49 protein-coding genes are annotated in these 52,825 nt (G+C 73.3%); 29 read left to right on the forward strand and 20 right to left on the reverse strand.

Going from position 1 to position 52,825, the window contains the following annotated elements:
• Positions 1-352: 352 nt before the first annotated feature.
• Positions 353-961 carry an N-acetylmuramoyl-L-alanine amidase gene (locus tag ACJ6WD_RS37035; protein ID WP_376441925.1) on the forward strand — a complete coding sequence of 203 codons (609 nt, stop codon included), beginning with the start codon at positions 353-355 and terminating at the stop codon, positions 959-961.
• A gap of 55 nt (positions 962-1,016) precedes the next feature.
• On the opposite strand, the gene ACJ6WD_RS37040 is transcribed toward ACJ6WD_RS37035, so the two are convergent.
• On the reverse strand, positions 1,017-1,646 hold the full coding sequence (locus ACJ6WD_RS37040; RefSeq protein ID WP_407617435.1) for a PadR family transcriptional regulator: 630 nt from the start codon (positions 1,644-1,646) through the stop codon (positions 1,017-1,019).
• A 67-nt stretch (positions 1,647-1,713) separates the two neighbouring features.
• Between ACJ6WD_RS37040 and ACJ6WD_RS37045 the strand changes: the two genes are divergently transcribed.
• Entirely contained in the window at positions 1,714-2,961 is a 1,248-nt protein-coding gene (locus ACJ6WD_RS37045) for an FAD-dependent monooxygenase (protein ID WP_407617436.1), read from the forward strand.
• A 21-nt stretch (positions 2,962-2,982) separates the two neighbouring features.
• On the opposite strand, the gene ACJ6WD_RS37050 is transcribed toward ACJ6WD_RS37045, so the two are convergent.
• Positions 2,983-3,918 carry a LysR family transcriptional regulator gene (locus ACJ6WD_RS37050; RefSeq protein ID WP_233661235.1) on the reverse strand — a complete coding sequence of 312 codons (936 nt, stop codon included), beginning with the start codon at positions 3,916-3,918 and terminating at the stop codon, positions 2,983-2,985.
• Positions 3,919-3,992: 74 nt separating this feature from the next.
• On the opposite strand from ACJ6WD_RS37050, the gene ACJ6WD_RS37055 reads away from it, so the two are divergent.
• The 6 genes from ACJ6WD_RS37055 (at position 3,993) to ACJ6WD_RS37080 (ending at position 9,811) form a co-directional block, all read left to right on the forward strand.
• Positions 3,993-5,036, forward strand: coding sequence for a DMT family transporter (locus tag ACJ6WD_RS37055; protein WP_407617437.1), 1,044 nt, complete (start codon positions 3,993-3,995; stop codon positions 5,034-5,036).
• Positions 5,037-5,077: 41 nt separating this feature from the next.
• Positions 5,078-5,701, forward strand: coding sequence for a PadR family transcriptional regulator (locus ACJ6WD_RS37060; RefSeq protein ID WP_407617438.1), 624 nt, complete (start codon positions 5,078-5,080; stop codon positions 5,699-5,701).
• Positions 5,702-5,920: 219 nt separating this feature from the next.
• Positions 5,921-7,099 carry a DUF2306 domain-containing protein gene (locus ACJ6WD_RS37065; RefSeq protein ID WP_407617439.1) on the forward strand — a complete coding sequence of 393 codons (1,179 nt, stop codon included), beginning with the start codon at positions 5,921-5,923 and terminating at the stop codon, positions 7,097-7,099.
• Positions 7,100-7,246: 147 nt separating this feature from the next.
• The gene (locus ACJ6WD_RS37070; protein ID WP_376441859.1) at positions 7,247-8,215 is read left to right on the forward strand and encodes a hypothetical protein; all 969 of its coding nucleotides are present in this window, start codon (positions 7,247-7,249) and stop codon (positions 8,213-8,215) included.
• A gap of 113 nt (positions 8,216-8,328) precedes the next feature.
• Positions 8,329-9,075: a phosphotransferase family protein gene (locus ACJ6WD_RS37075; protein WP_407617440.1), complete on the forward strand. Its 747-nt coding sequence runs from the start codon at positions 8,329-8,331 to the stop codon at positions 9,073-9,075.
• Between the two features lie 304 nt (positions 9,076-9,379).
• Positions 9,380-9,811, forward strand: a complete 432-nt coding sequence (locus tag ACJ6WD_RS37080) for a hypothetical protein (RefSeq protein ID WP_376441862.1) — start codon at positions 9,380-9,382, stop codon at positions 9,809-9,811.
• Positions 9,812-9,893: 82 nt separating this feature from the next.
• On the opposite strand, the gene ACJ6WD_RS37085 is transcribed toward ACJ6WD_RS37080, so the two are convergent.
• Both ACJ6WD_RS37085 and ACJ6WD_RS37090 read right to left on the reverse strand, forming a co-directional pair.
• Complete coding sequence (locus ACJ6WD_RS37085) at positions 9,894-10,598, reverse strand: hypothetical protein (RefSeq protein ID WP_407617441.1); 705 nt, start codon at positions 10,596-10,598, stop codon at positions 9,894-9,896.
• 29 nt (positions 10,599-10,627) lie between these two features.
• Positions 10,628-11,680, reverse strand: coding sequence for an AI-2E family transporter (locus ACJ6WD_RS37090; protein ID WP_407617442.1), 1,053 nt, complete (start codon positions 11,678-11,680; stop codon positions 10,628-10,630).
• A 508-nt stretch (positions 11,681-12,188) separates the two neighbouring features.
• On the opposite strand from ACJ6WD_RS37090, the gene ACJ6WD_RS37095 reads away from it, so the two are divergent.
• Both ACJ6WD_RS37095 and ACJ6WD_RS37100 read left to right on the forward strand, forming a co-directional pair.
• The gene (locus ACJ6WD_RS37095) at positions 12,189-12,344 is read left to right on the forward strand and encodes a DUF6131 family protein (protein WP_016573617.1); all 156 of its coding nucleotides are present in this window, start codon (positions 12,189-12,191) and stop codon (positions 12,342-12,344) included.
• Positions 12,345-12,482: 138 nt separating this feature from the next.
• Positions 12,483-12,830: an Ig domain-containing protein gene (locus ACJ6WD_RS37100; protein ID WP_233661226.1), complete on the forward strand. Its 348-nt coding sequence runs from the start codon at positions 12,483-12,485 to the stop codon at positions 12,828-12,830.
• Between the two features lie 31 nt (positions 12,831-12,861).
• On the opposite strand, the gene ACJ6WD_RS37105 is transcribed toward ACJ6WD_RS37100, so the two are convergent.
• Complete coding sequence (locus ACJ6WD_RS37105) at positions 12,862-13,830, reverse strand: serine/threonine dehydratase (protein ID WP_407617443.1); 969 nt, start codon at positions 13,828-13,830, stop codon at positions 12,862-12,864.
• Between the two features lie 110 nt (positions 13,831-13,940).
• Between ACJ6WD_RS37105 and ACJ6WD_RS37110 the strand changes: the two genes are divergently transcribed.
• Together ACJ6WD_RS37110 and ACJ6WD_RS37115 are read left to right on the forward strand one after the other, a co-directional pair.
• Entirely contained in the window at positions 13,941-14,678 is a 738-nt protein-coding gene (locus tag ACJ6WD_RS37110) for an HAD family hydrolase (RefSeq protein WP_407617444.1), read from the forward strand.
• Positions 14,679-14,705: 27 nt separating this feature from the next.
• Entirely contained in the window at positions 14,706-15,419 is a 714-nt protein-coding gene (locus ACJ6WD_RS37115) for a hypothetical protein (RefSeq protein ID WP_407617445.1), read from the forward strand.
• A gap of 1 nt (position 15,420) precedes the next feature.
• Here the strand turns inward: ACJ6WD_RS37115 and ACJ6WD_RS37120 are convergent, their stop codons facing one another.
• The 5 genes from ACJ6WD_RS37120 to ACJ6WD_RS37140 form a co-directional block, all read right to left on the reverse strand.
• Positions 15,421-15,978 (reverse strand): cysteine hydrolase family protein, encoded by a 558-nt coding sequence (locus tag ACJ6WD_RS37120; RefSeq protein ID WP_233661225.1) that lies wholly within the window; start codon positions 15,976-15,978, stop codon positions 15,421-15,423.
• A gap of 119 nt (positions 15,979-16,097) precedes the next feature.
• Positions 16,098-17,507, reverse strand: a complete 1,410-nt coding sequence (locus ACJ6WD_RS37125; protein ID WP_407617446.1) for an MFS transporter — start codon at positions 17,505-17,507, stop codon at positions 16,098-16,100.
• Complete coding sequence (locus tag ACJ6WD_RS37130; protein WP_331247562.1) at positions 17,500-17,946, reverse strand: MarR family transcriptional regulator; 447 nt, start codon at positions 17,944-17,946, stop codon at positions 17,500-17,502. The genes ACJ6WD_RS37125 and ACJ6WD_RS37130 overlap by 8 nt, the downstream gene beginning before the upstream one ends.
• Before the next feature lie 161 nt (positions 17,947-18,107).
• Entirely contained in the window at positions 18,108-18,797 is a 690-nt protein-coding gene (locus ACJ6WD_RS37135; RefSeq protein ID WP_331247561.1) for an SDR family NAD(P)-dependent oxidoreductase, read from the reverse strand.
• A complete protein-coding gene (locus tag ACJ6WD_RS37140; protein WP_407617447.1) occupies positions 18,794-19,690 on the reverse strand; it encodes an NAD(P)H-binding protein in 897 nt (298 codons plus the stop codon). The genes ACJ6WD_RS37135 and ACJ6WD_RS37140 overlap by 4 nt, the downstream gene beginning before the upstream one ends.
• Before the next feature lie 67 nt (positions 19,691-19,757).
• Between ACJ6WD_RS37140 and ACJ6WD_RS37145 the strand changes: the two genes are divergently transcribed.
• The 4 genes from ACJ6WD_RS37145 (at position 19,758) to ACJ6WD_RS37160 (ending at position 23,241) form a co-directional block, all read left to right on the forward strand.
• A complete protein-coding gene (locus ACJ6WD_RS37145) occupies positions 19,758-20,567 on the forward strand; it encodes a LysR family transcriptional regulator (protein WP_407617448.1) in 810 nt (269 codons plus the stop codon).
• Positions 20,568-20,681: 114 nt separating this feature from the next.
• Entirely contained in the window at positions 20,682-21,203 is a 522-nt protein-coding gene (locus ACJ6WD_RS37150; RefSeq protein WP_407617449.1) for a MarR family winged helix-turn-helix transcriptional regulator, read from the forward strand.
• On the forward strand, positions 21,200-22,564 hold the full coding sequence (locus ACJ6WD_RS37155; protein WP_407617467.1) for an MFS transporter: 1,365 nt from the start codon (positions 21,200-21,202) through the stop codon (positions 22,562-22,564). Before ACJ6WD_RS37150 ends, ACJ6WD_RS37155 begins: the two co-directional genes overlap by 4 nt.
• 80 nt (positions 22,565-22,644) lie before the next feature.
• Positions 22,645-23,241: a Type-2Aa cytolytic delta-endotoxin gene (locus tag ACJ6WD_RS37160; protein WP_407617450.1), complete on the forward strand. Its 597-nt coding sequence runs from the start codon at positions 22,645-22,647 to the stop codon at positions 23,239-23,241.
• A 138-nt stretch (positions 23,242-23,379) separates the two neighbouring features.
• Here ACJ6WD_RS37160 and ACJ6WD_RS37165 read toward each other — a convergent pair whose 3' ends face one another.
• Positions 23,380-25,335: a hypothetical protein gene (locus ACJ6WD_RS37165; protein WP_407617451.1), complete on the reverse strand. Its 1,956-nt coding sequence runs from the start codon at positions 25,333-25,335 to the stop codon at positions 23,380-23,382.
• Between the two features lie 243 nt (positions 25,336-25,578).
• On the opposite strand from ACJ6WD_RS37165, the gene ACJ6WD_RS37170 reads away from it, so the two are divergent.
• Genes ACJ6WD_RS37170 through ACJ6WD_RS37180 form a run of 3 tightly spaced genes read left to right on the forward strand, consistent with a single transcriptional unit; the run spans position 25,579 to position 28,339 of the window.
• Positions 25,579-26,718: an NAD(P)-dependent oxidoreductase gene (locus tag ACJ6WD_RS37170; RefSeq protein ID WP_267953424.1), complete on the forward strand. Its 1,140-nt coding sequence runs from the start codon at positions 25,579-25,581 to the stop codon at positions 26,716-26,718.
• A 32-nt stretch (positions 26,719-26,750) separates the two neighbouring features.
• Positions 26,751-27,263, forward strand: coding sequence for an NUDIX domain-containing protein (locus tag ACJ6WD_RS37175; RefSeq protein ID WP_233661215.1), 513 nt, complete (start codon positions 26,751-26,753; stop codon positions 27,261-27,263).
• Positions 27,260-28,339 (forward strand): mevalonate kinase, encoded by a 1,080-nt coding sequence (locus tag ACJ6WD_RS37180; protein WP_233661214.1) that lies wholly within the window; start codon positions 27,260-27,262, stop codon positions 28,337-28,339. Before ACJ6WD_RS37175 ends, ACJ6WD_RS37180 begins: the two co-directional genes overlap by 4 nt.
• Here ACJ6WD_RS37180 and ACJ6WD_RS37185 read toward each other — a convergent pair.
• From ACJ6WD_RS37185 to ACJ6WD_RS37200, 4 genes are all read right to left on the reverse strand, one after another.
• Positions 28,332-29,444 carry a radical SAM protein gene (locus tag ACJ6WD_RS37185; protein ID WP_233661213.1) on the reverse strand — a complete coding sequence of 371 codons (1,113 nt, stop codon included), beginning with the start codon at positions 29,442-29,444 and terminating at the stop codon, positions 28,332-28,334. The genes ACJ6WD_RS37180 and ACJ6WD_RS37185 overlap by 8 nt on opposite strands.
• 182 nt (positions 29,445-29,626) lie before the next feature.
• Positions 29,627-30,487, reverse strand: coding sequence for a carbohydrate ABC transporter permease (locus tag ACJ6WD_RS37190; RefSeq protein WP_407617452.1), 861 nt, complete (start codon positions 30,485-30,487; stop codon positions 29,627-29,629).
• Complete coding sequence (locus ACJ6WD_RS37195) at positions 30,484-31,464, reverse strand: carbohydrate ABC transporter permease (RefSeq protein WP_407617453.1); 981 nt, start codon at positions 31,462-31,464, stop codon at positions 30,484-30,486. The genes ACJ6WD_RS37190 and ACJ6WD_RS37195 overlap by 4 nt, the downstream gene beginning before the upstream one ends.
• Before the next feature lie 5 nt (positions 31,465-31,469).
• The gene (locus tag ACJ6WD_RS37200; protein WP_407617454.1) at positions 31,470-32,762 is read right to left on the reverse strand and encodes an extracellular solute-binding protein; all 1,293 of its coding nucleotides are present in this window, start codon (positions 32,760-32,762) and stop codon (positions 31,470-31,472) included.
• 295 nt (positions 32,763-33,057) lie between these two features.
• Between ACJ6WD_RS37200 and ACJ6WD_RS37205 the strand changes: the two genes are divergently transcribed.
• Together ACJ6WD_RS37205 and ACJ6WD_RS37210 are read left to right on the forward strand one after the other, a co-directional pair.
• A complete protein-coding gene (locus ACJ6WD_RS37205) occupies positions 33,058-34,221 on the forward strand; it encodes a serine/threonine protein kinase (RefSeq protein WP_407617455.1) in 1,164 nt (387 codons plus the stop codon).
• A gap of 5 nt (positions 34,222-34,226) precedes the next feature.
• On the forward strand, positions 34,227-34,958 hold the full coding sequence (locus tag ACJ6WD_RS37210; RefSeq protein ID WP_407617456.1) for an HAD family hydrolase: 732 nt from the start codon (positions 34,227-34,229) through the stop codon (positions 34,956-34,958).
• Here ACJ6WD_RS37210 and ACJ6WD_RS37215 read toward each other — a convergent pair.
• Positions 34,942-36,417, reverse strand: a complete 1,476-nt coding sequence (locus ACJ6WD_RS37215) for a N,N-dimethylformamidase beta subunit family domain-containing protein (protein ID WP_407617457.1) — start codon at positions 36,415-36,417, stop codon at positions 34,942-34,944. The two genes, ACJ6WD_RS37210 and ACJ6WD_RS37215, sit on opposite strands and share 17 nt — an antisense overlap.
• A gap of 68 nt (positions 36,418-36,485) precedes the next feature.
• On the opposite strand from ACJ6WD_RS37215, the gene ACJ6WD_RS37220 reads away from it, so the two are divergent.
• Together ACJ6WD_RS37220 and ACJ6WD_RS37225 are read left to right on the forward strand one after the other, a co-directional pair.
• Positions 36,486-37,355: a class I SAM-dependent methyltransferase gene (locus ACJ6WD_RS37220; RefSeq protein WP_407617458.1), complete on the forward strand. Its 870-nt coding sequence runs from the start codon at positions 36,486-36,488 to the stop codon at positions 37,353-37,355.
• Entirely contained in the window at positions 37,352-38,143 is a 792-nt protein-coding gene (locus ACJ6WD_RS37225) for a GNAT family N-acetyltransferase (protein ID WP_407617459.1), read from the forward strand. Before ACJ6WD_RS37220 ends, ACJ6WD_RS37225 begins: the two co-directional genes overlap by 4 nt.
• 151 nt (positions 38,144-38,294) lie before the next feature.
• Here the strand turns inward: ACJ6WD_RS37225 and ACJ6WD_RS37230 are convergent, their stop codons facing one another.
• A complete protein-coding gene (locus ACJ6WD_RS37230; RefSeq protein WP_407617460.1) occupies positions 38,295-39,428 on the reverse strand; it encodes a hypothetical protein in 1,134 nt (377 codons plus the stop codon).
• Between the two features lie 300 nt (positions 39,429-39,728).
• On the opposite strand from ACJ6WD_RS37230, the gene ACJ6WD_RS37235 reads away from it, so the two are divergent.
• The 4 genes from ACJ6WD_RS37235 (at position 39,729) to ACJ6WD_RS37250 (ending at position 44,103) form a co-directional block, all read left to right on the forward strand.
• Complete coding sequence (locus tag ACJ6WD_RS37235) at positions 39,729-40,178, forward strand: hypothetical protein (RefSeq protein WP_331247552.1); 450 nt, start codon at positions 39,729-39,731, stop codon at positions 40,176-40,178.
• 105 nt (positions 40,179-40,283) lie between these two features.
• Positions 40,284-41,936: a multicopper oxidase family protein gene (locus ACJ6WD_RS37240; protein WP_407617461.1), complete on the forward strand. Its 1,653-nt coding sequence runs from the start codon at positions 40,284-40,286 to the stop codon at positions 41,934-41,936.
• Between the two features lie 112 nt (positions 41,937-42,048).
• Positions 42,049-42,714: an RraA family protein gene (locus ACJ6WD_RS37245; protein WP_407617462.1), complete on the forward strand. Its 666-nt coding sequence runs from the start codon at positions 42,049-42,051 to the stop codon at positions 42,712-42,714.
• A 342-nt stretch (positions 42,715-43,056) separates the two neighbouring features.
• A complete protein-coding gene (locus tag ACJ6WD_RS37250; protein WP_407617463.1) occupies positions 43,057-44,103 on the forward strand; it encodes a methyltransferase in 1,047 nt (348 codons plus the stop codon).
• Positions 44,104-44,143: 40 nt separating this feature from the next.
• On the opposite strand, the gene ACJ6WD_RS37255 is transcribed toward ACJ6WD_RS37250, so the two are convergent.
• The 3 genes from ACJ6WD_RS37255 to ACJ6WD_RS37265 form a co-directional block, all read right to left on the reverse strand.
• The gene (locus ACJ6WD_RS37255) at positions 44,144-45,088 is read right to left on the reverse strand and encodes an NAD-dependent epimerase/dehydratase family protein (RefSeq protein ID WP_331247549.1); all 945 of its coding nucleotides are present in this window, start codon (positions 45,086-45,088) and stop codon (positions 44,144-44,146) included.
• 232 nt (positions 45,089-45,320) lie between these two features.
• On the reverse strand, positions 45,321-48,092 hold the full coding sequence (locus ACJ6WD_RS37260; RefSeq protein WP_407617464.1) for an ATP-binding protein: 2,772 nt from the start codon (positions 48,090-48,092) through the stop codon (positions 45,321-45,323).
• Between the two features lie 211 nt (positions 48,093-48,303).
• Positions 48,304-50,436, reverse strand: a complete 2,133-nt coding sequence (locus ACJ6WD_RS37265; RefSeq protein ID WP_407617465.1) for a glycosyltransferase family 39 protein — start codon at positions 50,434-50,436, stop codon at positions 48,304-48,306.
• A gap of 418 nt (positions 50,437-50,854) precedes the next feature.
• Here ACJ6WD_RS37265 and ACJ6WD_RS37270 point away from each other — a divergent pair, with 418 nt between their 5' ends.
• Both ACJ6WD_RS37270 and ACJ6WD_RS37275 read left to right on the forward strand, forming a co-directional pair.
• Positions 50,855-51,235, forward strand: coding sequence for a hypothetical protein (locus ACJ6WD_RS37270; protein WP_233661196.1), 381 nt, complete (start codon positions 50,855-50,857; stop codon positions 51,233-51,235).
• 196 nt (positions 51,236-51,431) lie between these two features.
• On the forward strand, positions 51,432-52,825 hold a 1,394-nt coding region (locus ACJ6WD_RS37275), incomplete at its 3' end, for a hypothetical protein (RefSeq protein ID WP_407617466.1).

Raw genomic sequence — 52,825 nt, forward strand, 5'->3', positions numbered from 1 at the left:
GTCCGCTCCGTGGTCCGCGCCCACGACGGCACCATCACCGCCGAACCCCGCGAGGGCGGCGGCCTGGACATGCGCGTGGTGCTCCCCCTCTGACACCCCCGTCGCGGACCGCGGAGTCAGGCCCGGCGGTCGGCGGGCCACCGCCCCCGGGCGCCGCGGTCCCCGGCCGACGGTGAGCCGTGTCGAAGTCGGGACGCAGCGCAGGTCGCGGGTAATTTGCCGGTGGGCGCTCCGGCGTTCCGCGTGCGTCGCAGGTGTGCGGATGCGTCGGACCGCCCGTCAGACGTCGAGGTCCGAGGGAGCTTCCCACGATGCGTCCGTGCCGCTCCGTTGCCCGTGGGTCCGGTCCGCGATGACCGGCGACGAGCGGGCGTTCACCCGTCGGCGCCTCGTGGCCGGGGTGGCGGCGCTGGCGGCGACCACGGCCTGTGCCGACTCCGGCGCCCCGAACCCGGACACCGGCAGCGAGCCGCCCGGCTATCCCGGAGCGCAGTGGGTCCCCGCCGACATCACCAACTACACGCCCGCCAACCGGCCGAGCAGTCACCCGGTGCAGTTGGTGATCGTGCACGTCACGCAGGAGACCTTCCCGGACACCCTGATGCTCTTCGGCCGGCCCGGTTACCGTGCCTCCGCGCACTACACGGTGCGTTCCCAGGACGGCCACGTCGCCCAGTGCGTGCGCGAGCACGACGTGGCCTGGCACGCCGGGAACGCCCGGTACAACTGGCGCAGCATCGGCGTGGAGCACGAGGGGAGGGTCGACGAGCCCCGTTGGTTCACCGATGCGCTCTACACCCGGTCCGCGGCCCTGACCGCCGCGATCTGCCACCGCTACGGCATCCCCGTCGACCGCCGGCACATCATCGGCCACCACGAGGTGCCCGGCGCCGACCACACCGATCCCGGGCCGCTGTGGGACTGGTCGCGCTACATGCGCCTGGTGGCCGCCGCCTTCTGAGGACCGCCGGCCCAGGACGCCGGCGTTCCGCTCGGCCAGTGCGCCGGGTCGGGGCTCAGCTCCGTTCGGCGGTGTCCGCGCCCGGTCCCGAGGTCTCGTCGAACGCCGCGAGGAGTTCGCGGGACCAGGTCAGGCTGCCGTCGCGCAGGTCGTCGACCACCCCGCGCAGCCAGCGTTCCTCGGCGCCGAGGACGGCGAGCAGGTACTCGTTCTCGATCAGCGTGATGCGCGGGAGGCCGGCCGGGACGTCGGCGGTCTGGCGCTCCAGGGCGGTGCGCTGGGCGGTGATCCGGGTCAGCCGCCGTTCCAGGATCGGCGCCACCTCGTCGGGAGCGAGCAGCAGCGCGCTGGACAGCGCCGCCGGGAACACCGGGAACTCCGCCTTGGGCACCGCCAGCATCTGCTCCAGCCACTCGCGGGTGGTCGCCCGGCCCACGTCGGTGACCTCGTAGACGGTCCGCTCGGGGTACTGCTGGTCCCGCTCGGTGTGCCGGACGGCGATCAGTCCCCCGCCCTGCAGCCGCTCGATGGTGCGGTACAGGCCGGCCCGCTGTCCGACGTTGACCACCTGTTCCTTGCCCCACTGCTTGAGCAGTTGCTGGATGCCGTACGGGTGCAGCGGGCGGTGGTGCAGCAGCACCAGCACGGTCAGGCCGAGCGGGGAGCTCTTCACGGGGGCGGTCATGCAGGTCATCGTAGTCATCACGCGAACTAGTTGCACTGACACTAGTTGTTTTGCAACTATGTGGTCCATGAGTCAGATCCAGGCACATCCTGTGGGAGGGGTTTTGCGCGACAACGGCGACCGCGTCGGTCACGGCGGGGGCATCCGGACGGCACTCGTCATCGGGGGCGGGGTGGCGGGCCCGGTCGTGGCCCTCGCACTGCGCAAGGCGGGCATCACGGCGACGGTCCACGAGGCGTACCCGACCGCCGCCGACGGCATCGGGGCCTGGCTGGGCCTGGCGCCCAACGGGCTGGCGGCGCTGGCGGCGGTGGGCGCCGACGCGGCGGTGCGGGCGGCGGGGCAGCCGGTGCCCGGGGTGGTGATGGCGGACGGCGCCGGCCGTCAGCTCACCCGCTTCGACGGCTTCCCCGAACTGCCCGCCACGATGACCATGCCGCGCGACCGGCTGTTCCGGGCGCTGACCGACCACGCGGTCGCCGAGGGCGTCCGGTTCGCGTACGGCAAGCGGCTGGTCGGCGCGGAGGAGACGGCCGACGGCATCACCGCCCGCTTCGCCGACGGGACCACCGCGACCGCCGACCTGCTGATCGGCGCCGACGGCATCCGCTCCACCGTCCGTACGCTGATCGACCCCGCGGCGCCCGCACCGGAGTACGGCGGGCTACTGAGCTTCGGCGGCTTCGCGGCGGCGGACAGCGGCATCGAGGCCGACGTCGAGGTCGCCCCGGGCACCATGTACTTCGCGTTCGGCCGGGCCTTCATGGGGTACTGGCGGGGCCCGGACGGGCGGCTGATCTGGTTCGCGGGGCTGCCCACGGACAACCCGCCGAGCCAGGAGGAGTTGGCGCGGGTGCCCGCCGCCGAATGGTTGGACCGGCTCCGCGCCCTGTACGCCGGCCACGTCCCGGGCGAACGGCTCCTGCGGCACACCGCCCCCGAAGCGCTGATGGTGGTCGGCCGGATGGAGCGCATGCCGTCCGTGCCGCACTGGCACCGCGGGCGGATGGTGCTGGTGGGCGATGCGGTGCACGCGCCGTCCTCCAGCTCCGGACAGGGCGCCTCGCTCGCCATCGAAAGCGCCGTCGAACTGGCCCGTTGCCTGCGCGACCGGCCCACGTACGGCGAGGCGTTCGCCGCCTACGAGGCGCTGCGGCGTCCGAGGGCGGAGGCGATCGGGCAGAGCGCCGCGGCCGTCAACGAGGTCAAGGCGGGCAAGAGCGCGGCGCCCGTGCCGGCGTTCCCGGCGCCCGAGGAGATGTTCCGGGCGCTGCACTTCCACCGGATCGACTGGGCGGCGACGGTCCCGGCGTGACCCGGCCGGCCCTGCGGCCGGCTACTCCGTGCCGCCCTCGCCGTGCGTCGTCCCCGGCACGGCGGCGAGGGCGGCCAGGCAGGCGCGGACCGGCGGGCTCTCCGCACGGGTGGGCCAGGCAACGCGGACGTCGCGGCGGAGGGCCGGCCGCACGGGGAGGAACCGGACGCCGGGCGGGGCCGGTCGGCGGGACGTCGCAGGCACAAGACAGGCCGTCAGATTGCCTGCCACCAGGGTGAGTTGTGTGAGGTGATCGGCGAGGACGTAGCGGACGTCGGGTTCGATGCCGCGGGTGCGGAGCGCCTGGACGAGAGCCTCGTACGCTTCGGTGCCTGGCGGGCAGCACGCCCAGGCGGTCGCGGCGAGCCCGTCGAGGTCGGCCCGGGCGGTGAGGTCGAGCACGGCGCGGTCGGCGAGCGGATGGCGCACGGACAGGGCGACGTAGACCTCCTCGGTGACGAGGGTGCGCAGCGCGACGCCTTCGGGGACGGCGAGCGGGCGGGGCGCCCAGCTCTCGACCAGGAGCAGGTCGAGGCCGCCGTCGACCAGGCGGGGCAGGAGTTCGACGGCCTCGCCGTCGACGACCGTGGGGACGAGGCGGGGGTGCGCGGCCGCCAGGGCGGCGAGCGCGTCGGGCAACAGGGCGCGCACCGCGCTGCCCACCCCGCCGATCCGCAGGGGCCCCAGCACCTCGTCGTCGAGGTCTGCCAAGTCTGCTTGCGCGGCGGCGAGTTGGGCGATCAGGCGGTCGGCGTGGGCGGCCAGGACACGGCCGGCGTGGGTCAGCCGGACGCTGCGGCCGTGCGGCTGGAGGAGCGGGTGGCCTGCCTCGCGTTCGAGTTTGGCCAGCTGCTGGGAGACGCCGGAGGGCGTCAGATGCAGGGTGCGAGCGGCCTGGGCGATCGATCCGTGCGCGGCGACGGCGGCGAGCGCCCGGAGCCGGTCAATGCTGAACACGGTACGGATGCTACCGATTATTGGGCTTGAATCATTGCTTTTTGTTTATGGTTCGGGACGGCACAGTGGATGTCATGACGAGTGGAGACGAGGTGTCCGCGGCGACGTCGGTGTCGGTTCCGGGAGGGGTGTCGGCGCGCGTCGGGGGCGACGATCAGGTGGGCGCGGGCGGTGCGGCCGTCGGGGGCGGCCGGGGCGGGAGTCCCGTGGCGCTCGTCGTCGCGGGGTCGGCGTGCATCTCCGCGTCGGCCGTGTTCATGAAGCTCTCCGGGACCAACGCCGGTACGGGGGCCTTCCTGCGCTGCGCACTGGCGCTGTTCGTCCTGGTTCCGCTCGCCTGGCGGGAGGTGCGGCGGATCGGTCCGCGGTCGCTGCGCCACCAGTTGATGGACCTCGGCGCCGGGGTACTGCTCGGCGTGGACATGGTGTTCTGGGCGGCCAGCGTGCTCACCGTCGGCGCCTCGGTCGCCACCGTGCTGCTCAACGTCCAGGTGGTGGTCTTCCCCCTGCTGGCCCGACTGGTGTCGGGGACCAGGCTGTCGGGGCGGTTCGTGCTGATGGCCCCGCTGATGCTGGCCGGGGTGGCGCTGGCGAGCGGGGCGATCGGACACCCGCAGGCCGGCAGCGACCCGGTCGCCGGAGTGGCGTTCGGAACGGCGGCGGGGGTGGCGTACGCGGGCTACCTCTTCCTGATGCGCCTGGGCGGTGGGCGGGAACACACCCTCCTGCCCGTGTGCGTCTCGACCGCGGCGGCCGCCGGGACGGCGGCGCTGATGGGCGGACTGTGGACGGGGATCACCCTCAACCCCGGTTGGCCGGCATGGGGTTGGCTGGTCACCCTGGCCCTCGTCGGGCAGGTCCTGGCCTGGCTGTTGATCACCTCCGCGCTGCCCGGACTGGCGCCGAACGTCGGTGCCGCGCTGCTGCTGCTCCAACCGGTGATGGCCTTCGGCCTCGGCATGGCGATCGGGGAACGCCCGACCCTGACCCAGGCCGCCGGCTGCGCCCTGGTGGTCGCGGCGGTCTGGCACAACAGCCGACCGCGGCGGGCGCCGCACCCGGCAACCGGGGCGAAGGCCGGCACCTGGGTGAGGTGGCGGCGCCCGGGCCGCCCCTGAGCGCGCCCCACCCGGACGCGGCACCGCGATACGGTCACGGCATGGCTGATTCCCCCAGGGCTGATCCCCGCCTGACCACGCCGTCGTTCCTCGTGCTCGGCTTCGTCCACCAGTTGGGCGAGGCCAGCCCGTACGACGTCAAGGTCGAGGCCGCCCGCACGGTGGCCCCCTTCTGGTCGATGCCGCACGCGCAGGTCTACGCGCAGTGCGACCGGCTCGTCGCGGCGGGCTTGCTGTCGGAGTCCCGACAGGCGGGTGGACGCAACCGGCGGCTGCTGAAGCTGACCGCGGCGGGCGAGGCGGCCCTGACGGAGTGGCTCGCCGACTCGACCTTCGTCCCCGTCGAGGCGCGGGAGCGGGGCATCCTCAAGTTGTGGTTCGGCGGCCGACCGGAGGTCCACTCCCCCGTGCAGCTCGACGCCCACCGCGGCACGCTCGCGGACTACGAGGAAATGTCCGCGAGCATCGGGGAGTTGCTCACGCGCGGGCAGCGCGAGGCACTGGAGTTCGGCATCCGCTACGAGCGGATGATGATCGACTTCTGGCACTGGGTGGAGCAGCGGGGCGAGGGGGACGCCGACCGCGACAGCGACGCCGGGGCCCGCGGGGGCACCGACGCTCCGCACCGCCGGGACGCCGAACTCCTGGACGCCGAAGGCCAGTAGCGTCGGCTCCGACGGCGCTCCGCACCTCCCGTTTCGCCCGCGACGCCACAAGTGTCCTACCGGCGCGTAAAGAAGGACCGCGTCCCCCATTGACCGCGGCACCGATCCCCCCTACCTTCACGACAGTCCATTTGGGACCATCCAGTAAGGACCATCATCGGCCGCCGGGCCAGTCAGGGGCAGGGCCGCCCCCCACCAGGTGAGATCCAGGGAGTCGCCATGAACCGTCCGCGGGGGGCCACTTGGCGCCGCACGGCCACCATCGCCGTGGTCGTCGTCTGCGTGGGATACGCACCGATCGCGATGACCGAACTGTGGCCCTACGCGCAGCGGGGCGCACCCGGCCTCGGCACGTGGCTGCTGGGCCGGGCGGTGTCGCCGCAGTACGTCGCCGACGCCCTGGCCACCCGGATCGGTCCGTACGGTCACAGCCTGGCCGCGATGATCCTCCACTCGGTGTTGGGCGGCCTGCTGATGCTGCTCGGCCCCGTGCAGCTGCTCTCGGCGATCCGGCGGCGCATCCGGCTGCACCGCGCCCTGGGCGTGGTCTTCGCACTGACGGTGTACGCCTCGATGGCGGGCGCCGCGGTCTACCTGGCGCGGACCGCACCGGGCGAGGCGTTCAGCGGTCCGGCGTTCTGGATCGTGCTCGCCACGATCCTCGTCGGCACCGTCCTGAGCGTCACGTTCGGCATCCTCGCCGCCGTCGGCGGCCTGCCCGACCTGCACCAGCGGTGGATGCTGCTGTGCTACGGCTACCTGATGACCGCGCCGCTGCTGCGCCTTGAGTGGGGCGCGCTCCCGGTGCTGCTGCCCGGGCTCTCCATGGAGGACGTCAACCGCGTCGCGATCATGCACCTCGGGTCGGTCGTGGTCTTCGGGTCGCTGCTCGCCTCGCGCGCGATGGACAAGCGGGACGCCGTGCCCGGGGTACGCGGCACGTGGGTGCCGACGCCGGTGCTCGTCGCGGCCCATGTGGTCGGCGCGGCCGGGCTCGTCCGGATCGTCGCGTCGAGCGCGGGGTGGGGCGCCGCCGGACACCGCCTGCTCGCCGCCTATCTGGTCCCGCTCCTCGCGGCGTATCTCGTCATGGTCGTCCGCCAGCGGCGGGCGGACCGGGACGGCAGGAGTTGGGCGCGTGAGGAGTGGCGGCTGCACCTGGTCGCATTGTGCCTGGCCCCCCTCTTCTCGGCCACCGCGGGCCTGCTCTTCGCACGCTACGTGGGGCTGGACCGGCACACGGCACTGGCCGCCGGGATCGCCATCGGGTGCGGGATGTTGGCGTTCGCGGCGACCGCCGTGGTCAGTCTGCGGGTCATGTTCGCCCGCGAGGTGCGCAAGCGGGAACGACCGGCCGTCTCCCCCCAGGCGGACCGGGATCCGTCCCCGGTGGCCTGAGCCGGCCGACCAATGCGCCCGACCGAACCGCCCGAACCGTCCGAACGGCATCGCGCCCGTGGGACGCCCGCGCAGGGGGCCGGCCGGCGGTGCGGAGACGGCAGCAGGGAAACGGTGCGGCGACGACACCAGGGAAACGGAGCACGCATGACCGAGCCAACGGACGCCTCGACGCCCCCGGAGGAGCCGGCCGTCCGCCCACCCGCGGCGGGCGCGCCGGTGGAGCATCCCACCGGTGGACGCGAACTCACGGTCGGCACCGCGATGTTGGCGTCGATCGTGGGCGTGGTCAGTGCCCTCACCGGGGCCCTGCTCGCCGTCGTCAACCTCACCGGGCACACCTTCGGTGCCTGGCGATCGCCCGAGTCCCTCAGCCCCGGACTGATCGGGGCGGCCATGCTGGGCGTCACGCCCGGCCTGTTCGCCGTCGGCCGGGCACGTGCCTGGGAGGAGGTCAGGACGCTGCTCCTCCCCCTCGCCGTGGTCCTCGTCGGGCTCTTCGCGGTCAGCGTGCGCAATGGCGGTGAGCTCCAGGCGGTGCGCGGCGGCCCGCTCTTCCTCGTCCTGTTCAGCCTGGGTTGGGTGGCCGTGTTGGGACTGCTCGGCCTCAGCGCGCTGCTCTGCCTGCTCCGGCAGTACCTCAAGCCGGCCCGGCCGAGGGGGGAGCGGGGCGTGCCGCTTCCCGGCTGGTCCAAGCCCGTGCTGGCCGTCCTGGGTTCGGCCTGGTTCGGCATCGGGGCGGGGCTGCTCGCGCTGCCCGGCTTCTGGGCCGACTTCGTCCCCTGGACGGTCGGCCGGGCCGATGCCCAGGCACTCGGTGTCTGGGCCCTCGCACTCGGCATCGGCGTGCTGGGCTCCCTGGCCGAAGACGACCTCGACCGGACCCGCCCGGCGCTGCTGGCCCTACCCGGCGTCGCACTCGCGGTCACCGTCGAACTGGCCGTCCATGCCACCCGGGTGCACTGGGGTTCCGGCGGTGGACCGGCGCTGCTCGGCATGGTCGGCGGGCTGCTGGTGGCGGGCGTGACCGGTCGGTGGCTGCTGGCGCGCGGCTCGGTGGCGGGGCCAACGGTCGAAGGCCAAGAACTCCGCACAAACGTGGCGGACTTGACCTAGTCGGAGGTCGGTGTCGCGCGCGGGGCCGTCGGGTATCGGGACGCGGTCAGCCGCGTCAGCGCATGCGACAAACCCGGCGACATCGGCGATCATCCCCGGGATACTGGTCGCCCATGGACGAGGTCACAGTCGTTGTCGCCCATTCCGAGCGCGCGACCCTGCGCGTCGGCGACGTGTTCCTGAAGGTGGACGCCGATCAGGCGCGCATCGACGTCGAGGTCGAGGCGATGTCCCTCGCGCCGGTCCCGACCCCGGAGATCCTGTGGCGCAAGCCGCCCGTGCTCGCCATCGCCGCACTCCCGGGGACGACGCTTGGGCGCCTCGGCGGGCCGTCGACCGGGTCGTCGGCGGCGTGGGCCGCGGCGGGCGCCGCCATCCGGAAGCTGCACGACGCGCCGCTGCCGCCCCGGCCCGGCCGAGCCGGCCGGAGCATCGTCGCGCTGGCGGCGGAACTCGACGACGAGTGCGAGTTGCTCGTGACGCACGGCCTCCTGCCCGCTGACCTGGTCACCCACAACCGCCAGGTCGCCGAGGCCGCACTCCGGCCGTGGACTGCGGCGTTCACACACGGCGACCTGCAGATCGCGCACGTCTTCGTCGACGGCGACGAGGTCACGGGCATCATCGACTGCTCCGAGGCGGGCCGGGGTGACGCCCTGTACGACCTCGCCACCTTCACGCTCGGACACGAGGAGCACCTCGACGACGTCCTCGCCGGCTACGGCGCCGACATCGACATCGACGTGATCCACGCATGGTGGTCGTTGCGAAGCCTGCTGGCAGTTCGCTGGCTGATCGAGCACGGATTCGACCCGTTCGCGCCGGGCTGTGAGGTCGACGTGCTGAGATCCCGGAGGTGAGGCTGCGCGGGCCCGGCCGCTACGCCTGCGCCCCGACGCATCGAGCAGGCCGTCCCCTGGGGCGCACCGCCTGCCCTTGCCCTCGCCACAGTGCGGCCCCGGGCCGTGGCACCGGGCGGGCGCGTCGTGGGGCTGAACCATATGGTCATCGAGCGCGTCTTACGTACCGCAACCCTCGGCAACCCCCATCCCCAGTCCGTCTCCCAGTCCACGGCCCCTCCCCCGTAGCCGCCGGCCCGCACCGCGCCCGAGAGAAAACCGGGAGTACATGTCCCCGCACGTTCGTCGCCGTTCCCTCGGCACCGTGTCCCTCACACTGGGCGGGCTCGTCATGGCCTGTCTCGTGATCGGTGGCGGGCTGTGGATCAAGGACCACACCGTGTGGTTCAAACGGATGCGGGGCGGCAACGCCTGGTCGCTGACCTACCAGGCAGGTGTCGTGGGCGGGCAGGGCCACGCCGCCGCCGTCCGCTACCGGTTCAACCCGGACCGCTTCGAACCGGCCCACCTCGTCAAACGGCTCGGCCGCACACCACTCCCATGGAGCAGAAACGTGCTGGTCGACGCCGGGGAGCCGGCCCAGGTGGAGGTGCAGCCGGAAGGGGACGCGGTCGCGACGTGCCGGATCCTGCTCGACGGCATCCGCGTCGTCGCCGAGGGGAAGTCCCCCGGCCCCGGCCGCCCCGCCGTGTGTCGGGTGACGACCAGCAGCACGCCGGAGAAGTGGCCGCGCTGACCGCGGTCGCCCCGTCGGACACCCCGGCGCACCGCGCTGCGCCGTGCGGGGCTTCTCCGACCGGCCGTGGTGCCCGACCGGCTCAGCCGCCCTCCGGCCCCCCGGCGCGGCGGGTGGGAACGTAGCGGGTCGCCAGCTCGACGGCCTGTGCGGCCAGTGGTCCCAGCTCCGGCTCCTGGCGTGCCGCGGCCCGCGCGAGGCGTGCGATCTCCGCGGCCCACCCCGCGGCCGGCTCCCCCTCCCCATCACGGGCGCCGGCCTCCCCCGCGGGGGGCGGTTCGCCGATGCGGGCGAAACCGCGGTCGAGCAGGCCGCGGGCGTCCTCCGGGCGATGCCTGGCCAGTGCCTTGACCGCGCCGACCGCGTTGGCCAGGGCGCTGGCCGGCCGTGACCAGGCGTCGTCGCGGGCGCGCGCCCGCGGGTTGTGCCGGTCGTAGTCCGGGTCGTCCGCGACGGACTCGGCCCGTACGGACAGGTCGAGCCGCCAGAACAACGGCAGCTCGGCGAAGCGGACGAACAGCAGTCGGCGCCGGTCGGAGTGCCGGTAGTCGGGATCGCACCGCACCGCCACGACCGGCCGCACCCGCCCCAGCACCTCCGCCACCCGCGCCAGGCACGCCGCGAACGCCTCGTCCGGTACCACCCATTCGACGTCGATGTCGCTGAAACGGTCCGCGGTGCCCGCCGCCAGCGAGCCCAGCAGCAGCGTCCGTGAGCCGGGACAGTCACGCTCCAGGACGGCGCGCACCGCGTGCGTCAACGCCTGTCGGTCCGGGTCGGGGTCCATGGTGGAAAGCGTAGGGGCCGGCGGGGCGGTCAGGGGCCGGCGCGGGGTGCGGAACTCACGGGCTGGCGGCGCAGGGTCCCGTACACCGACCACACCACCGACACCAGCGGGACCGCGACCACCGCCCCGAGCACGCCCGCCGTGACGCCGCCGCAGACCACGGCCAGGGCCACCACGACCGGGTGCAGGCTGACCGCGCGGCTCATCACCAGGGGGTGCAGGACGTGTCCTTCGAGCTGCCCGATGACGACGATGAGCAGGACGACGGCGAGGGCCACCACCGGGCCCTTGGCGGCCAGGGCCACCACCGCCGCCACGGCCAGGGCGACCGGCGAGCCGATGAGCGGCACGAACGCGGCGAAGAACTCCAGCACCGCCAGGGGCAGGACCAGGGGCACGCCCAGCAGGAAGAGGGCGCAGCCGACGAGGACGGCGTTGGTCGCGGCGATCAGCACGATGCCGCGGGTGTAGCCGGTGAAGGTCGTCCACGCCGCGGTCCCGGCCGTGCGCACGGTGCCGCGTCCGCGCTCCGGCAGCTGGCCGCCGAACCACCGCCACATCGGGCCGCCGGAGTGCAGGAAGAAGATCGAGCAGAACAGGGCCAGCGCACCGACCGTCAGGACCTCCGCCAGGCGGCTCACGCCGCTGACCGCGGTGTTGATCAGGTTGGCGCGGTTGGTGGACACGAAGTGCGAGACCCACTCCTGGAAGTGGGCGAGGGAACCGTGCTGGAGGTGGAAGGGCGGGCCTTCGAGCCACCGCTCGATCCGCGCCACGCCGCCGGTGAACACCTGCCGCAGGCCGGGCCACTCGTCGGCCACGTTGGCGCCGATCAGGCTGAGCACGCCCAGTACGAGCACGATGCCGAACAGCAGTCCGGCGGTGACGGCCGCGGCGCGCGACAGCCAGCGGTCCAGCAGATCGGTCAGGGGTTCCAGGAGCGCCGTCAGCACCAGGCCCAGGAACACCGCCAGGGTGACCAGGTGGAACCGTCCCAACGCCATGAACACCACGTAGATCGCGGCACCCACGACGAGCAGCCGCCACCCGTAGGCGGCGGCCACCCGCAGCGGCCTGGGCACGACGACGGCCTCGCGCAGTCGCGGGCCCAGGGTCCCGTCGGCCGGCCGCCCGGTCGGCGGCCGTCTCCGGTGCGGGACGGCCCGTCGCGCCGTGGTCGCGGCATCCCGCGGACGGCGGCTCGGGCGGGCTCGGCGGGCTCCGTTCGGCACTTCGAGCCGCCACCTCCTCCCGCCCACGGACCTCCTCGGGAGCCCTCCTGCCACGGGCTCCGGAGTGACCGGTAACCGCGGGCAACGGGCACCGAACGCGACCGGCCGGTATTCCCCCGAAGGCACCCGGCCGGGCTGGGTCCGCGGTCGGCGCGCCCGCGGGGCGGCGCGCCGCCGGGCCGCGGAGCGTACCGCGCGGCGCGGCCGAAGTCGCGCGCGAGCTGGCCCGGCCGGGCCCGCCGACAGCGCCCGTGACCTGGTGATTTCCGTCCGTTCCCGGCACCCGCCGGAGAAGTTGCCGTTGCTCCGGCCGAGGCACACAGTGAAAGGGAACATTTCCACGAGATCGGAGCACGTCGTGGTCGTTCTCGGCATCATCTTGCTCATCATCGGCTTCCTGACCGGCATTTCCATCCTGTGGACGATCGGCATCATCCTGCTCGTCATCGGGGCGGTGCTGTGGCTCCTGGGCACGTTGGGACACGCGGTCGGCGGGCGCCGGCACTACTGGTAGCGACGGGCGCGGCCGTCACGCCCGCCACGCCCGTCACGTACGAGCGCGCCCGAGCAGGCTCCGGAGCGGCTTTGGCCGATGTTCCGGAGCGTCGTCGAAACCGCGCGGAGTGCGCGGTCAGGTCAGGAGACGGACGGTATGAAGGGGGAAGAGGTGCACCGTCGGACGTACATGATCCTGCCGGCCGGTGGGACCGGGCAGCACGCCGTTCACCACGGCACCTTCGCCCACCCGCTGAAAGCCCGGGTGGTGGACAGCGAGGACCGGACGCCGGTGACGGAGCTGCCGGTGACGTTCGCCTGGGACACCATGAGCCAGCAGGCGCTCTTCGAGGGTGCGCAGGAGACCGTCACCGTGCTCACCGATCCGCAGGGGTACGCCGAGACCCCTCCGCTCGTCGCCGGTGACGCGGCCGGCACGGCGAGCTTCGCCGTCACGGCGGCCGGCGCGCCCCCGGTCCACGTCGAGATCACGGTCGACCGCTGAGCCGGCGGACGACCGGCGACCCCGCGGGCCGTCAGTCGACCAACGTCCGGACGTCGGTGTTGGCGCCGCACAGCACGATGCCGGTCGCCCCGCCGCCCCGCTCCCGGCGGTCGTCGTCGGGGCGGTGCTGCCAGGCGTCCCAGGCCGCCAACGCGGTGGCCGCCGCGTGCTCGACCGCGATGCGGTGCTCCGCCCACAGCGTGCGGCGGGCCCTGACGATCGCGGAGTCGGGCACGGTCACGCAGTGCACGCCGTCCTGCTGAGCGGCGTGCAGGGCACGTGCGGAGGCGCGCCGGGCCCCCAGCGAGTCGGCGGCCACCGAATCGACCGTGACGTCGACCGGCCGACCGGCCCGCACGGCGGCGGTCAGGGCACAGCACTCCTCCGGTTCGGCGGCGAGGACGTGGATGCCGTGCTTCTGCGCGGCGGCCGCCACGCCGGCGAAGAGTCCGCCGCCGCCGACCGCGACGACGATCGTGTCCAGCTCCGGCACCCGGGCCCGGAACTCCTCCAGCACCGTTCCGGCACCGGCGGCGATCAGGACGTCGTCGTAGGCGTGCGAGGCGAGCGCACCGGTCGTGGCGACGAACTCCTGGCAGGCCGCCTGCGCCTCCGCGTACTCGCTGCCCACCAACCGCACCTCGGCCCCGTACCCACCCAGTCTCGCGACCTTCACCTCCGGTGCCGTCTCCGGCAGGAAGACGGTGGCGGGCACGCCCTGTTGCCGTGCGGCCCAGGCGCAGGCCAGTCCCGCGTTTCCGCCGGAGGCGATGGTGACGCCGGCGGCCGGCAGCGTGCCGGCCGCCCGGTGGGCCAGCAGGAAGTTCTGGGCGCCACGGGCCTTGAACGACCCGGTGTGCTGGAGGTGCTCCAGCCCCCACCACACCGACCCGCCGTCCGGCGCCGGCCGGTCGAGCGGCGCGACGACCAGCGGCCGCACCTGCCCCGCGATCCTGCCGACCGCCGCCGTCACCTCGTCGTAGTGCAGAACGTCGTTCATCCCTCACCCATGGTTCTTCCCGCGTCGAACGAACCGATCCCGAACCGTCCACCCTACGCAGCGCCGCGAACCGCCTGACGGGAACGCGGACCTGCGGTACAAAAGTCCCCATGCACCGCATTCCCGTCTGCGGCCCGGAAGGCCCCCTGCGCGTCCGGCCCGACGCCTCGCGCACCGCCGCGGAGCCCCCGGTCCGCGCCGTGCTCTTCGACTTCTCCGGGACGCTGTTCCAGATCCGGCCGTACGCCGACCGGATCCGGGACGTGCTCCCGCAGCCGGTCGACGACGCGGCAATGGAGCGCATTCTCAACGGACTTGAGGCCGGTCTCGCCGACCCGGTCGTGGTCGCGGCGCAGCGTGCCCGCGACGTCTCGCCCGAGGCCCACCGGCACGCCTTCACCACCTGGTACTCCTCGGCTCCCGAACTGGCGCCGGTCGCCGACGACCTGTACGCACAGCTCAGGTCGCCCGCGAACTGGCTGCCGTACGCCGACGGTGCGGCCACGCTGCGCTGCCTGGCGGCGCACGGTCTGGCACTGGGCGTCGTCAGCGACGTCGGCTGGGACCTGCGCCCCACGTTCGCGCACCACGGCCTGGACTCCCGCTTCTCCTCCTGGGTGCACTCCTACGAACACGCCACCGAGAAGCCGGATCCGCGGTTGTTCCGCCACGCCTGTGCGGAGCTCGGCGTCGAGCCGGCCGCCACGCTCATGGTGGGCGACCATCCGGCGAAGGACGGCGGCGCGGCCGGTGCGGGGCTGCGCTCCTACGTCCTGCCGGCGGGTGCGGCGCCGGGGGCGCACCGGGGGCTGGCGGCGGTGCTGCGGCTCGCCGGGATCGACGCGTGAGGCGCCCGCCCGCCGTGCCCTGACCGTGTGCGGAAGCGCGCCGCCGGCCGGATCGCGGTACCGGCGGCGGGCGGCTCGGTTAGGGTCGTCGGCATGGGCGGTCTGCGGGTGGTGCTCATCGGAGGGACCTCGAACGTCGGCAAGTCGACGGTGGCCCATGTGGTCGCGGAGCGGCTGCGGTTCGCGTACCGGTCGACGGACCGGCTGGCCCGGCACCCCGGGCGACCGTGGCGGACGCCGGAACGGGACGTCCCGCCGCACGTCGCCGAGCACTACGCCGCGCTCCCCCTGGACGAGCTGATCGCTTCCGTCCTCGACCACTACGCGCGGCTCTGGCCCCGCGTCGAGGACCTGATCACCGCGCACGCGACCGGCGCGGAGGCCGGGACCGGGCTGGTCCTGGAGGGCTCGGCGCTGTGGCCCACCCGGGTCGCCGGGCTGGCCGTTCCGCACACCGCGGCCGTCTGGCTCACCGCCGAGGAAACCGTCGTGCGCGGCCGGGTCCACGGCGCCGGCCGCTACGCGGAGGCGACGGCCGGGGAACGCCACCTGATGGACAAGTTCCTTGCCCGGACCGGGCGTTACCAGTCGCTCATGCTGTCCGAGGTGCACCGCCTGGGCCTCGACCACCTCGACTCCGGCGACGGCCGCTCGCCCGAGGAGTTGGCCGACGCGGTCCTGTCGATCGCCGCGGCGCAGCACGCGGTCGGCCGGTCGTCAGCCGAGGGCCGTCCGCGCTAGCTCAGGCACCGGCGCCGAGGGCCCGTCCCCACTCCTCGACGGTGGTGACCTCGCCGCGGCGGGCGAGGACGTCGTGGACGAGGGTGTCGTGCAGGGCGGGGTTGGGGTCGGCGCAGGCATCGGACAGGACGGTGACCTGGTAGTCGAGGTCGACGGCCTGGAGGGCGGTGGACAGCACGATGCCGCCGGTGGCGATGCCGGCCAGGACGAGGTGCTCGATGCCCTGGGCAGCGAGGACCTGCCGCAGGTCGTTGCCGGCGAAGGCGCTGACGCGGTTCTTGTGGACGACGATCTCGCCGTCGGCGGGGGCGACGTCGGGGTGGATGGCGGCGCCGGGGTCGTCGGCCGTGAAGAGGTGCGGCGGAAGGGCACCGAAGACCTTGTTGCGGGGGTGGGCGTCCGTGTGGCCGGGGCGGAGTCGGAGCGCCACGTGCAGGACCGGGACGCCGGCGGCGCGGGCCGTGTGGAGGGCGCGCACGGCGTGCGGCAGGTAGGTGTCGGGCACGTGCGAGAGGTGGCCGGCCTGGAGGTCCATGAGCAGCAGGGCGGTACGGGACATGGGAGTCGTGGAGTTCCTTCTGTGCGGGGACGGCGATCGGTGGGCGCGGGCGTGGACGTCTCGCGGTGCGGGGTGCGAGCGGGGCAGGGGCGTGGCGACCTGGTCGGAGTCGTCGGGGGTCACTGGGCGGTCGGCGTCGTCGCGCGGCCGAGCGTGCGGTCGAAGACGGTCAGGAGGAGGTAGAGCACGCCGGCGCCGAGCATGACCCAGGCGAGGTGGTGCATGCCGCCGGTGTCGACGCGTCGGCCGAAGGACGCGGCGGTCGCGGAGGAGGCGACCATCGAGCCGATGTAGGCGAAGGTGCGCAGCAGTCCGGCCGAGGAGGCGGTGCGTTCGGGGTCGGCCTGGAAGTAGACGGAGTTCTGCAGGGCCAGGTTGTTCAGCCCCTGCGGGATGCCGAAGACCAGCGCGACGAGGAGCAGCGTCCACAGCGGACTCCGTCCGGACAGCGTCAGCATCACCAGGCAGGCGACGATCTGTCCGACCGCGCCGACGAGCAGCTTCCCGCGCACACCCGGGCGCCGTCCGCTGACGACCGAGACGCCGATCGCCATCAGGAACATGGGGATCTGGACCAGACCGGCGTGGAACGGGGTCAGTCCGAAGCCCTCTTCGGTCCACTGGCTGAAGCCGTAGAGGAAGGCGTAGGAGACGACGTAGGCGACGAGCGCGCGTCCGTAGGTGGCCAGGAGCGGCCGGTTGCCGCCCAGTACCCGCAGGTCGATGAAGGGCGTGGCGGCCCGCAGTTCCCGGGCCGCGAACGCGCCGCCCGCGGCGACGGCGATCACCAGCAGGTACCAGCTGCGCAGGTGCAGGTGCATCAGGAACAGCAGCAGCGAGACGAGCAGCGCGGCGAACAGGGCCATGCCGGGCAGGTCGAGTTGGGCGGTCAGGCGGCCGCGCGGCGCCGGCCGGTCCGTTCCGGCCGGTCGGGGCAGTCGGAGCAGCCCCAGCAGCACGGCGGCGACGGCCAGCGGAACGTTCAGGGCGAAGGTGGCGCGCCAGCCGCCCACCGCGATCAGCACCCCGCCGAGCAGCGGACCGACGACGGCGACGGTCTGGTTGGCGACCGCCAGGGCGGTGAGCACCCCGCCGGGGCTGTCCCGTCCGGTGCGCTCGGCTTCGCTGCGCAGCAGTGCCATCGCGGCGGGGTAGCCGGCGCAGGTGCCGAAGCCGAGGAGGACGCGGGCGACGATCAGCACCCCGAGGTTCGGTGCCAGGGTGCCGACCACGCCGGCGAGGCCGACGAGGGCGGTGCTGAGGAGGAAGAGCTTGCGCGGTCCGAAGAGGTCGATGAGCCGTCCCACGACCGGCTGTCCGAGCGAGGTGGCCAGGTAGAGGGCGGAGACCAGCCAGGCGGTCTGCGAGGCCGGTGCGCCCAGGGCGACGCCGATGGGGACGAGCGCGACGGAGATGATCGTGGAGTTGATCGGGTTCAGGACCGAGCCGAGCATCATGGGCGGCAGCAGCCGCCGGTCGAACCCCGGCTTGTCGGTCCCTCGTATGGCCCCCGTGGTCGCCTCAGTCATGGGTCAGTCGCTCCAGTACGGCCATGGCGGCGATCACCGCCCGGCGTTCGTCCTCCGTGCACTTGGCCTGCAACTGGCCGGCGAGCCATTCCGTGCGGGCCTGTCGCCCCTCCTCGACCCGACGCCGGCCCTCCGCGGTCAGGGTGATCAGCAGGCGCCGCCCGTCGTCGGGGTCGGGGTTGCGCTGGAGCAGTCCCCGCTTGGCGAGCGCGGCGACGGTGGCCGTCATCGACTGGTGCCGCACCCCCTCGACGGAGGCGAGTTCGCTGGCCGTGACGCCCCCCTGGTCGGACAGGCGGGCCAGCACCGAGGCCTGGCCCAAGGTGATGTCCTCGACCTGGGAGGCGTTCAGGATGCGGCGCCGCAGCCGGCTGATGACGGCACGGACGTCGCGCGACGCCTCGATCGCCGACGGCGACGGGCTCGGGTTCTCGCTCATGCCCCCACCGTAATGTCTACAGGCTTAGCTGTACAGTTTTGCCTGCATGATCTGCTGGATGCAGGGGGCCGGGAGCGCGGCGGCGACCGCATCGTCGAGGGGCAACGGCCCCGGCCATGCGCGACGACCCCGAGGCGGGCCTCGTCAGGCACCTGCGGCGGCTACCAGGGCACGGGCTCGCCCGTGTAGTTGAGGTACCGCAGGCCCGGTTCGCCGCGGTGCCGGTCGATGGTGTCCGCCACCCCCGGGACGGACTGCTCGATGGTCAACGGTGCGTCGGGTCCGCCGAGTTCGGTGCGAACGTGGCCGGGGCACATGAGCAGCAGCGTGTGCGCGGAGTCGGCGTACCGGGCGGCGTAGCTGCGCATCAGTTGGTTCAGCGCGGACTTGCTGGCGCGGTAGACGTCGTGACCACCGTTGGTGTTGAAGGTGAGGCTGCCCTGGCGCGAGGACATCACGCCGATGGTCCCGGTCGGCACCACCAGCGAGCGCAGCGACTCCACCACGCGCATCGGGCTGAGCGCGTTGGTGACCATGACGTCGACGAACATCTCCGTCGGGACCTCGCCGACGGGGAGGTCGCCGCGCGTGATGCCGGCGTTGACGAAGAGCAGGTCGAGGGTGCGTCCGGCGAGGCGTTCGCGCAGCGCGGCGATCTGGTCCGGCTCCGTCATGTCGAGCGATTCGACGGTGACGCGCCCGTCGGAGGCGTCGGCCAGGTCGTGCAGGCCGGTGCGCCCCTCGCCCCGGACCGTCCCGATGACGTCCCAACCGCGGCGTGCGTACTCGGCGGCCAGGCCGAGCCCGAGGGTTCGGGAGGCGCCGACGATGAGGGCGGTCCCGGCGCTCATGCCTGCACCGCCGGCTTGAGGACCCGCTCGCACCACTCGCGGAAGGTCGTCGGGCTCGCGGTGGCCGCGGTGCGCCGCACCCCGTCGTCGAGGCCGTCGTCCTTGGCCCGCATCATGTCGACGTAGCCGTCCACAAGGGGGGCCGGCATGCCGCGGCCGGCGAGTTCGGTGCGGAACGCGTCGAGGGGTTGCCGTTCGTAGCGGATCGGGCGGCCGAGCACGTCGGACATGATCTCCGCCAGGTCGTTCGGCGCGAGGTCCTCGGGGCCCAGCACCGGAACCTCGCCCGTCCCCATCCAGGAGCGGTCGAGCAGCAGGGCGGCGGCGGCCGCGGCGATGTCGCGGGTGGCGGCCCGCGGTGCGGAGCGGTCGGCGGCGACGGTCTCGGTGAACACGCCGCGGTCGCGGATCGAGGCCACCTGCCACAGCAGGTTGTCGAAGAAGGTCGGGTTGGCGAGGGCGCGGTAGGCCACGCCCGTGGAGGCGATGAGGTCGTCCATGGCCAGCGACGCCGTGACGTGCCCGGCGCGGTCGGCGACGGGGGTGCCGCGGCCGAGCGCCGAGACGCCGACGACGTGCCCGACCCCGTGGGTGGTGAACGCCTTCGCGGCGACCTGGGTGAACCCGGAGTACAGGGCGTCCAGGCTTGGTGCCCGGCCGTGTGACGGCGCCAGCCAGAAGACGGCGTCCGCGCCGGCGAACGCCCGGTCGACGACCTCGGGCTCGTCGTGCGAGCCGGTGACGACGTCGACGTGGGCGCGGACCGCGTCGGGGAGCTTTCCGGGGTCGCGCACGATGACGCGCAACCGTTCGCCGCGCGTGCGGGTTTCGGCGAGGAGGATCTCCAGGAGCCGGCCACCGATCTGGCCGGTGGGAGTGGTGATGACGATCATGCTTCGAGTCTCGGGGCGGCGATCCGTCGCGTCCAATACCCTTCCCGACAATTGATACCTTCGGGGTATGGATCTCGATCTCCGCAAACTCCGCTACTTCGCCTCGGTGGCCGAGCACCGGCACTTCGGCCGGGCGGCGGAACAGCTCTACATCGCCCAGCCGGTGCTCAGCCGTCAAATCAAGTCCCTGGAGCAGGAGTTGGGGTGCACGCTGCTCCTGCGGACCACCCGCAGCGTGGAGCTGACCACCGCCGGCAAGCAGCTCTACGAGGAGGCGCAGCAACTCCTCCCCTCGATCGCCGCGGCGGTCCGGCGCGTCCACGACGTCGAGCAGGGCGTCCAGCGCCTCGCGGTCGCCTTCTCGCCGGGACTGCACGTGTCGGACGCGATCCGGGCGTTCGCCTCGCGCCACGCGGACGTCGAGATCGACGTCATCCCGGCACGCTGGTGGGAGCAGGACCGGCCGCTGCGCGACAGTCGCGCCCAAGTCGGCTATCTGCGGCGGCCGTTCGACGAGACGGGTCTGCGCGTCGTCCCCATCGGCCACGAACCCCGGGTCGCCTGCATCCCCGCGGCGCATCCGCTGGCGTGCCGTCAGGAACTCACCTTGGCGGACCTCGAAGGCGAGCGGATGCTCGACACCTCGAAGCGGCGGACCCTGACGCTGGAGGAGAAGTTCGAGCTCATCGCCGCCGGACGCAACATCGCCCTCATTCCGCTGGGCGTCGCGCGGTCCTACTCCCGCCCCGACCTCGTGTACCTCCCCGTCACGGACGCCCCGGCCCAGGAGACCTGCCTGGCCGTCGCCGCCGACCGGCGCGAGAGGCTGCTCCGCGACTTCCTGGAGGTCGCCACCGAAACGCTGCGCCACTCCTGAACGCCCCCTGGAGTAGGGGCTGTTCGGGGGGCCTGCTCGGGCCGTGGTGGGACGCCGAAGGTTTTGCGTAAGCACTTATGTAAGTGCTTACGCAACTGCTGTTACGGTCGGCGGATGACGGAGGAGAAGACGGACCCCCGCGGCGGCGGGGCGGACGATCCCAGTCGGGAGAGCCTGTGGCGACCGTTGCGGGAGCTCCAGGAGGCCATGGACGCGGAGATCGCGCGGGTCTACGCGGAGCGGCGGATCGAGGGCCTGAAGCCGAGCTTCGTACGGGAGTTGCTGCGGCTCGACGCCTGCGGGCCGATGACGATCGGCACGTTGGCGACGTCGGTCGGTCTCACCCCCTCGGCGCTGAGCCAGAAGGTGGCCGCCATGCGGACGGCCGGTTGGGTCCGGACCGTGCCGGGCGCTGACGCGCGGAGCAGGCGGGTGACGCTGACGGCAAAGAGCCGGAAGGTCATCGGGCGGCTGGCGGCGGAGTGGCGGGCCACCGAGGCCGCGCTCGCGGAGATCGAGGCCGAGGTGCCGTATCCGCTCAGCCGGGTCGTCGTCGACATCGAGCGGGCGTTGGACCGCAGGAGCCTCCACGACCGGATCGTCGCGAAGCTCGCCGAGGACCCCGCGTGGGAATGAGGCGCGCGCTGGTCGACCTCGCGCCGCTGCGCTCGTCGCGGGCGTTCCGGCGGTTGTGGGCCGGGCAGACGCTGTCCGGGTTCGGCGGGCAGATGACGGTGGTCGCCGTGATGTTCCAGGTCTGGCAGTCGACGCACAGCACCACCTGGACCGGTGCGGTGGCGCTGGCCCAGGCGGTGCCGCTCATCGTCCTCGGGCTGTTCGCGGGCGCGGTCGTCGACCGGGTGGACCGGCGGACGTTCTACGTGGCGATGACGGCCGGACAGGCCGCCTCCTCGGTGGTTCTCGCGGTGCAGGCGTTCGTCGGCGGCGTGCCGGTGGTCGGCGTGGTGCTCCTGGTGGCGGTGCAGTCCTGCTTCGTGGCGGGTGGCGGGCCGGCCGCGAAGACGTTCGTGCCGGCGTTGCTCCCGCCGGAACACCTGGCGGCCGGGCTGGCGCTGCGGCGGATCTCCTTCCAGGGCGCGCTGTTGGCCGGGCCGGCGCTGGCCGGGCTCGTACTGGGGTGGCTGGGGGTCGGTGCCTGCTACGCGATCGACGCGGTGAGCTTCGCCGGGACGCTGTACGGGGCGTGCCAGCTGCCGTCGATCACCGTGCCGGGTGCGGCGGCGGCCCGTTCCGGGCTGCGGGGCGTCCGGGACGGAGTGGACTTCCTGGTGCGCACGCCCCTCGTCCGCGGGGCGTTGTTGACGGATCTGGCGACCACCGTGCTGTCGATGCCGATCAGCCTGTTCCCGCTGATCAACGCCGAACGGTTCGGGGACGATCCACGCACGCTCGGGCTGTTCCTGTCCGCGATCGCGGTCGGTGGGCTCGTCGCTTCGCTCTTCTCCGGGACGTTCACCCGGCTGCCCCGCCCCGGACTGGTGGTGCTCGGCGGGTCGGCGACCTGGGGGCTGGCGCTCACTCTCTTCGGTCTGGCGCCCGGCCGGTGGTGGGGGCTGGCCTGTTTGGTGCTGGCGGGCGCGGCGGACACGGTTTCGGTGGTCTCCCGGAGCACCGTCGTCCAGACGCACACCCCGCACGAGCTGTTGGGTCGGGTCGGCGCCGCGGAACAGATCGTCGGGCAGGCCGGCCCGGACCTCGGCAACCTGCGGGGCGGGGTGGTGGCGGATGCGACGTCGGGGGTGACGGCGCTGGTGAGCGGTGGGGTGTTGTGCGTGGTGGCGGTGGTGCTGGTGGGGGCGGCAACACCGAAGTTGTGGCGGGGTACCGGCGGTGCGGCCAATGCTGACGCTTCCGGTGGCACGGGTGAATCGGGTGGGTCGGACGGCTCGGCGGCTGCCTCCCTTCCGGGCGGCTCCGACGGTTCTGGTGCGCCGGGAGGACGGGGCGACCCGGGCGGTGTGACGGCCCAACGGTGAGGGCGGTGACGGGCGCGGACCGGGACAGCGGCATACTTGCCGCTCGGCGCGACGCGATCTTTCGCATGTGAGGAGCAGTCATGTCCGACCGACCCACCGCCGAGAAGACGACGTTCAAGACCGTCTTCGAGGTGAGCCCCGCCGTCCTGGAGCAGGCGCAGGCCATCGCCGACACGTTCCAGTACGCGATCGCGCCGGCGACCGTGGACTTCGACTTCGGGGAGATCAGCCGGGCCGCGGGTGCCCTCCCCGAGGCTTCCACCGTGAAGATCGTGCGGGGCTGGGGACTCCAGGAGACCGCGCCCGTCGGCGTCATGGTGATGTCCCTCAGGGAGGCCGTCCGTCAGGCGCTCAACGAGCCGTTCGGCAACCCCGCCTTCTGGGAGCGCGCCGAGGCCGCGCTCACCGACGTGTTCATCGGCCTGGGCCGCCAGGAGGGGACCCACCTGTCGTTCTACGGCGACTCGCCCGACGCCACCAGCTACTACTACAACCTGCTGTTCGCGCTCCAGGACGAGGAGACCGAGGGGCACGTGTACGCCCTCGCCTTCTGCGTGAACGTGACGATCGCGCTGGGCGCCGACCCGGCCGGTGCACTGACGATGGACGACGTCGCGCAGTGCGCGATCCGGCTGAACGCGATGGCGGTGCGGCAGCCGGTCCGCGCGGCGGTCTGACGACGGTGGTGGGGAGCGATCCCCACCACCTTCCGGTCGGACGCACGGTGGAGTCGGGGCGGTCCGGGTGGCGCGGGGCGGGGCAGCCGCCCGCCCCACCCCGCCGGGGAGTGGAACGGGCGGCAGCCGTAACGGAGTTCACACCTCCAGGACGAAGTGGATGCCTTCGTAGGCGAGCCACTGGGCGTGGGTGTGGAGCCCGTAGGGAAGTTCCGTGAGCGGCTTCCAGCCGGGCGGGGGCGGGGGCCAGGCGGAGCCCTCGGGAGCGGGACGCGAGGCCGACCCGGAGGGGACGAGGGGGACGGGACGGACGGCCGTGCGCACCACCTCGGCCAGCTCGGAGGTGGTCACCACGGCGCCCGCCAGAGAGAGCACGGGCTCCGCAGGTGCGGTACGCAGCAGCGCCGACAGGGCCCCGACCAGGTCACGGGTGTGCAAGGGGCGCAGCGTCCCGGCGGGGTCGTCGAGGGTCAGGGGCTGGCTGCGCAGGGCGTCCCAGACCAGGCGGCCGATGCGGGAGTCGTGGGGGCAGCCGGGGCCGTAGAGGTCGCCGATGTGCAGGGTCAACGCAGTGGCGCGGGTGGGGAGTTGGAGGGTGAGGACGGGGGCGGCGCCGCGGGCCGGGGGCTCGGCGTGCGGGCGGGTCAGGCCCGTCAGGTCCAGCAGTGCGTGGGCGGGACGGCCGGACGGGCGAGGGGCCAGGGTGGTGACGAGGTGGCCGGCGTCGGCCAGCCCGCGGACGAGGTGTTCGCCTAGCGGGGTGCCGGCGCCGAGCACGTCGACGCGCGGGGGCTCGCCACGCTCGGCTCGGGCCCGGCCGGAAGCCGTGCGGTCGGCTGCGGGCCGGTGCGGGGCAGGCCGTTCGGGCGCGGTCGAACGGGGTGCGGGCCGGCGAGGTTCGGCCGCGGGACGGTCACCGCGGTGCGGTACGGGCGGCGTGTTGCGGAGGGCGCGGCGGGCCCGTCGGGCGCGTTCGCCCGCCTCGTGGCCGGCGGCCAGGCCGGCCAGGGTGATCCGGGTCAGCTCCTCCCGCTGCGCGGCGATCCGGTCCTCCGACTGCGCGTAACTGATCCCGCCGGGGCCCACGGTCGCGAGGGCTTCGGCGAGCACCGCCGGATCAGGGGCGACGTCGTCCGTCGCCGCGTCCGGAACCGCGTCGCCCTGAGGGCCCGGGCCGGCCGGGTCGTCGGGACCAGGGGCCACCGGATCGCAGCGGAGTCCGTCCCGCCGCTGGACGAGGCCCATCGTGAAGGCGGTCAGCCAGGCCCCCTCGGCCGCCTCGGGGGTGGTGACTTCGGCCATTCGCACGATGGCCGATTGCCGCCTTCCCAGGCGGACGCCCACCCCCTCCAGATATTGCTCGCAGTCGAGGTGCAGCCAGCGGCCGGCGTCCCGAGCCGGGCGCGGGGCCGCCCCGTCGGTGGGCTCGTCGAGGCGCACCGCGCACTGCGCCACGCCCTGCTTGAAGAAGGGCAGCACCCGCAGGTCGGTCAGGCGCGCACCTTCGTGTCCGGGAACGTCCCGGGGTACGAAGCAGACCGAACGGCGCGGGCCGCGGAACGCATTGCCGGAGATGCTGCCGTGGTCCTCGTGCTCGGCGAGGCTGGGGACCGAAACATATGCCGGGATTCCGTTCGCGCGTAAGTAGCGGTTCATCAGGATGTCGTCGGGCCAACTGTCAAGATGGCGTCGACCGAAAGCCGCAAATCCGGCGGCGACTTCCCTGGGAAGAATGATGGCGACGCACGGAAAGTACTCGTTGACGGCGCCCACCCACCGGGCCCCGGCCAGCGCACCGAATCGCACTGCGGCGCCGTTCCGGGAGTCCCAGAGCGCGAAAAGCGCGAGTGCGGCGTGCGGCATCTCGGCAATCGCCAGCCGGGCGCGTTCGAAGAACGTATCGGAAAGGATCATGTCGTCCTGGACGACGAGTTGATGGGTCGCGCCGTCCTCGATTGCCTCCCAGGCGCACAGTGCGGTCCGCAATACGGACGGTTTGCCGGCCGGGTCGGGATCCATGACGACGTGCAGCGCTCCCGGTGGCGCGGACCGCGCCAGCCGTTCCGCCGCGGCACGGCGTTTGGGGTGGGTCATCACGGCTCCGCTCAGCCGATAAGGCGTCATCAATTCCTCCGGTTCTCCGCTTTTCCGGCCCGCCGGGCTTTTGTGCCGTGCCGGTCGATCCGACACAGGTGAATCCGGACAGTACGGCGGTCCGGATGCGCGCCGCAAGACTGCCGAAATGGCGCTCTGGCCACCGGAATCGGCGCCGGACATGCTGACCGCTGGCCCACGCCGGGCCGGCTCGTGCTCCGTTATGCGGGAAGAGAGGGACCCATGCCCGGAACGGTGAACGGAAAGCAGAACGTCGCACCGCACGGCAATGCGAACGGTAATGACGGTGTCGGAACGGGGAGTCCGGCACACGGTGTCTTCGAGGAATCGGTGGAGGCCCGACTGGAGAAACTCCGGGATTCCCGGGTGGTGGTGACCGGCGGCGCCGGCCTGGTCGGCAGTCGGCTGGCCCGGCTGTTGCGGCGGGTGGACGCGGAAGTGACGGTGCTGGACCGGCTGGACGCCTATCCGGACGCGGTGCACTCCACGCTGTTCGGCGTCGACCGGCTCGGCGCCGACGTGGTGGTCGGTGACATCTGCGACCGCGAAGCCGTACGCCGCGTGCTGACCGGCGCCGACTACGTGGTGCACGCCGCGGCGTACGCCGACGTGGCGGCGTGCACGCGCCGGCCGGACATCGCCTTCCGGGCGAACGTCGAGGGCACGCAGGTGGTGCTGGAGGAGGTCGCGGCCTCCGACGTGCGCCGGCTGGTGCTGGTGTCCTCGGCCGCGGTGTACGGGAACGGCGACCCCGCCATACGGGGGCCGCAGGTCTTCCAGGAGGACCAGCGGCTGCTCCCGGTGTCGGTGTACGCCAACTCCAAGCTCTGGGCCGAGCACCAGACCCGGCTGATGCTGAACGGACCCCAGACCCCGGAGTACGCGGTGCTGCGGTACTTCTCGGTCTACGGCGATCCACAGGTCCCCAAGCCCGGCAGCCACTCGTGGATGGTGGCCTGGCTGTCCATGCAGGCCCGGTTGGGCCGTCCGATGCGGCTGAACGGGGGCGGGGTCCAGGTGCGGGACCTGGTGCACGTCGAGGACGTGGCCGCGGCCACCGCGCTCGCCCTGGTGGAGGACGGGATGGCCGGGGCGACCGTCAACGTCGGCACCGGCGTACCGACGTCGGTGCGCGAGGTCGCCGAACTGATCGCCCCGCACTTCCCGCAGTCGCGCTTCGTCACCACTCCCCTGCCGGAGGGCGACCCGCTGGGTGGTTACGCGGCCACCGAGCAGTGCCGTGAACTGCTGCGCTGGGCCCCGCGGATCGACGTCCGGGCGGGCGTCGAGCGGTACGTGCGCTGGCTGTCCGCCACCCCGCACGCGGTGCCGGGGTGGCTGGCGGCAGAGCCCGGCGCATGACAACCTGCCAGCACGTAACGGGACAGAACGGCATGGAAGGTGACGTCCAGGTGAGTTATGTCGGCTCGTACCTCTGGGAGTTGCGGCAGAAGGTGGGCAGTCGGCCGCTCCTCGTGCCCGGTGCCCAGGTCCTGCTGTTGGACGCGGCCGGCCGGGGGCTGTTCCAGCAGCGCGCGGACAACGGCGTGTGGGAGCTGCCGGCCGGGGCCTGCGAGGAGGGCGGCGACTTCGTCGAAACGGCCCGCCGGGAGCTGGCGGAGGAGACCGGGCTGCACGTCGAGCGGGGCGACCTGGAGGCGTTCGGCTCGTTGTCCGATCCCGCGGTCCACACCCTGACCTACCCCAACGGGGACGTCACGCACTGCTTCGCGCTGTGCTTCGTGGCCCGCCGGTGGTCCGGGGAGCTCTCCCCCGGCGCGGACGAGGTGACCCGGGCGCAGTTCCGGGCGCTCTCGGATCCGCCGCGGCCGCTGCACCCGCCCACCGCCGTGGTCCTGGAGATGTTCCGGGAGTTCGGCTCGACCGGAAGGTTCCAGGCCCGATGAACCGACCGACGACGGTGTCCGGAGCGGACGAGGGGGCGGCGGAGGGCGGTGCCGCCCCGGCGGCGGGGCGCGCGGTGGTGCCGTGCCGGGCGTGCCTCTCCGGGGAGGACCTGGACTGGCTGGGCGGCAGGTCGGTCAGCCTCGCGCTGGATCTGACCACGTCCGTCACCGTGCGGCCGCCCGCGGCCCGGCCGCCGACCGGTGCGGTGACGGACGATGGCGCCGGGGCCTGGGCGGACGAGGTGTGGGCGTTCCTGCGCCGGCGGCTGCCCGGCCTCGGCGTCCGGCCGCCGGCCGTGACCGCGCGCAGCGACGCGCCGGCGGCCAGCGGCCTGTCGTCGTCGACCGCGCTGATCGTGGCGCTGTTCCGGGCGTTCACCGAGGCCGCGGCGGCGCCCGGGTGCGGCGGCCGACCGGTCCCGGTGCGGACGCTGGCCCAGTGGGCGTACGAGTTCGAGTTCGCCGTCTTCAACGGCGGCGGCATGGACCACCTCGCGGTCATCGCGGGCGGCCTGCTGCTGCTCGACGGGCGGACCACCGGCCTCCCGGAGATCGTGCACCGCAGCGACTTCCCCGACGAGTGGGCGGTGGTGGTGCTGGACTCGGCGACCCGGAAGGACACCAGCGACCACATCCGCTCGGTGCGCGCCCAACTCGCCGCCGGGGACGCCCGGCTCGCCGAGTACCGGGAGCGCACCGACGCCGCCTCGGCCGAGGTGTGGGACGCCGTCCGGTCCCGCGAACTGTCCGTACTGGGTGCGGCGATGGACCGGGCGCACGGTGCGATGCGGGACCTCCAGGGCATGTCCACGCCGCTGTTGGAGGAGCTGCGGACGGTGGCGCGGCGCTCCGCCGGGCTCCCGCTGAAGCTCAGCGGGGCCGGCGGCGGGGGCGCACTGGTCGGGGTCTGTCCGGCCGCCGAGCAGGCCGAGGTGGTGGCGCGGCTGCGGCGGGCGCTCGGCCCGGCGCATCCGCGGGCCCGGGTGATCCCGGCCCGGGCCGCGGCGGGCCTCGCGCCGGAGATCGCCGCGGCACCGGCCCCCTGGGCGGGGGTGCCGGGCCCCGTCCCTAGATGAACGGGTCGTAGTCCGTGCCGGGTTCCGGTGCGGCCAGGGTGCCCGCCGTCGTTCCGATCCCGATCTGTTCGAGTTCGAGGTTGGAGCGGTGGCGGGCGCAGTGGAAGCGGCAGTCCCGGCTCGGGTCGACGATGCCGCGGTCCGAGGTGCGCCAGATCTCCGGGAGGCTCTCGGTCACCGCGTCGCCGATCCGGGCGCCGGCGTTCCCCCGGTGGTAGGAGCAGACGTACACCCCGGACGGGGTGACCAGGGTGCGCAGTTCGGCGACGCGGCAGCGGTGGTAGTCCTTCTCCTGCACCGGCCCGACCCGGTTGCGCAGGGAGGTCAGCGTCGAGGAGTTGACGACCTCGAAGCCGTCGCCGGCGAGGACCGCGGCCTTGTCGAGCTGCTCGTCCACGGAGGTGAGGATCTCGTCGGGCACCTGGATGACGTGGTGTCCGTCGTCGAACATGGCCTTGGTCTCGAAGTAGTCGCAGCCGATGTCGTGGGCGAGTTCGGCGGCCTGGAGCACCTCGTGGTGGTTGGTGACGACGGTGCCGTCGGGCTCCTGCCGGGTCATGACCAGGAACGAGTAGCCCAGGGCACCGCGCTTGGCCTCGGCCAGCAGCCGCATGTTGCCGATGACCTTGTCGAAGACGCTGCGGCCCTTGCGGTCGGGGCGGAAGCGCCGGTAGGTCTCGCTGGTGCCGGCGTCCACGGAGACCCGCACCCAGGAGGCGTAGGCGGCGAGTTCGGTGAGGTTCTGTCGGATCAGGGTGCCGTTGGTGACGACGCCGATGGCGATGCCGGCCTCGCCGAGGACGCGGAGGACCTGGCGGGTGCCCCGGTGGGCGAGTGGCTCGCCGCCGCCTATCAGGACCACCCCCCGGACCTCCATCTCGACCAGTTCACCGGCGAGTTCGGCGAGCCGCTCAGGGGTGAAGCGCCCCTGGTTGAGCAGCTTGCCGCTGATGCATTCGGGGCAGGCCAGGTCGCAGAAGGTCGTCGGGTCCAGGTCCACGACCAAGGGGCCGCTGGAGCGGGTCCCGGTGGCCGCTTCGAGGATCCGGGGCCAGCCGGACGGCTGGTACAGCTTGGACACCAGGTCGAGACGGTCGAACGTCACGTGTTCTCCTGCAGGTCGGAGGTTGCGTACACCGGTGGAGCGTCGGGCCACCGGCCGTGCGCGTGCCGCGGGGCGCTGGGGCGGCGGGCCCGATGGGGTGGTGGTCGGGGCGGGTGACCGCTGCGGTCGCCCGGCTCAGCGGCGGGCGGCCGTCGCGGGGCGGTCGGCCGGTCTTCGACGGCTCACCCCTTGACCGCGCCGGCGGTCAGGCCGGCGCCGATCCGCCGCTGGACGAGGGCGAAGAAGACCGCGACGGGCAGGGCGGTGAGGGTGGCGCCGGCCATCAGACCGCCGTAGTCGGTGCCGAAGCTGGTCTGGAAGGACAGCAGCCAGATGCTGAGGGTCTGCTTGTCGTTGCTGGACAGCAGCACGTAGGCCAGCACGTACTCGTTCCACGCCTGGACCAGTGCGTAGATGGAGGTCGCCACCAGGCCCGGGGCCAGCAGCGGCAGGACGACCCGGCGGAACGCGCCGAGGCGGGTGCAGCCGTCGGTCATCGCGGCCTCCTCCAGCTCCACCGGGACGCCGGCGATGAAGCCGCGCAGCAGCCAGACCGTGAACGGCAGCATGAAGACGAGGTAGGTGAGGATCACGCCGGTCAGGCTGTCGGTCAGTCCGGCGTCGCTGAGCAGCAGGTAGATCGGGATGATCAGGCCGGCCAGCGGGACCATCTGGACGCCGAGGATGACCAGGACGAGGGCCTTGCGGCCGGCGAACGAGAAGCGGGCGAGGGCGAAGGCCGCGAGGGTGCCGATCAGCAGGGAGACCAGCACGGTGCCGACGCCGATCAGCACGCTGGAGCGGACGTTGGCCCAGAACGTCGGGGTGTCCGCGGCGCGGCGGAAGTGTTCCAGCGTCAGGTGGTCGGGCCAGAAGTGCGGCGGGTCGGCGTGGATCTCGGTGGCGGGGCGGAAGGCGGTGAGCAGCATCCAGTACAGCGGGAAGGCCATCAGCGCGCTGAAGACCAGCCCGAGGGCGTTCGCCGTGGCGCGTCGCCGGCGCCGGCGGCCGGGTGCGGGTCCGGTGTCGGGGGCTGTGGTCACTCGGCCGCTCCCAGGTGGACGAGCTGCCGGACGTAGACGACCGCGCCGGCCAGCAGCATCAGGACGGTGACGACGGCGATGGCCGCGCCGACGCTGTAGCGGTTGACGGCGAAGGACTCGATGAACGAGTAGACGCCGAGCAGGTAGTACTCCTTCTCCGGCTGGCCGCCGCGCATCAGCCAGATCTGGTTGAAGACCCCGAAGTCCCAGATGGCGCTGAGTGAGGTGACGAGGACGGCGGACGGTTTGATCACCGGCCAGGTGACGTGCCGGAACAGTTGGCCGGGGCGGGCGCCGTCGACCAGCGCCGCCTCCTCCAACTCGGCGGGGACCTGGCTGAGCGCGGCCTGGAGGGTCAGCGCGGCGAACGGGACGGCGCCCCAGACCACGACGCCGGTGATGACGGCGAAGCCCTGCCAGGGGTCCTCGAACCAGTTGTGCTTGCTGAGGTCGAGGCCCGGCAGCAGGCCGAGGAGCCAGTTGACGACGCCGTAGTCGGCGTCCGTGAGCCAGCGGAAGATGGACGCGGCGACCATCACCGGCATGGCCCAGACGGCGACCAGGACACCGGTCATGACCGTCCGCACCCACGGCGCGACCCGACGCATCAACAGCGCCACCAGGAGCGACAGCACCATGGTGGCCACGACGCAGGCGACGGTGAACAGGGCGGTGCGGCCGACGACGGTCCAGAAGAAGCCGTCGGTGAGGATCGACCGGTAGTTGGCGAGCCCGGCGTAGGGCGGCGGGGCCCCGGAGAACAGCTCGCGCCGGGTCATGTGCTGGAAGGACAGCACCACCAGGTCGACGAGCGGGTAGCCGAGGACCGCGGCGAGGGCGAGGACGGTCGGGGCGATCAGCAGGTACGGCAGCAGCCGCCGGCGCAGGGTGCGCCGCGGGCGGCTCGCCCGGGCCGTCCGCGGCCGGTGCGGCGGCGGGGCGGCGCGCGGCGGCCCCGGCAGGTCCACGGTTCCCACCGCCGTCAGTGCTCGTTGATCACGGCGTCGATGTGGCGGTCCGCGGCCCGTGTGGCGTCCGCCACCGATTGTTTGCCGGTCGCGATGTCCTGGAGCATCTCCTGGAGGACGTTGGACTTCTCGACGGCGCCCCAGCCGGGGGCGAGCGGGGTCACCCAGCCGCGTTCGGCGGCCTGTGCGGCGGGGCCGTTGACTCCGCCGGCGGCCACCTCCTTGAGCTGGGCGGTGTTGTTGGGCAGGGTGTCGGCGGCTATCAGGCGGCGTTGTGACGTGCGGTCGGTGAACAGCCGGATCCAGTCCTGGGCCAGGTCCTGGTTGCCGGACTTCGCGGGGATGGCCAGAGTGGAGCCGCCCAGGAACGGGGGCAGCAGCTTGCCGGAGGGGCCGGGGAAGGCGAACGTGGCGAACTTCCCGCGCAGCGCCGGGTCACCGCCCGACCTGCTGTCGGTGGCGGCCTTGGCCTCCCAGGTGTTGCCGTAGAACATGCCGACCTTGCCCTGGCCGACGACGGCCGGTTCGTCGCCGTTGTCCTTGGAGCGGTCGCCCGTGTAATAGGCGTCGAGGAGGTCCTTCCAGGCGGTGAGCCCGGCCACGGAGCGGGCGGAGGACAGCGCCCCGTGCCAGCGGCCGTTCTCGCGCACCGCGATCTCGCCGCCGGCGTCCTTGACGAAGGCCATCGCCGCGTACCAATAGCGGCCGGGCATGTAGAAGGCGGAGAAATTCTTGTCGGCGGCGCCGAACTTCGCCTTGAGTTTGTCCAGGTCGGCGCGGAGTTCGGGAAACGTGCGCGGGGCCCGGTCCACCCCGACCTGGGCGAGCAGATCGGTGCGGTAGATGCCCACCCGGGCGCCGACGTAATAGGGGACGCAGTAGGTCTTGCCGTTGTCGCGGCAGGCGTCGCGGAGCGCCGGGAGCCATTCCGCGGAGTGATCGAATTTCGCCGGATCGACGGTCGTGAAGGCGCCGTTGACAACGTAGTTGGTGGTTTCGCTGTTGCCCATTTCCACCACGTCGGGGACATTCCGCCCGGCGAGCGCCGCGTCGATCTTCTGGTTCTTGGTGGTCCACTGCTGGTACTGCACGGTGACCTTGATCTTGGGATAGGTCTTCCGGAAGCGGGCGTTCACCGCGGCCACCAGATCCGGCCAGCTCTCCTGGGCGTCCACGGTCAGCCAGACCGTGAGCTCGCCGGTCCGGTCCGCGGCGGCGACCGGCTTTCCGCCGCCACAGCCGGCCACCGTGCCCAGCACGGCCATTGCCGCCAGGCCCGCCGCCAAACGGGAGATACGTACGGCCATGATCTCCTCCGTCGGGTTGTCGGAACCGGCTGTATCTACCCCGGGGGTCCGGTCTCGCACCTCGGGGATTCTTTCCGGCCAGAAAAATCGGCGGTCGGAACTGAGCTTCGAAATATTCCGCGTTCGACCGTCGGGCAGGCCGGGCCATATGCCGATCTTGCGTTAGCCGTGGCAAAGCCATCGTGGCTTTGACGCAAAAGGAACGCTGCCCGAATGATCGGCTCTTGACGGCGCCACCTCCGCTGCCTCAGTTTTGCTCGGGTGTCTCCCACGTCCCCTATCGAAGGGTTTGCACGTGACTGACTACGGCACGACGGCCGCAGATCCGGCCAACCGCCCCGTGCAGGTGAACGCCTGGAACGGCTGGGATCCCCTGCGGCACGTCGTCGTCGGACGCGCCGACAACGCGGTGGTGCAGGCTCCGGAACCGGCGGTCCGACGGGACTTCCCCGACGACGGGTTCCCGCTCGGCACCTACGGTCCGATGCCGGCCGAGATGACCGCCGAGGCCAACCAGCAACTCGACGACTTCGCAGCGATGTTGAGCCGTCGCGGCATCCGCGTCGACCGCCCCACCCCGGTCGACTTCAACCAGCAGGTCAACACCCCGGACTGGACGCAGGAGACCATGTCCGGCTGCATGCCGCCGCGCGATCTGCTGCTGACCGTCGGCAACGAGATCCTCGAAGCCACCATGTCGTACCGCAGCCGCTGGTTCGAGTACCTCTGCTACCGGCCGCTGCTCCAGGAGCTGTTCAGGTCCGACCCGCGGATGCGCTGGGAGGCGGCACCCAAGCCGCGGCTGACCGACGCCACGTACAAGCCGGGGTTCTGGGACACCTACAACTCCCTGCCCACCGACGTGCAGTTGGCCCGGGTGCGGGACTACGACCTGGTGCTGACCGAGGAGGAGCCGCTGTTCGACGCGGCGGACATCGCGCGCTTCGGCAAGGACCTCTTCGTCCAGCTGTCGTTCGTCACCAACCGCAGCGGCCACCAATGGCTCAAACGCCACTTCCCCGACCACCGGGTGCACGCGGTGACCTCCACCAACACCCACCCGCTGCACATCGACGCCACCTGGGTGCCACTGCGCCCCGGCCTGGTACTGCACTGCGGCGAACGGCTGGCGGACGCCGAGCTGATGGAGTTCTTCCGGCTCAACGACTGGGAGATCGTCGAGGCCGTGCAGCCGGCCAGCTGGGACCACCCGCCCAAGCTGTCGTACTGCAGCCCGTGGCTGGCCGGGAACATGCTCAACCTCGACCAGAACACCCTGTGCATCGAGGAGAAGGAGGTGGCGCTCGCCGACCAGCTCTCCGGCTACGGCTTCGAGATCGTGCCGGTGCCGTTCCGAGCGGTCGGCCCGTTCGGCGGCGGTCTGCACTGCGCCACCTTCGACATCGAGCGGGACGGGACGATGGAGGACTACTTCCCGCGCCGCCACGGCCGGTTCTGAGTCCGGTGCCGGAACCGCCACCGCCCGGCCAGGCCGCCGTCCGGGGCGTGATCCTCGACTTCTACGGCACGCTGGTGCGGCTGGTCGAACCGCTGCCGCCCAGTCACCGGCCGTTCTTCCTCCGCCGGGGCCTGATCGGGCCCGCCGACGCGTGGGGCGACCAGTGGTCCGCCGGACCACCGGACGGCGCGGCGCACACCGCGCACTCCGCCAACGAACGGGCCTACCACGCCTGGGAGTTGGAGAGGTTGAGGCATCGTGCGCTGGCCTGCGGCGTGCCGGTGGCGGAGGCCGGTCCGCTGGCCGTCGAGATCGACCGGGCCATGAAGGACATGCGCCTGGCGCCGTTCGACGACGTGCCGGCGGCGCTGGCCGGGCTGCGCGCCCGCGGCCTGACGGTGGCGGTCTGCTCCAACTGGTACTGGGACCTGGACCGCGCCCTCGACGCCGTGGGGCTGACCGGCCTGGTCGACGTCGCGGTCACCTCGGCCCGCGCCGGGGCCCGCAAACCGCATCCGCTCATCTACCGCACGGTGTTGCAGCGCTGCGGGCTCCGGCCCGAACAGGCCCTGTTCGTCGGTGACGTGTGGGAGGTGGACGTCGCGGGGCCGCTCGCGCAGGGCATGCGGGCGGTCCACCTGTGGCGCCCCGACCGGGCGGTGGCCGGGGTGGCCCCGCCGCTCCCGGACGGGGCCGCCCGCATCGCCTCGTTGACCGCGCTCAGCGCCCTGGTGTGACCGGGCCCGGGGCGGCGAGCCGGTCCAGCACGTTGCGGGTCACCCGGACGACGCCGGCGTCGAGTTCCCGGCCGCAGACCACCGGCCAGTCGGTGGTGCCGGCCGTGAACACCGTGCCGCCGTCGGTGTAGAGCCCCATGGTGGCGGCGCGCGGGCTGGTGAGCGCCGGCTCGCGCGCCGGGCAGTTCCAGTGCCCCCATTTCAGGTGGTGGAAGTCGTCGTGCACCGGATCGAGGAGGTAGATCCCCAGGATGAGGAAGGACTCGGGCGTGCCGTCCGCCCCGGTGGCGTGCGCCACGCCGTCGGCGTCCCGGGCGAAGGCCGCGCCATCGCACTCGTAGCCGATCAGCGGCGTCCCGGCGCCCAGGGCGTCGGCAGGACCGCCGTCGGAGCCGTCCCGCAGGCCGGTGCCCTCGTACACCCAGTGGTCGGCGTGCTGCACGAGGTAGCCGGCGCGCGGCCGGTCGCCGGGCCAGTCGCCCGGCCACATCCCGCCGTTGCGGAAGCTGACGCCGGTCAGTGCGTTCTCGGGTGCGCCGACGCCGTCCGGCGGGGCCGGCCACCACTGGTCGGTGGCCGGGAGGTGCGGGTACTCCGTGCCGACGTGGTGGTCGGTGTCGGAGACGAACGCGGTGTTCCCGTCCACCGGGTGGACCCGCCACCAGCAGGTGTTGGCGCTGAGGAACGCCACGTTGCCGCCGCCGCGGACGAACTCCGCGACGTGGTCGCGCATCGCCGCGCTCCAGTACTCGTCGTGGCCGACGCTGAGCAGCAGCCGGTAGGGCGCGAGCAGTTCGGGGTCCTCGTGCAGGTCGAGGTCGGTGCAGTAGTCGACGTGGTAGCCGCTGCGCTCCAGCCAGGCCAGGAACGGCGCGTCCCAGTAGGCGAGGTCGATGACTCCGCCGGGCCGGTGCAGGCTGAGCCGGTGGCCGCGCGGCCCGTCCGGACCGGCTTGCTGGTGGACGGGATTGTCGTAGAGACTGCCGGCCCGCTGCGCGTCGGCCCGGTCGCCGCGGTTGTAGGCGTGCCGGGTGTACGTCGACTTCTTGTAGAGGATGCGGGCGCCGCTCGCCGCGGGACGGGCCGGGCGGACGACGAAGAACTCCCGCTCGAAACCCTCGATCCCGGAGTCGTCGAGCAGCGGAACCCGTCGGGCCCGGTCTTCCGGGCCCTCGATGAAATGCGCGAGGTAGAGGCCCGACGGCCAGTCGTCGGGCAGGTCGTGGTGGTACGCCGGCCAATTCCAGTCCACGGCGGGCGAGGCGTGCCCCGGGACGCCGTCCGGATGCGGCGGCGGGGCGGCCAGCACCCCCGGATGCGGTCCGCTTTCCGCCAGGAAGGTCAACTCCTTTCCCAGGCGGTAGAAACGGACCCGGAATTCCTCCGCGTCCGTCGACACATGAAATTCGAGACGTCGTCCGGCGGGCACGCTCTCACGTTCCATATATCCCTCGATCACGCGCGTCATGCTAGGAGCGCGAACGAGGCACCGACAACGGAACTTCCGGCCAAGAAAGGCAGCAGGAAATGAACCGAGAATTCCGGGTACGCGAACTCGCGCTGGGCATCGAGGGGTTGGCACTCCTCCGTCATGCCATGGACGCGGACGAGGATTTCCTGAAAGCCCGGGTGGCGGAGATCCAGGCACTGGCCAACGACGAGGGCGGCCGGCTCCCGGACGGCGGCGCGGCGGTCGACGAACTGGACGCGGCGGCCGGCTACGCCTCCTGGTCGACCCGCTACGACTCGCTGCCCAGCTCGTACATCGAGGTCGAGGAGCCGGTGGTGCACCGGCTACTGGACCGCGGCCCGGTGGGCACCGCACTGGACGCGGCCTGCGGCACGGGTCGCCAGACCGCCGCGCTGGCCGCCCGCGGCTACCGCACCATCGGCGTCGACCAGTCACCGGAAATGCTGGCGCACGCCCGCCGCAAAGTGCCCGGCGCGGAATTCCGGCACGGCCGAATGGAAAGCCTCCCGGTGGACGACGAGAGCGTCGACCTCGTGGTCTGCTCGCTGGCGATGACGCACCTTCCGGACCTCACGCCGGGGATCGCCGAATTCGCCCGGGTACTCCGTCCCGGCGGCCGCATCGTCCTCTCCGACCTGCACCCGTTCGTCGTCTCCCTCCAGGGGCAGTGCGTATTCGTCCACGAAACGGACCAACTGGCCTTCGTCCGCAACCACGTCCATCTGCCCGGCCGCTATCTCGACGCGTTCCACGCCGCCGGGCTGACCGTTCGGGAATGCCACGAACCGCTCTTCAACGGCCGGCTGGCCCCCGGGGGTTACGAGGAATCCTTCGCGGACGCGGCTCGGGCCGCCTGGCAGGACATCCCGCTGGTCATCGTCTGGTCCGCCCAGAAGCCGGGAAATCCGCAGGAGCGCACCGCATGACCCTCCAGTTCGTGAACCACACCGAGCGTCCGGAATTGTGGGACCGCCTCACCGGGGAATTCGCCGGCGTGGTCCCGGAATACAACCTGCACGGCGACATCAACGCCGGTTTCTGGGACCGCCTGTTCAGCGATTTCCCCGACCACCAGTTCCTCCTCCACGACGCCGCGACGGACACCGTGCTCGGCGCCGGTCGGACCCTGCCCCGCACCTGGGACGGCACTCCCGAGGGCCTCGGCACCGGCCTCGACGCCTCCATCGCGGCGGCGTTCGAGGACCACGACGCCGGGGCCGCGCCCGATGCCCTGTGCGCCCTGGGCATCGAGATCGCCCCGGCCCACCAGGGCAAGGGGTACTCCACTCGGCTCCTGGGCCACATGGCCGAGATGGCCCGCACCGCCGGCCTCTCCCACGTGATCGTCCCGGTGCGCCCCACCTGGAAGGACCGCTACCCGCTCGTCCCCATCGACCGCTACGCGGCCTGGACCCGGGCCGACGGCGCCCCGTTCGACCCCTGGATCCGCACCCAGGTGCGCCAGGGCGGGACCGTCTCCGCTGCGGTGGCGGAGTCCTCCCGCATCACCGGCACCGTCGCCGAATGGGAGGCGTGGACCGGGATGGCCTTCCCCGACGACGGCCGGTACGTCTTCCCGGGTGGCCTGGCCCCCCTCGACATCGACCGCTCCTGCGACCGCGGCGCCTACTGGGAGCCCTGCGTGTGGATCACCCACGACGTCCGCGACGGTGCCGACCGCAGCGGCTCCGGGAGATCCGCACCGGCCGCCTGAAGGCCGACCGGTCGCCTCCCCTCGGGGTGCGAGGACGAGAACGGTGGTGACGGCGGTGCCTGGACGCCGCCGCCACCGTCGCCGTCCGGATTCCGGAGCCTCGCGGAGACCCTCCCTGGAGCCCGGCCGCGCCAGGCGGTGCGCACCCGGCCTACCGGACCTGCGCGGGCTGCCCCTCCACCGGCCCGAGCAGCCGACCGCCGCACCGCACCGCGCCCTCCGCGTAGGCCGCCATCAGCGCGGTGTGCTCCGGAGTCAGTTCCGGCCGGCGCTCGGGGGGCAGCCCGGCCGGCCCGACCGTGGACAACGCCGCCGCCCGGACCCGGGCCGCGGCCTCGCCCACCGGCCCCGCCGCCGCCCGGCATGCCGCGTGCCGGCGCGCGGCGTCCTCGGCCTGCCGCCCCAACAACAGGCAGTGGATCCACAGTTCGTCCGCGAAGCCCCGGCCGAACAGTCGTCCCACCGACGCCGCGGCGTCCTCGGCCCGGTGCCGCCGCACCACGTCCCGGACCTGACCTTCCGTCAGGCCGGTGGTGGGCAGCGCCTCGGTCCAGCGCAGGTGCCGCCGCGGATCGGCGTCGTGCTCGTGTCCCACGGGCCGCACGTACCCCTCGCCGTAGCGCATGTACGGCAGCCAGCCCCACTCCTCCAGCACCCAGCCGCGGTCCAACAGCGGACGCGCCTCGGCCGCCCCCACCGGGCACACCGCCAGCCGGATGCCCTGCGCGGCGTGCCCGTTGATGCTGCTCGTCCCGATGTGCTCGACCACGGTCGGCACCGCGAGCAGTCCCGGTCGGGCCTCGGTCCGCAGGAAGGTCGCCATCACCTCGTCGTCGTGGCGCTCGGCGGTGCCCGCGGCGAACGCCCGGAACGCGTCAGCGGTGCGCACCGGCAGGCAGATGGCCAGCGTCGGCGCGAACTCCTCCGGCACCGCCCGCACCCAGCCGGCACCGGCCAACGCCGCCAGTCGGGCCGCGGCGCCGTTGCGGGCGTGCCAGTTGGTGTAGAAGATCAACGCCTCGTCCGGGAACCGTGCCACCGATCCGGCCACCAGCTCCACCAGCTCGGGCGGCGCGGCCACGTCGTCCTGGACGACCAGGTGGTGTCCGGCGTCGTCCGCCCGGGCCGCCCACGCCACCAGCGCGGTACGCAGTGCGGACGGCGGGCCGGTCGGGTCCGGATCCAGCGCCAGTCCCCCGAGCCCCAGGCGGGCGGCGAGCGCCGCGGCCTGTCGCTCGCGCACCGGATGGGTCATCACTGCCGAGCTGAGGGAAGTCGTGCTCACCGGGCCACTCCTCTCACAACGCGCGGACACCGCACGGACATCGCGGTCGGGCCGCCTCATCGTGGCAGATCACCGGGCAACGGCCGCCGCACCGCTGGAGAGTGGCCGAATCCTTGCGGAGCGGGTCCGAGCCGGGCCGCCGGACGGGCTCGCCCCACCGGGCCCCGACCGGACCCGCTCGGTCGGGGCCGACCACTCGCCCTCATAGCCCCAGGGGGTATGGTCGGGCCGCAGCGGCACACGTGGCGCATGGCGCGAAGTGACGGTCGACCGAGCGGCGGAGGGGAGGAACGCGTGAGCATGCGGACACACCACCGGCAGCCGACCGCGAGGATCGGCCACCGGCGTCCCGCGGCGCTGCTCGCCCTCCTCTGGCTGGTCCTCTCGGTCATCGCCCACCACGACCTGCCCGAGACCGCCCCCGCGACGGCCTTCGCGCCGGCCGCCGTCGCCGCCCACGCGCCCGCCCGGTCCCCTCTCGCGCCGGCCGTGCACGCCCCGTCCGGCCACCGCATGACCGGCGCCGCGCACGCCGGCGGTGCCGGTCATCTCCACGACGACGGCGCGCCCTGTTCGTCGGGCGCCCACTGTTCGTCGTACGACGTGCGGTCCGAGCACGTCGTGGGGCCGCCGCCGCTGCTCGGCACGGCCCGCACGGCGCGCACCGCGGCGCCCCCGACACCCGGACCGCGCCCGGTCGGCGGGCCCTCGCCACCCGATCCGGCGACCCTCTCCGTCCTCCGCGTTTAGGCCGAGCCGCACTTCTCCCCGGCCTTTTCCTCCCCTGCGCACGAGCGCCGCGCCCCACGGTGCGCGCCCGCGCGCCGGGCACCCCTGCGTGAAGGACACCACTCCATGAAGACCATCGATCGACGCGCCGTCCTGCTGGCGGGGCTGGGCGCGGCGGGCTCCGGCCTGCTCGCCGGCTGTTCCGCGGACGCCGCGGGCCCAGCGGCCCGAGGCGGCTCCGGCCCCACGCTGGTCAGCCCGTCCGGGGCGGCCGTGGCGGCCGCCGAGAAGAAGCGCCACCACTCCGGTCGGGAACGCCGGTTCAAACTGACCGCGACCGCCGGCGCCGTCGATCTGGGCGCCGGGAAGACCGTCCGGACCTGGAGCTTCGACGGTCGGCTGCCGGGCCGGGAACTCCGGGTCACCGCGGGCGACACGCTCGTCGCCGAGCTCGCCAACCACCTGCCGCAGCCCACCTCGATCCACTGGCACGGCCTTGCCCTGCGCAACGACATGGACGGCGTCCCGCCCGTCACCCAGCGGGCGGTGGCGGCCGGCGGGGCGTTCACCTACCGGTTCGTCGCCGAGACGCCCGGCACCTACTGGTTCCATCCGCACGTCGGGGTCCAGTTGGACCGTGGCCTGTACGGCCCGCTGATCGTCGAGGACCCGCACGAACCGCTGGGGTACGACGACGAGTGGGTCGTGGTGCTCGACGACTGGCTCGACGGCGTCACCGGTACTCCGGACCAGGCGCTCGCCGCGCTGCAACGGGGCATGGGCCCGGACCACGGTGCCACGCCGCACGACGGGAAGGACGGCTCACCCGGCGGTACCGGAGGGATGGGTGGCATGGGTGGAATGGGAGGGATGGGCGGCATGCAGGGCATGGGCAGCTCAGGTGACATGCCGGGGATGCCGGGGATGGCCGGCACGGACGACCCCTTCATGCTGATGGGCGCGACCAGCACCCTGCTGGGCGGCGACGCCGGTGACGTGAGGTACCCGTACTACCTCGTCAACGGCCGGGTGCCGGCCGCGCCCGCCACGTACCGGGGCAAGCCCGGCCGCAGGCTCCGGCTGCGGATCGTCAACGCCGGCGGGGACACCGCGTTCCGCGTCGCCCTCGGCGGCCACCGCCTCACCGTCACCCACACCGACGGCTATCCCGTCGCCCACGAACCGGCCGACGCCCTGCTGATCGGCCCCGGCGAACGGTACGACGCGCTGGTGACGTTGGGCGACGGCGTGTTCCCGCTCGTCGCTCTGGCCGAGGGCAAGGGGGCGGCCGGACTGGCCCTGGTGCGCACCGGTTCCGGCCGTGCCCCGTCCGCCGCCGTCCGGCCCGCGGAGCTCAACGGCCGGATCCCGGTCGCCGGCGCCCTGCGGGCCGTCGAGGGCGTCCGCCTCGCGTCCCGTCGGCCGGACGTCACGCACCGCATCGCGTTGACCGGGGGGATGGCGAAGTACGACTGGGCGCTCAACGGCCGGCGGTTCGCCATGAACGCCGCGGACGCCCACCCCTTCACCGTCGGCGGCGGCCAACGGGTGCGCCTGCAGTTCGTCAACACCACCGACATGTGGCACCCGATGCACCTGCACGGGCACACCTACCAACTCGGCGCCGCCGGCCCCCGGAAAGACACCGTCATCGTCCTGCCGGGCTCGACCGTCACCTGCGACTTCGATGCCGACAACCCGGGCCGGTGGCTGATCCACTGCCACAACGCCTACCACGGCGAAAGCGGAATGATGGGGCTGCTGGCCTACGACGCCTGAGCGCCGGTGGGCGGCACGCCCGCCCGTGCCGCCCACCGCAGCCCCGGCCGTCCGGTCGTCCCCGCGGCCGGTGTTACCGTGCGCCGCAGCCCGCACCGAACGGAGACAGCGCATGAACGACCACGCCGGTTCCCCCGCCCCCGACGGGTTCCGGGAGATCCCGCCCACCACCCTCGCGGACGTCCTGGGCCGCGGGCAGGTCATGGACATCGGCATCCGGCCCCTGTGGTCCCCGACGCCGCGGGTCGCCGGCCCCGCGTTCACCGTGCGCTGCCCGTCCGGCGACAACCTCATGGTGCACGCGGCCATCCACCGCGCGGCACCGGGTTCGGTGATCGTCGTGGAGTCCGGCGACCTGGACCACGCGCTCGCCGGCGGCAACGTCTGTGCCGTGGCCCAACGCCGGGGCATCGCGGCCTTCGTCGCAGACGGCCTGATCCGGGACCTCGCCGAGGTGCGCGCGATGGGCTTCCCGGTGTTCGCCCGCGGGGTCGTCCCGTTTCCCGGCGGCAAGGCGGCCGTGCGGCCGCACAACGTCGACGTCCGGTGCGGCGGGGTGGACGTCCGCGCCGGGGACGTCGTGGTCGCGGACGAGGAGGGCATCGTCGTCGTGCCCCGGGACCGGCAGGAGGAGGTGCTCCGGGCCGCCCGTACCAAACTGGCCAAGGAGGCCGAAGAGAGCCTCGACGCCTGGGAAGCCGCGCACCGCGCCCGCATCGACGCGATCCTGCGGGACGGCGGGGTCGAGGGCGGGCTCGACGGCGCGCTCGACGGCTGACGGGGCACCGTCCCGGGCCGGGGGTGGGCGCGTTGTGGCGGCCCGCCCTCCCGGTTGCCGGACCGGCCCGTCCCGCCTGGTGCGGTGGGCAGTCTTGCCCGGTGCAACGCGCTGCGCCATTCTCGAATCCCCGTTGCTGACGGGGGCGGTCCTGCCGTTCCTGGACACCTCCGCCGACTGACCCCACGTTCCCGCGACGAACCGGTCCGGCGGGTCGGGAAGCCCTCGGCCGCCAGGCCGGGAGGGAGTTGCGCACGGGGCGGTGGCGAGGGCGGCAGGGCGCGGCACGAGCGAGTGAGGGGCATCCGCCCGACTCACCGACCATCTGCCCGGAGGCTGCCGGTGAACACCCCGAACCCCACCGACCACCCCGATCTGACCGAGGCCACGGCGCACGCGGGTGCGGCGCACCTGATCGACCAGTCGCTGGGGCACCTGTACTCCGCGGCGTTGCGGATGGCCGCCGTCCACCACCTGGCCGACCATCTGGCCGGCGGCCCCCGCACCGCCGCCGAACTCGCCCGACTCACCGGCACGGACGCCGCGTTCCTGCGCCGGTGCCTGCGCTACCTCGCCTCGCGCGGGATCTTCCGCGAGGACGCCAACGGAGCCTTCCACCTCACACCGGCCGCGCAGTTCCTGCGCGCCGGGGTGCCGGGCTCGCTGCGCGACGCGGTGCTGCTGCTGACCGACGCGTTGTTCGTGCGCGCGTCGTCGGCCCTCGACACGACCATACGGACCGGCAGACCGGGCTTCCCCCAGGTCGTCGGCGCGCCGTTCTTCGAGTACCTCAAGGAGGACGCCACCGCCCGGGAACTCTTCGACACCGGCATGGCGGCGTTCGCCGAGCCGCTGGACGCCCTGGTCGCCGGCGCGTACCCGTTCCCCGAGCGGGGCACCGTGGTCGACGTGGGCGGTGGGCGGGGCGGGTTGCTGCGGCAGGTCCTGCGGCGCCACCCGGGGCTGACCGGCGTGCTGTTGGACCGGGCGCCCGCGCTGGCGGACCACGTGCTGGACGAGCCGGGGCTCGCCGGGCGCTGGCGGGCCGAGCCCGGCGACGTGTTCACCGCCGTGCCGGACGGCGGCGACGTCTACGTGCTCCAGCGCGTCCTGCACGCCTGGGACGACGACGCGGCGGTGCGCGTCCTGACCGCCTGCCGGCGCGGGCTGGCACCGGACGGCAGGGTGCTGGTCGTCGACGTCGTGCCGGTGCCCGGCAACGCCCCGCCTCCGGGCGAGGCGTTGGACGTGGCGATGATGACGCTCGTGACCGGCAGACGACGCGGCCCGAAGGAGTTGGACGGCCTCTTCGCCCGTGCCGGCCTGCGCCGCACCCGGATCCTGCGCACGCCCGCCTTCGCGTCCCTCGTGGAGGCCGTCGCGGCCTGACCGCGACCCGGTCGGACGGGGTCGTTCCGCGGCCCGACCGTCACGCGGTGCCGGTGGTCGATCGCGCCCGCCACCAGTCCACCGTCGCGTCGACCTGTTCGTCCACGGGGGTGGCCCGTACGGCGAAGGCGGCTTCGTAGGCGCGTGCGTCCATCACGAACGGGCGGTCGAACTGGTAGCGGATCTCCTTGAGTTCGCGGATCAGCGGGGAGAAGAGCCCGGCGACGCCCAGCGCGACCGGCGGCAGCCTGCGCACCGCGACGGGGCCCCTTCCGGCGCGGGCGGCGAGGCGGTCGATCATCTGCCGGGCGGACAGCGCCGGTTCCGTCGGGACGTGCCAGGCCCGTCCCCAGGCCCGTTCCTCGCCCGCGACCTCGACCAGCGCGGCGGCGACGTCGGGGAGGTAGCTCCAGCTGTGCGGGGCGTCCGGGTCCCCGAGCACGGAGACCGGTTTGCCGCGCAGCAGCCGCGGCACCACCTGGGCCGCCAGGTGCCCGCCGTCGGTCACGCCGGGCCCGAAGAAGTCCGCGGCCCGTACCTCGACGGCCCTGAGGCGGCCCTCTTCGTGCCGGCGCAGCACCTGTTCCCATCCGCCGGCCCGCACCCGGCCCTTGACGCCGGTCGCGGCGAGCGGCAGGTCCTCGGTCAGCGGACCGTCGACCGGGCCGTAGCCGTAGAGGTTGCCCAGCATGACGAGGACCGCGCCGGTCTCCTCGGCCACCGCGCAGAGCGACGAGACCAGCGGCGGCCAGTCCTCGGCCCACCGGTGGTAGGGCGGTGCGCCACAGCCGTGGAGCGCGACGGCGCCCCGCACGATCTCCGTCAGCCGCTCGCGGTCCCGCGCGTCGCACGCGACGTGCTCGATGCCCGGCTCCGGACTGCGGCCGGAGGTGGTGACGACCCGCACCGCGTGCCCCCGCGCGACGAGCAGTCGAGCGGTGGCCGCCCCGGCGGGCCCGAATCCCATGACGACGTGATGGCTCACCCCGGCACACTAGCGTGCGAACGGGTTGCGGCCCACCTCGGCGCCTGCCACCCGGGCGACCGTGCGGGCCGTGTACTCGGCCGCCGGGATCTGCCCCAGGACCGCGCGGCGTCGGAGTGCGGTGTCCTCCGGTCGCCCGGTCGGTCCGCCGGCTCTGCGCCCCCACTTCCGTGCGCGCGCGGCGGCCGTGGCCCGTTGGGCCGAGCGCCTGCGCGCGACCTCCCCGGCCGGCCTAGCGTCCTCGGTGGCGACGGATCCCCAACTCCGTTGCGCCGGCGCCCACCCCGGCCACGGGGAGGCCACCGCTGCCCGGTACTGCGGGGGCCGCGGTGACGATCGGTGCCGGTGCGGCCGGCAGCGACACGACCATGGTGAGGCCGCCGCCGGGCGTCTCTTCCGGGACGAGCGTGCCGCCCATCGCCTCCGTCAGGCCGCGGGAGAGCGCCAGTCCCAGTCCGAGGCCGGTGGTGTTGTCGGTGTCGCCGAGGCGCTGGAAGGGCTCGAACGCCCGCTCCCGGTCGGGGAGTTGAATGCCCGGACCGCGGTCGATGATCCGCAGCTCGACGCGGCCGGCGAGCGCGCTGGCGCCGATCGTGACCGGACGGCCGGCCGGCGAGTGGCGTACCGCGTTGGACACCAGGTTGGCGATGACGCGCTCCAGCAGCGGCGGGTCCGCGAGCGCGTCGGGGGCTTCCGCCAGCCCGCGGGCGACGACCCGGCCGGACGCCTGCGGGGGTGAGTCGGGCAGGGTGTCCAGTGCGGCCGCGAGCACGTCGGCCAGCGCCACCGGCTCCCGGTGCGGGGTCAGCGCGCCGGCCTGGAGTCTGCTCATGTCCAGGAGGTTGTCGACCAGGCGGCTGAGTTTGGCGAGCGACTCCTCGGCGGTGGCGAGGAGTTCGTCCCGGTCCGCTGCGGAGAACTCCACGTCGCGGCTGCGCAGCGAGCTGATCGCGGCCCAGCTGCCGGCGAGCGGGGTACGCAGGTCGTGGCCGACCGCGGCCAGCAGCGCGGTGCGCATCCGGTTGGCCGCCTTGACCACTTCGACCTCGGCGGCCGCCTCGGCGAGCCGGGCCCGTTCGACGGCCGCGGTCAGGTGCGCGGCGAAGGCGGTGAGCACCCGGTGCTCGGAGGCGGGCAGCCGGCGCCCGGTGAGCACCAGCACGCTGTCGTCCCCTATCGCCACCTCGGTGCGGTGGTCGGCGCCCGCCCCGTCCGCGGCGGCCGGGCCCCGCACCGGGTCCGCGGCACCCGTGGCACCCGTGGCCCCCGTGACACCCGTGGCCCCCGTGTCGGCGACACACGAAGGCCACGACGGCTCCCCCGTCTCCACCCGCGGACGCAGCTCGATCCGGTCCATGCCGAAGGTCTCCCGGGTGCGTTCCAGGAGGGCGGGCACGGCACGGTCCCCGCGCAGGATGCCGCCGGCCAACGAGGTCAGCGTCTCGGCCTCCGCGGTCGCCCGGGCGGCGCGCCGGCCCAGGCGCAGTGAGCGGTCCACGATCGCGGCGACGGTGACCGCGACGGTCGTGAAGGCGGCCTGTGCGACCACCACGTTCGCCTCGGCGAAGGTGAACTCCCCGACGGGCGGCAGGAAGTAGTAGTTCAGCAACAGCGAGGTCGTCACCGAGGCGAGCAGGGCGGACACCACACCGCCGATGCACGCCACGCCCAACACGGTGAGCAGGAACAGCAGCGCCTCACTGGTGAGGTTGAGCGAGAGCGGCCCCGAGACGGCACGCAGGACGAGGGTCAGCAGCAGGGGCAGCACCAGGCCGGCGATGGGCCCGGCCACCCGCCGGCTGCGCGGCAGACCGCTTCCGGCCACCGGCCAGCCGCGCCCCTGCCCGGCGCGTTCGTGGCTGACCGTGTGGACGTCGATGTCGCCGGAGAGTTCGACGACGGTCTCCCCCACCCCGCGCGGGGCGAGGAACCGGCGCAGTCGGCCGCGCCGGCTGGCACCGACGACGAGTTGGGTGGCGTTCTGGGCGCGGGCGAAGTCCAGCAGGGCGGCGGGCACGTCGTCGGCGACCACCGCGTGGTAGCTGCCGCCGAGGCTCTCGACGAGCTGGCGCTGACCGGCCAGCGCGGCGGCCGAGGAACCGGCCGGCCCGTCGCTGCGGGCGATGTGCACGGCCAGCAGGTCGCCCGCGGAGAGGGCGGTCTCGGCCGCGCGGTCGGGGTGGCGGGACCGGGGGAGGTTCACGATCCGCGCGGCCCGACGGATCAGGGTCGTGCCCTCCGGGCCTCCGGTCAGCGCCACCACCACCCGTTCCCGGGTCTCCCACACCGGGCCGATCCGGTGGTCGTGCCGGTACGCGCACAGCGCTTCGTCCACCCGCCCGGCGACCCACAGCAGCGCCAGTTCACGCAGTGCGTTGAGGTTGCCGAGGCGGAAGTAGTGCGACAGGGCGGCGTCGACCTTCTCCGGCGGGTAGACGTTGCCGTGCGCCATGCGGCGGCGCAGGCCCTCGGCCGGCAGGTCGACGAGTTCGATCTCGTGGGCGCGGCGCACCACTTCGTCGGGCACCGTCTCGAACTGCGGCACCCCCGTGATCTTCTCGACGACGTCGGTGAGCGACTCAAGGTGCTGGATGTTGAGGGTGGCCACCACGTCGATGCCGGCGGCGAGCAGTTCCTCGACGTCCTGCCACCGCTTGGCGCGCCGACCGCCCGGAGCGTTGGTGTGGGCGAGTTCGTCGATCAGCGCCACCGCGGGGCGCCGCTCCAGCACCCGGTCGAGGTCGAGTTCGGCGCGTTCCGCGCCGCGGTGCCGGCGGACCAGGCGGGGCAGCACGGTCAGCCCGTCGAGCATCGCTTCGGTGGCCGGCCGGCCGTGGCACTCGGCGAACGCCACCAGCACGTCCGTGCCGCGGGCGGCCCGGCGCCGGCCCTCGTCCAGCATCCGGTAGGTCTTGCCGACGCCGGGAGCGGCCCCGAGGAAGACCTTCAGCCTGCCGGGACGCGGCTCCTCCGCCGCCCCGGTCCCCTCGGTGGCCCACCGCATGACGTGCTCCCCTTCCGCACCACGGCGCGCCGGACGGTGCCGCGCGGAACGCTTTCCCCGCGGTCTGTCACCGGCCGGCGCGCGAACTCGTCCTCCGAGTCCCGCGAGCATCGTCACCGCCCACCGTCACGAACCGCGCGGCGCTCCGCAGACGTTGACGCAACCCTGACCCGCCGGTGGGCCGGCCGGGGTGGGGGCTTGCCGTCGCCCGTCAGCGCCCCGGAGCCGACCGGGCCGTGGCGGGCTCCGGCGCGCAGCGGTAGAGCCGGTGGGCCTGGCCCGGTACGCGGTCGCAGTGGGCGCGCACCCATGGGGCGATGGCGCGACCGGGGTCGGTGGTCGGGGCGCCGAGTACGACGTACCGCAGCTGCCCGGTGGCGACGAGCGCGCGGAAGCCGGCCGCGGTGGGGGTGGGCGCGGTGCCGGTGAAGCCGCCCATCGGCAGCACCGCGGCGCCGGCGTGGAGGATGTAGGGGGAGGCGGTGCGCCAGCTGGTGGTGGCGAAGACGTAGCGGGCGCCGCCCTGGTGGGCCCGGGTGTAGGCGAGGAGCTGCTGCTGGACGGCGGTGAGCCCGGAACCGTCGGGGGACGCGTCGGCGGACTTGGCCGGGGAACGGCCGGGGGACGGCTCGGCGGCGGCGCCCCCCTCGTTCGGGTTCGGGTTCGGGGTCGCGCCGTCGGGGCGGCGGGGGTGGTGGGTCGCCAGGCGCGCGGCTGCGGCCCGCTCGGCCGCCAGGCGGTGCCAGTTCGCGACCGGCCCGGTCGAGCCCATGCCGGAGTGCCCGTACTCCGGGTCGAGGACCGACGACGCCCAGGCGGCGGACGGCAGGAGCATCGCCACGAGACCGGTGACGAGGCCCAGTACGGCGGTCCGCCGCCGCACCGCACCCGTGCCGGCGGTGCGGCCGGGGCGGGCGCGAGCCATCAGCACCAGCGCGCCCACTCCCAACGCGACCGCCGCCGGCGCCAACCACGGCAGGAACGTCGGAAAGAGTCGCGCGAGCGCCGCCGACCAGGCCACCGTGGCGACCACGACGGTCGGCAGCGCCCACGCCCGGCGCCGCCCGCCGCGCAGCCAGGCACGCCAGAACTGCACCGTCCCGGCACCGAACAACGCCGCCAGGGGAACGGCCAACACCCCCATGTAGTAGGTGTGGCCGCCGATCGCCCCGGCACTGAACACCAGGAAGTACGTGGCCAACCACACCGCCCACAGGACGAAACCGGCCCGCAACGGATCCGTTCGCGGCCGGCCGCGCCGCCACACCAGTCCGCACACCGCCGCGAGCGCCGCAGCCGGGTACAACCAGCCGATCTGCGAGACGAGTGACGGGGCGAACATCTTGAGCCACTGTGCGGCGGTGGGCCGGGAACGGCCGGTGGGGGGCGCCGGGGCGGTGCCGGCCATGGTCGACACGGCGACGCTGCCGGTGTCCGCGGCGCTCACGTTGACGCTGGAGAAGCGGTTGAGGAAGTTGTAGCCGACCACCTGGCTGACCGCGGAGTTGTTGGTCGTCCCGTCGACGTAGGGGCGGTCCTTGGCGGGGGTGAACGTCACCAGCAGCACCCACGACGCCGACACCGCCAGGCACACCGCACCCGCCACCGACAGGTGCGCCAGCCTGCGCCGCAGCGCCGTCGGGGCGGAGAACGCGTACAGCAGCCCGAGCGCCGGCAGCACCCCCCACGCCTCCAGCATCTTGGCCTGGAAGCCCAGCCCCACCCAGACACCGGCCGCCACCAGCGGACGCAACCGACCCTGGCGGGCCGCGCGCAGCGTGGCATCGGCGGCCAGCAGCACGCACAGGGTGAACGCCGGGTCCTCGACCGGTGTGCGGAACAGTCCGGCTATCGCCGGGGTGACGGCGAAGGCGGCGGCCGCCAGGAGGGCCGGGTGCTCCCCCGCCCAACGGCGCACCGCGCGGTACAGGACCGCGACGCTGAGCACGCCCTCGATCACCTGGGGCAGGGTCAGCGCCCACGGGTGGAAGCCGAAGATCCGCACGGAGAGCGCCTGCGGCCACAGGAAGCCCGGCAGTTTGTCGATGGTGATCGAGCCGCCGGGGTCGAAGGAGCCGAAGAGGAAGGCGTGCCAGCTCTCCGCCATGCTGCGCGCCGTCTCGGCGTAGAAGGTGTGGAACGCGCTGTGTTGGATGTCCCAGGCGAACAGCACCGCGGCCAGGGCGAGGATGGCCAGCAGCGCGGGACGGGCGTACGTGGGCGGTGGCGCCGCGTCCGTACGCGAGGCCCGGACGCGGGCGAGTGGTCCACCGCGGCCCGTTCGCCCGGTCGGGGTGGGCGCCGCCGGGGGTGTGCTCGCCGGCGAGGTCGCGTTCGCTGGCACGGTCGGGGCACCCGGCGGGGGCGCGTCTCCCGACGGGGACGCGTGCTCCCCCGCGGACACACTCCCCGCTGAGGTGGTGCTGGCCATGGACGATCCTCCCTGGTGGAACTCACCGGTCGGTGTGCCAGATGACCGGATGGGCGCCAGGGATCCGCGGGCCCCCGATTGTTCAACGAACGTTCAGCTCGCGCTGTCGGGCGGGAAAACAGCGACGCACGGGCACGGGCCGGGACAACCCGGGCAGCGCAAGATCACATGATCGACATCTACGCAAGCCACACCCCGGCCCCATGTGCTGCCCGCTCTGCAACAAAGCTGTTGCAAAGACATTCTTGAGGTTTGTCCAGTCCAAGTGTTTAAACTTTCCATCACCATTGTGGCGCACAGTCACGATCACGCGAGAGATGTAGGGAACTCGGTGGGAGACGGCTTCAAGGCTGACGTACCGTCACTGCGCACTGGCGGCAGCGACTTCGACCAGATCGGCAAGGACTACCAGAGCCTCGTCGACAAGCTGGAGAGTGCACTGACCTCTCTGGAGGGCTCGGACACACCCCCCTGGGGAGACGACGACCTGGGCGAGAAGTTCGGCATCGTCTACGAGGGCCTGCGGGACGGCATGTACGAGTCCATGGCGCACCTCGCCAAGAAACTCCAGGAAATCGGCGGCGGGTTGACGAACATGGCGAAGAACCACGAGGCCGACGAGGAGTCCACCGACGCGGTGATGCAGCGGCACCTCTCGGAAGCCAAGACGGAGAGCCAGGCGGTCGGCCGCCTCAAGAGCCCCAGCCTCTGACGGGTCGCCCAGCGGGCACCACCCGCTCCATCCGCCGACCCCGCTCCCTTCCGCCACGCCTCCTGCTCCGCGCCCGCTCCGCCCCGTCCTGCCCCTCCGTCGATCTTGGCCTGCGCATGCCCACTTCTTTACCCCTTGCCGTACCTCACCCCCACCCCCACACCCGTGATCTAGAACCTGCCGAGGGAACCCCGTCGTGTCGCTAATGCTGCCGGACGCACTTGAGTGGGTCCTTGAAATGCTGGGGTTCAACTGGCCCACGGCAGATGAAGACAAACTGCGAGAATCCGCCCAGGAGTGGCGGAACTTCGCCTCCGGCGTCGAGGAGCTCCAGCAACGGGGCGTCACGGCGGCCGGCAACGTGGTGTCGCAGAACTCCGGCGACTCGATCGACGGCTTCAACACCACCTGGGAGAAGTTCGCCGGTGGCTCCGGGTCCGGGTACTTCTCCGACGCCCGCACCGCCGCCGAGACCATCGCCGTCGCCCTCGACGTCGCGGCCGGCCTCGTCATCGGCATGAAAGTCGCGGTGATCGCCCAGTTGGCGATCCTTGCGGCCGAGATCATCGCGGCCCAAGCCGCGGCACCCTTCACCTTCGGCCTATCGGAGATAGGCGTGGCCGCCGCCACCGCGGCGACCCGGGCGATCGTGCGGAAGATCATCAAGGAGGCCGCGAAGCAGGTCCTCGACGCGGCCCTGGAGACCGCCAAGGAGCCGGCGGTTTCGGCCCTCCAGGCCATGATCTCGGACGTCATCACGCAGTCCGTGAACATGAGCTTCGGTGCGCAGGACGGCTTCGACGCCGGCCGCACCGTCAACAAGGGCGTCGAGGAGGGCAGCAACGCGCTGGAGAACTCGGGGCAGACGTTCGCCGAGTCGCTCCGCGACGGTGCCGGCGCCAAGGCCGGTCACCACGCCCGCAACGGCCTGGAATCGGCCGCGGGCCACAACTCCGGAGGGGACTCCGGACACGAGTCCGGAAGCGGGAGCGGCGGTTCCGAGAGCACGAGCTCGTCGGGCGACGGCGGGTCGTCGTCCGGTGGCGACGGTGGAACGACCACTGGGGGCGGCACGTCGACTGGCGGCGGCGCTTCGTCGGGGGGCGGGTCGTCGTCGGGCGGCGGCGGAAGCTCGTCACCGGGCGGGCACACCTCGACGGGCGGCGGTTCGACCGGCGGTTCGACCGGCGGTTCGACCGGCGACTCCTCAACGGGCGGCCCCTCGAACGGCGGCTCCGCACCGCATGACTCCCTGTCGGGCGGCGCCGGCGGCGACTCAACCGGCGGCAGCGGCAGCGGCAGCGGAACCACCGGCGGTTCGCCGAACCCCGTTACGCACGAAGGCAGTTCGCCCACCGGCGCAACCGGTGACCACTCGACAGGCGGCGGCACCCCGCCCCGGCCGATGAACTCCGACACCCCGCCGCCGAGCCGGCTGACGCCCTTCGACGAGGGCTACCGGGAGTCCCAGTCGACACCGCAGAACACCGACGCCCCGCCGCCCGGCGCCTCGCACACGCCGTCCCCGGACACCGCACAGGCACACACGCCGTCCCCGGACACCACGCAGGCACACACGCCGTCCCCGGA

It is taken from the genome of Streptomyces sp. VTCC 41912 (genome assembly GCF_045799175.1).
Taxonomy (GTDB): Bacteria; Actinomycetota; Actinomycetes; order Streptomycetales; family Streptomycetaceae; genus Streptomyces; species Streptomyces albulus_C.

Excerpts from the sequence above, each read along its gene's own strand:
- ACJ6WD_RS37035 (WP_376441925.1), top strand. The coding sequence starts at position 353 with ATGACCGGCGACGAGCGGGCGTTCACCCGTCGGCGCCTCGTGGCCGGG.
- ACJ6WD_RS37040 (WP_407617435.1), bottom strand. The coding sequence starts at position 1,646 with ATGACCGCCCCCGTGAAGAGCTCCCCGCTCGGCCTGACCGTGCTGGTG.
- ACJ6WD_RS37045 (WP_407617436.1), top strand. The coding sequence starts at position 1,714 with ATGAGTCAGATCCAGGCACATCCTGTGGGAGGGGTTTTGCGCGACAAC.
- ACJ6WD_RS37055 (WP_407617437.1), top strand. The coding sequence starts at position 3,993 with ATGACGAGTGGAGACGAGGTGTCCGCGGCGACGTCGGTGTCGGTTCCG.
- ACJ6WD_RS37060 (WP_407617438.1), top strand. The coding sequence starts at position 5,078 with ATGGCTGATTCCCCCAGGGCTGATCCCCGCCTGACCACGCCGTCGTTC.
- ACJ6WD_RS37065 (WP_407617439.1), top strand. The coding sequence starts at position 5,921 with ATGAACCGTCCGCGGGGGGCCACTTGGCGCCGCACGGCCACCATCGCC.
- ACJ6WD_RS37070 (WP_376441859.1), top strand. The coding sequence starts at position 7,247 with ATGACCGAGCCAACGGACGCCTCGACGCCCCCGGAGGAGCCGGCCGTC.
- ACJ6WD_RS37075 (WP_407617440.1), top strand. The coding sequence starts at position 8,329 with ATGGACGAGGTCACAGTCGTTGTCGCCCATTCCGAGCGCGCGACCCTG.
- ACJ6WD_RS37085 (WP_407617441.1), bottom strand. The coding sequence starts at position 10,598 with ATGGACCCCGACCCGGACCGACAGGCGTTGACGCACGCGGTGCGCGCC.
- ACJ6WD_RS37100 (WP_233661226.1), top strand. The coding sequence starts at position 12,483 with ATGAAGGGGGAAGAGGTGCACCGTCGGACGTACATGATCCTGCCGGCC.
- ACJ6WD_RS37105 (WP_407617443.1), bottom strand. The coding sequence starts at position 13,830 with ATGAACGACGTTCTGCACTACGACGAGGTGACGGCGGCGGTCGGCAGG.
- ACJ6WD_RS37110 (WP_407617444.1), top strand. The coding sequence starts at position 13,941 with ATGCACCGCATTCCCGTCTGCGGCCCGGAAGGCCCCCTGCGCGTCCGG.
- ACJ6WD_RS37120 (WP_233661225.1), bottom strand. The coding sequence starts at position 15,978 with ATGTCCCGTACCGCCCTGCTGCTCATGGACCTCCAGGCCGGCCACCTC.
- ACJ6WD_RS37125 (WP_407617446.1), bottom strand. The coding sequence starts at position 17,507 with ATGACTGAGGCGACCACGGGGGCCATACGAGGGACCGACAAGCCGGGG.
- ACJ6WD_RS37130 (WP_331247562.1), bottom strand. The coding sequence starts at position 17,946 with ATGAGCGAGAACCCGAGCCCGTCGCCGTCGGCGATCGAGGCGTCGCGC.
- ACJ6WD_RS37135 (WP_331247561.1), bottom strand. The coding sequence starts at position 18,797 with ATGAGCGCCGGGACCGCCCTCATCGTCGGCGCCTCCCGAACCCTCGGG.
- ACJ6WD_RS37140 (WP_407617447.1), bottom strand. The coding sequence starts at position 19,690 with ATGATCGTCATCACCACTCCCACCGGCCAGATCGGTGGCCGGCTCCTG.
- ACJ6WD_RS37145 (WP_407617448.1), top strand. The coding sequence starts at position 19,758 with ATGGATCTCGATCTCCGCAAACTCCGCTACTTCGCCTCGGTGGCCGAG.
- ACJ6WD_RS37150 (WP_407617449.1), top strand. The coding sequence starts at position 20,682 with ATGACGGAGGAGAAGACGGACCCCCGCGGCGGCGGGGCGGACGATCCC.
- ACJ6WD_RS37155 (WP_407617467.1), top strand. The coding sequence starts at position 21,200 with ATGAGGCGCGCGCTGGTCGACCTCGCGCCGCTGCGCTCGTCGCGGGCG.
- ACJ6WD_RS37160 (WP_407617450.1), top strand. The coding sequence starts at position 22,645 with ATGTCCGACCGACCCACCGCCGAGAAGACGACGTTCAAGACCGTCTTC.
- ACJ6WD_RS37165 (WP_407617451.1), bottom strand. The coding sequence starts at position 25,335 with ATGACCCACCCCAAACGCCGTGCCGCGGCGGAACGGCTGGCGCGGTCC.
- ACJ6WD_RS37170 (WP_267953424.1), top strand. The coding sequence starts at position 25,579 with ATGCCCGGAACGGTGAACGGAAAGCAGAACGTCGCACCGCACGGCAAT.
- ACJ6WD_RS37175 (WP_233661215.1), top strand. The coding sequence starts at position 26,751 with ATGGAAGGTGACGTCCAGGTGAGTTATGTCGGCTCGTACCTCTGGGAG.
- ACJ6WD_RS37180 (WP_233661214.1), top strand. The coding sequence starts at position 27,260 with ATGAACCGACCGACGACGGTGTCCGGAGCGGACGAGGGGGCGGCGGAG.
- ACJ6WD_RS37200 (WP_407617454.1), bottom strand. The coding sequence starts at position 32,762 with ATGGCCGTACGTATCTCCCGTTTGGCGGCGGGCCTGGCGGCAATGGCC.
- ACJ6WD_RS37220 (WP_407617458.1), top strand. The coding sequence starts at position 36,486 with ATGAACCGAGAATTCCGGGTACGCGAACTCGCGCTGGGCATCGAGGGG.
- ACJ6WD_RS37225 (WP_407617459.1), top strand. The coding sequence starts at position 37,352 with ATGACCCTCCAGTTCGTGAACCACACCGAGCGTCCGGAATTGTGGGAC.
- ACJ6WD_RS37235 (WP_331247552.1), top strand. The coding sequence starts at position 39,729 with ATGCGGACACACCACCGGCAGCCGACCGCGAGGATCGGCCACCGGCGT.
- ACJ6WD_RS37240 (WP_407617461.1), top strand. The coding sequence starts at position 40,284 with ATGAAGACCATCGATCGACGCGCCGTCCTGCTGGCGGGGCTGGGCGCG.
- ACJ6WD_RS37245 (WP_407617462.1), top strand. The coding sequence starts at position 42,049 with ATGAACGACCACGCCGGTTCCCCCGCCCCCGACGGGTTCCGGGAGATC.
- ACJ6WD_RS37260 (WP_407617464.1), bottom strand. The coding sequence starts at position 48,092 with ATGCGGTGGGCCACCGAGGGGACCGGGGCGGCGGAGGAGCCGCGTCCC.